This is a genomic window from Burkholderia sp. MS455 (assembly GCF_016899445.1).
Classification (GTDB): Bacteria; Pseudomonadota; Gammaproteobacteria; order Burkholderiales; family Burkholderiaceae; genus Burkholderia; species Burkholderia pyrrocinia_C.
In genome coordinates, this window is the sequence record NZ_CP041779.1 from 3,169,333 (window position 1) to 3,226,050 (window position 56,718).

Sequence of the window (56,718 nt, forward strand, 5' to 3'; positions counted from 1 at the left end):
TGCCGTCGCGATCGAACACGTAGCTCGCGGCGGTGTGGTCCATCGTGTAGCTGCCGGGCGTCTTGCCGGGCACTTTCGCGTAGTACACGCGGAAATCCTTCGTGACCTTCTTCAGCGCCGCTTCGTCGGCCGGCCGCAGGCCGATGAACGACGGATCGAACGCGGGCACGTACTGGCCGAGCAGCGCCGGCGTGTCGCGTTCCGGATCGACGGTGACGAACAGCACCTGCACGCGCTTCGCGGCATCGGGCCCGAGCTGCTTCAGCGCCTCGGACAGTTCGGCCATCGTCGTCGGGCACACGTCCGGGCAGTGCGTATAGCCGAAGAACATCACGACGGCACGGCCCTTGAAGTCTGCGAGCGTGCGCACCTTGCCGGCCGTATCGGGCAGCGAGAAGTCGTTGCCGAACTGCGTGTTGCCGGTGATGTCGAGATTCTGGAATTTCGGCGCGTTGTCGCATCCGGCGAGCAGCAGCGCTGCCGTGAATGCGCACGCGAGCATCCAGCCTTGGCGCGCGCGGCGCCCGAACCGTGATTGGAGCATTGCGTTCAAACCGTGCGGTTACACGCCGAGCAGCGGGCGTGCATAGTGATCGACGAGCAGCGCGGCGAACAGCAGCGACAGATAGACGATCGAATAGCGGAAGGCCTTGCGGGCGAGTGCGTCCGAATAGTCGCGGTAGATCTTCCACGCATACGCGAGGAACACTGCGCCGAGCAGCACCGCGCTCGTCAGGTAGACAGCCCCGCTCATCCCGGAGATGAACGGCATCAGCGTGACCGCGAACAGGATCACCGTGTACAGCAGGATATGCAGCCGCGTGAACTTCTCGCCGTGCGTGACGGGCAGCATCGGCAGCCCCGCGCTCTCGTAATCCTTGCGGCGATAGAGCGCGAGCACCCAGAAATGCGGCGGCGTCCACACGAAGATGATCAGCACGAGGATCCACGCGTCGCCGGGCACCGCGCCGGTGACCGCGGCCCACCCGAGCGCCGGCGGCATCGCGCCCGACGCGCCGCCGATCACGATGTTCTGCGGCGTCATCGGCTTGAGCAGCAGCGTGTAGATCACCGCATAGCCGACGAACGTCGCGATCGTCAGCCACATCGTCAGCGGGTTCGTGAACGTATAGAGCGTCCATGCACCGGCGCTGCCGAGCACGGCCGAGAACACCAGGATCTGCGGCGTCGTGATCTCGCCGCGCGCGGACGGGCGCCATGCGGTACGGCGCATCATCGCGTCGATCTTCTGTTCGACGAGGCAGTTGATCGCGAATGCGGCGCCGGCCAGCAGCCAGATGCCGACCGTGCCGCCGATCAGCACATGCCACGGCACCATGCCCGGCGTCGCGAGGAACATGCCGATCACCGCGCAGAACACCGCGAGCTGCGTGACACGCGGCTTCGTCAGCGCCATGTACTGGGAAAAGCGGCTACCGGGCGATTGGGACAGGGTGCTTTGCATGGGGGCGGTCACGCCGGGGCGGCGTCGCGCGCGGGCTGCGCGACACGGCCGGGGCGACTTGAAAGGATGCGAAAGTTTAACATGACGACGAGCAGCAGCAGGATCGCGGCACCGCCGTTGTGCGCGACGGCGACCGGCAGCGGCCACTGCAGCACGATGTTGGTCAGGCCCGTCACGAACTGCAGCAGGACGACCAGCAGCACGCCGTTCGCGGGCCGCCGCAACGATTCGAAGCGGCGCATCTTCAACGCGAACGCGATCAGGTACGCGACCACGACGAACGCGAACGTGCGGTGCGTCCAGTGGATCGCGACCAGCGCGTCCTGCGTGATCGCGTCGCCGTCCTTCGTCATCCCGAGCGCGCGCCACAGGTGGAAGCCGTGCCCGAAGTCCATCGGCGGAATCCACTGGCCGTTGCAGGTCGGGAAATCGGTACACGCGAGCACCGCGTAGTTGGTGCTCACCCAGCCGCCGAGCGCGATCTGCACGACCAGCAGCACGAGCGCCGCGAGCGCGGCCGCGCGATAGCGCCCGGCCTCCGGGTCGTGAGACGGCAGCGGCGTCTGCCGCGCCGCGAGCCAGCCGAGCGTGCCGAGCAGCGTGAGGCCGAGCAGCAGGTGGATCGTGACGATTACCGGCTGCAGCTTCATCGTGACCGTCCATGCGCCGAACACGCCCTGCACGACGATCAGCAGCAGCAGGCTCGTCGGCCACCACGGCGACACGTGCAGCGGGCGGCGACGCAGCCGCGCGGCCCATGCGATCACGACCTGCGCGATGATCAGCACGCCGATCGCCATCGCGAAATAGCGGTGGATCATCTCGATCCACGCCTTCGTCATGCTGACGGGGCCCGTCGGCATCGCCTGATGCGCGGCCGTGATCGCGGCATGCGCGATGAACGGCGACGACGTGCCGTAGCAGCCGGGCCAGTCGGGGCAGCCGAGCCCCGAATCGGTCAGCCGCGTGAAGCCGCCGAACATCACCAGGTCGAGGGTCAGGAACGTGGTGATCCACACGAGCTTGCGGAACTTGTCGTCGTCGGCCTTCACCCACACGTACGACAGCGGCAGCAGCGCGATGCAGAAGCCGATCAGGCCGAGTTGCAGTAGATACGACATCGGAATGGTGCCTCGCTCTCTCGCCTTAGCCGATGCTCGACCACTTCAGCAGCTTCGTCACGTCCGCCTTGATCTTGCTGGGATTCGGGTCTTTCGGGAAACGCATCATCAGGTTGCCGTTCGGATCGACCATGTAGATGTGGTCGCTGTCCTTCGTGCCGGCGTCGGCCGGCAGCCACGCGGCCACCGCGGCCGGATCGGCGACGAGCCGGCGCGTGTCCGGATAGGCTTCCAGCACCTTCTGCGGCATCGCGCCCGCATCGCTGCGCAGCCATACCATCGTGAGCCGGTGCCGTTCGCCGGCCTGCGTGACGCGGATCTGGCGCATGAAATAGAGCTTCTTCGCGCACGCGTCGTCGCACGCGCTGCGATCCGTCATCACGAACAGCCACACGCCGCGCAGCGACGACAGCGGCACCGTCTTGCCGGTTTCGTCGGTGACCTGCAGATCGGCCGGGATCGGCCGCTGCGGCTCGATCAGCGTGCCGTAGTTGGTCGAACCGCCCTTCGGCTTGATCACGTAATAGGTGAAGTACGACGCGAACATCGGCGCCGCGCACACGAGACCCAGCAGCACGAGCATCCAGCGGCCGCGCTTGCGGGCCGCAGGTGAAATTGGCGCAGCGGCCGGACCCTGACGGGAAGATTGCATGGACAAATCAGACCTCTCGAAACGAACCCGCGGCGCGTGCGCCGCGTCCTGGCATGGCGCTCACGCGCCGGCCGACTTCTTCGCCGCACGCCGCGCGGCGTACAGGCCGAAGCCGAGCGCGGCCGCCGCCATGGCCCACCACTGAAACATGTAACCGTAATTGCGCTCGACGCCGGTCGTCGCCGCCGGCCAGTCGCGCACGAGCTTGTCGCCGCCGTCGCTCGTCTGCTGGATCACGAACGGCTGCAGCGGCAGCCCGGTTTCCTTCGCATACGCGGCAACGTCCAGGTTCTGCCGGATCTTCTGGTGCGCTGCCGACCCGCCTTCGCCGAGCTCGAACGCACGCGACGCGTCGGCGCGCGCGATGCCCACGATCTCGACGTCGCCCGCGGGCGTCGCGAACGACTCGATCGCCGTGCGATCGGCGATGTTGCGCGGCAGCCAGCCGCGGTTGACGAGCACGACACCGCCGCCCGTGAGTTTAAACGGCATCACGACGTAAAAACCCGGCTGGTCGTTATACGGCCGATTGTCGAGAAACACCGCTTGCTCGGGCAGGAAGCGGCCCTTCGCACGCACGCGATGAAACTCGATCGACGCGAGCGGAATCGGCCGCGCGCCGACATCGACCGGCGCCGCATGCTCGTAGCGCACGATGCTCGCCTGCAGCGCTTCCTTCTGGTGCGCGCGGTCGCGCTGCCAGAAACCGAGACGGATCGTGACGGCGACGACGACGAGAATCAGCAGCGCAGGCAGCCAGCGAATCTTCATCGTGCGGCCCGCCGGGCACATTCGCGAAAGCGAAATGCGATAATTATCCCCTTCCTTTCGAATTGCCGTCGTCCGGTTCGCGTCATGCACATACTCGTTCCCATCGCCTTCGTCCTCATCATCGCCAGCATGGGCTCGGCGCTCTACTTCATGATGCACGACCGCGGCCACACGAAACGCATGGTCTGGTCGCTCGCCACCCGCGTCGGGCTGTCGGTCTCGCTGTTCCTGTTCATCCTGCTCGCGAACTGGATGGGCTGGATCCATTCGACCGGCCTGCCGATCGGGCGTTGACGCATTTGCCGCCGCGGCCTGCGGCAACCGATGTGACACGCTGTGACATTTAGCCGCACGACCGCGCCACCAAGTAAAAGCGCCGCCTGACTGAGTCGCGGCGGCGCCAGGGTGGTGTCGGCTCGCAACTGCCGGGCCGACACCAATGAAAACGGCCCGCGCATTGCTGCGCGGGCCGTTTTTCCATTTACAGCCAGTAGACGACGACGTACAGGCCGAGCCAGACGACGTCGACGAAGTGCCAGTACCACGCGGCGCCTTCGAATGCGAAGTGGTGATCGGGCTTGAAGTGGCCGCGGATCATCCGCACCAGCACCACCGCGAGCATCGTGCCGCCGAGGAACACGTGGAAGCCGTGGAAGCCGGTCAGCAGGAAGAACGTCGAACCGTACACGCCCGAGTTCAGCGTCAGGTTCAGTTCGTTGTACGCGTGGAAGTACTCGAAACCCTGCAGGAACAGGAAGCAGATACCGAACGCGAGCGTCGCGGCCAGCCATGCGATCGCCTTCTTGCGATGATCGTCGCGCAGCGCGTGGTGCGAGATCGTCAGCGTCACGCCCGACGACAGCAGGAATGCCGTGTTGATCGTCGGGACCGGCCACGGGCCCATCGTCTTGAAGTGACCGGCGAGCGCGGCGGGGCCTTCGTTCGGCCACACGGCGGAGAAGTCCGGCCAGATCAGCTTGTAGTCGAGGCTGCCGAGCTGGTGCAGCGCGATTTCGCGCGCATAGAACAGCGCGCCGAAGAACGCGCCGAAGAACATGACTTCGGAGAAGATGAACCAGCTCATGCTCCAGCGGTACGACTTGTCGACGTTCTTGCCGTAATGACCGCCTTCCGATTCGGCGATCGCGTCGCCGAACCAGTGATACAGCGTGAAGAGCAACCACAGCAGGCCGAGCAGCGCCGTAAACGGCGCCCAGTCGTGACCGTTGATCCACAGCGCCACCGATCCGAGCATGACCAGCAGGCCGACGGCCGCGCTGATCGGATGCTGCGACGGATGCGGCACGAAATAGTACGGGGTCTGGTTTTGACCGCTCATGCTTGATTCTCCACTTCAGTCCAATTTGTGTACCGGAAACCGCTCCGGCTTTATTTCTTGCGCGGCACGACCGCCACCGCTCTTTCCTGCACGCAGCGCCGCGGCGCTGCGCACTGCATTCTTTCGTGGCCGCGGGCCTCAGCCCACGACGGCACGCACGATCAGGATCAGCACGCCGATGAACACGCCGGCCGCGATCAACGCGACGATCAGCACGTGCAGCGGATTGAGCTGCGTCGCGTCGGCCTCCAGGTCGCGCCGCTTGCGCACCCCGAAGAACGACCACAGCACCGCTTTCACCGCCTGGCCGAACGACCCGCCCCGCTTGCCCTCCGTCATCACCCCTTCTCCGTCGTCACGCATCCGGCTTCGCCGCGCCCTGCGTCGCGGTACTGCGCGTCGCCGGCGCCGGCGCGGCCGGCGTATTGAGCTCGAAGAACGTGTACGACAGCGTGATCGTCTTCACGTCCTTCGGCAGTTTCGGATCGATCACGAACACCACCGGCATCTTGCGCGACTCGTTCGCGGCCAGCGTCTGCTGCGTGAAGCAAAAGCATTCGATCTTCTTGAAGAACTCCGTCGCCTGCTTCGGCGCGTAGCTCGGAATCGCCTGCGCAACGACCGGCCGGCCCTGCCCGTTCGTCACGTCGTACACGATCGTCGTCAGCTCGCCCGGATGCACGTCGAGGCTGTTGTGCTCCGGCTTGAAACCGAGCGGGCCGCGCGCGTTCGCATCGAACTCGACCGACACCGTGCGGCTGGTGTCGACCTGCGAGTTCTTCACCTCGCGCTCGCTGACGTCGCGCTGCACCAGGTTGTTGATGCCGGTGATCTGGCAGATCGCCCGATACATCGGGATCAGCGCGAAGCCGAACCCGAACATCAGCCCGGCCACGACGAAGAGCTTCACCAGCATCGAACGATTGAACGCGCGATCGACGGCGCCCTCTTCCGGCTTCGACATACGACAACTTCCTCGCTACTGCGTCAGTTACTGCATCAGTGAGTGGACAGCCACCACTGCTTGATCACGACACCCACAAAAAAAACGGCGGCGATGACGAGCAGGATGAGGCCGAGCCGCTTGTTGCCCGCGCGAATCTGCTCGGGCGTTCGTCTTTCTTGTGGATTCCGATTCATCTAAAACTTCGCTCAAACTTCGCTGAAACTTCGATTCGGCGCCCGCCGCGCCTGCCTGCGCGGCAGGCAGCGGCTAAGCGCACTGTGAAACTTACTCGACGTGCGGCGGTTGCTCGAACGTGTGGAACGGAGCCGGGCTCGGCACCGTCCACTCGAGGCCCGTCGCGCCGTCCCACGGCTTGTCCGACGCCTTTTCCAGGTCGCCGCCGCCACGGTAGGCCGGCAGCGCGACCGCGAACAGGAAGTACACCTGCGCGAGGCCGAAGCCGAATGCGCCGATCGTCGCGACCTGGTTGAAGTCCGTGAACTGCGCCGGGTAGTCCGCATAGCGGCGCGGCATGCCCGCGAGGCCGACGAAGTGCATCGGGAAGAACGTCAGGTTGAAGAAGATCATCGACGCCCAGAAGTGGATCTTGCCGCGCGTCTCGTTGTACATCCAGCCCGTCCACTTCGGCGCCCAGTAGTACCAGCCCGAGAACAGCGCGAACAGCGAGCCGGCCACCAGCACGTAGTGGAAGTGCGCCACCACGAAGTAGGTGCCGTGATACTGGATGTCGAGCGGCGCCATCGCGAGCATCAGGCCCGTCAGGCCGCCGAACGTGAACACGAACAGGAAGCCGATCGCGAACAGCATCGGGGTTTCGAGCGTCATCGAACCGCGCCACATCGTCGCGAGCCAGTTGAACACCTTCACGCCCGTCGGCACGGCGATCAGCATCGTCGCGTACATGAAGAACAGCTGACCGGTGACCGGCATGCCCGTGGCGAACATGTGGTGCGCCCAGACCATGAACGACAGGATCGCGATCGAAGCCGTCGCGTACACCATCGAGCTATAGCCGAACAGCGTCTTGCGCGAGAACGCCGGGATCACCTGCGACACGATCCCGAACGCCGGCAGAATCATGATGTACACCTCGGGGTGGCCGAAGAACCAGAAGATGTGCTGGTACATCACCGGGTCGCCGCCGCCTGCCGCGTTGAAGAACGACGTGCCGAAGTGGCGGTCGAACAGCACCATCGTGATCGCGCCTGCCAGAACCGGCATCACGGCGATCAGCAGGTAGGCCGTGATCAGCCACGTCCACGCGAACATCGGCATCTTCATCAGCGTCATGCCCGGCGCGCGCATGTTCAGGATCGTCACGACGATGTTGATCCCGCCCATGATCGACGACGCGCCCATGATGTGCACCGCGAAGATCGCGAAGTCCATGCCCGGGCCCATCTGCGTCGACAGCGGCGCGTACAGCGTCCAGCCGGCGGCCGTCGCGCCGCCCGGCGCGAAGAACGAGCCGACCAGCAGCACTGCCGCGACCGGCAGCAGCCAGAAGCTGAAGTTGTTCATCCGCGCGAACGCCATGTCGGACGCGCCGATCTGCAGCGGAATCATCCAGTTCGCGAAGCCGACGAACGCCGGCATGATCGCGCCGAACACCATGATCAGGCCGTGCATCGTCGTGAGTTCGTTGAAGAACTCCGGACGCATGATCTGCAGGCCCGGCTCGAACAGTTCGGCACGGATGCCGAGCGCCATCACGCCGCCCGACAGGAACATGATGAACGAGAACAGCAGGTACAGCGTACCGATGTCCTTGTGGTTGGTGGCGAACAGCCAGCGCCGCCAGCCGTGCGGCATTTCGTGCGCGTGGTCGTCGTGCGCGTGGTCCGCGGCTACGTCGTGCCCGATGCTAGACATGAGAATCTCCTAATGCGAATACGTCGACTAACTCAGCGACACGTCAAGCCGCCGGCCCGATCTCGACACGCCGGGCTTCCTTCGCGTCTGCCCCGCCCGAGATCGTTTCCGGCTTTTTGAGAATAATGTGGTCTTCCGCCACGCCTGCTGCCTTCAGCGCGTCGCGCACGGCTTGTGCGCGGTGCTTCGCCAGTTCGGCGTTCGCGTCGGCCGAGCCCGTCTTGTCGGTGAAACCCGACAGCGCGAGCTTCGCGTCCGGATGTGCCTTCGCATAGTCGGCCGCGGCGGCGATCGCCGCTTTCGCGTCGGCCGGCAGCACGCTCTTGCCCGTCTCGAAGTAGATCGTCGACAACGCGGCCGATGCCGCAGCCGACGCTGCCGCCGGCTGCTCGGCTGCGCCCGACGCGGCTTGCGCCGGTGCCGAAGCCGCTTCGGCCGGCGCCGCTGCGCCTGCCGTGTCTTCCGGCATCTTGCCGTTGCGCGCGTCAGCCACTTGCTTCGGCTGCAGCAGGTCGTTCTTGTGGTTGCCCCACGAATTACGCTCGTACGTGATGACCGATGCGATGTCGAGGTCCGACAGCGAGGCCCACGACGGCATTGCGCCCTTGCCCTGCAGCACGCGCTCGACGTGGCCGGCGATCGGGCCGTTCACGATCGGGCTGCCGTCCATCGCCGGGAATGCGCCGAGGCCCTTGCCGCTCACCTGGTGGCAGGCCGCGCAGTTCGCCTTGTAGACTTCCTCGCCGTGCGCGACGAGTTCGGCCATCGTGTAGACCTTGTTCGGATCGACCGCCGCGCCGGCCAGCTTGGCCTTCTGCGCGGTGACCCACTTCGCGTAGTCGTCTTCCGACAGCACTTCGACTACGACCGGCATGTACGCGTGTTCCTTGCCGCACAGCTCGGTACAGAAACCGCGGAAGGTGCCGACCTTGTCGGCCTTGAACCACGTGTCGCGCACGAAGCCGGGAATCGCGTCCTGCTTCACGCCGAACGCGGGCACGTACCACGAGTGGACGACGTCGTTCGCGGTCGTGATGATGCGGATCTTCTTGTTGACCGGCACGACGAGCGGGTTGTCGACTTCCTGCAGATAGGTGTCGGTGATCGGCTTCTTGCCCATCACTTCGTCGCGCGGGGTGGTCAGCGTCGACAGGAAGCCGATGCCTTCGCCCGGGCCCTTCACGTAGTCGTAGCCCCACTTCCACTGGTAGCCGGTGACCTTGATCGTGAGATCGGCGTTGGTCGTGTCCTTCATCGCGACGACGGCCTTCGTCGCCGGCAGCGCCATCAGCACGACGATGACGAACGGCACGATCGTCCAGATGATCTCGACGGTCGTGCTTTCATGGAAATTGGCGGCCTTGTGGCCTTTGGATTTGCGGTGCGCGAAGATCGAATAGAACATCACGCCGAACACGCCGACGAAGATCACCGTACACAGGATCAGCATCATCGTGTGGAGATCGTAGAGCTCCTCGGCGATCTTCGTGACCGGCGGCTGAAAGTTGATCTCGTTGACGCGGGGGCCGCCCGGGCTATCACCGACCGCCAGGGCGGCACCGGCAAAGAGCAATCCGCTGCATGCCAGCACGCCCGTGAGGGCTCGCTTGATTGTTTTCATAGCATCCTTACCCAAAATTTCCATTCAAACCCTCCCCCGTCGCAAGCCGCCGGCCTGTTCCCGGCCGGTGCCCGCGCCTCGTCAGCCGCAGCGCCTGAGCGACGTGCGCAGTTCGTCGGCGAACTGCGCACGCTTGTACTGCGCGAGATGCTGCCCGATTACGACGGTCTGCCCGCGCGATACCAGCCGAATCGGATCGCGTGGCGTCGCGCCCGGCTCGACCCGCACCCAGCGCGGGTTGAATTCGATCTGCGTGAGCCGCTCCGCATCCATCCGCTCGATCACGAGCCGGTGCGGGAACAGCCTGATGCGTTCGTAATCGACCGCATGGCGAGCATAGATCGCGAATGCGACACCCACAGCCAGCAACTCGATTCCGGTGAAGGGCATGACGAGCCAAGCCCCCCGCCACATCAGCAACGTCGCGATCACCAGCGAGAAGCCCGCGAGCGACGCGTAAAACAGCACGAACTGGCGCGGCGACGCCGAACAGTTGCGTTTCATGAGCCAGTCTTCGAGGACCGGCTCGCCGTTCGTCGTCTCCGCCAAAACCCTCGCTGCTTCCATCGCCGCCTCACGCGAATGGCATGCGATGCATGCCTGCATCGGACTCGTCGCCCCGTATTGCGGGGACCCCGGGACGACAAGCTGACGCATTATAGGCGGGTTCAATGGCATCCACAAGCAAGCGCCTATCGCCCGCCAAGCCAAGCGCGACAAGCTTTCCGGCCATTTTGGGCGCCAATTCGACCCCGCTTTGCGCCGCTAATTTCGGACATAACAAAACCCCTCTTTACCGCTTTACCGATTCTTCGGACGCCCCTTTCCGATGTCCTCGATGCGCACGATCCCGTGCCCTTCGGCGGTCGTGCGCGGCACGGCCTTCCATGCGTGGCCGTAGATCACCTCGAAGGTCAGCGCAATCGTGCCGTCCGCGCGCCGGCGCGCTTCCAGCGCGTCGCCGAGCGCCGCGCGAAAGCGTCGCGTCGCACGCTGCGGCGCCGCCCGCTCGAACGGATAGGCGCCCCAGCGGCGCACGTCGGCCAGCAGGGAATCGGGGGATTTGTACGTGACGGTCAGCACTTCCTGGTCCATCACGGGAATCTCGAAGCCGCTCTCGACGAGCATGTCGCCGAGGTCGTGCATGTCGACGAAATCGATCACGCGCGCGGCGGGCTGTGCGATGCCGAGCGCCGCTTCGGCGTCCGTGCAGGCTGCGCGCAGCTCGCGCAGCGTGTCGGGGCCGAGCGTGCTGAACATCAGCAGCCCGTTCACGCGCAGCACGCGCTGCCATTCGGGCAGCACGGCGTCGGGGCGCGAATGCCAGTGGAGCGCGAGATTCGACCAGATCAGGTCGAACGCGCCGCCCGGGAACGGCAGCGCGGCGAAGTCGGCCTGCGCGACGCGCGGGCCGCGCTGGCCCAGCGCCCGGCCGAGCGAGGCCGGCAGCCAGCGGCGCCAGCTCGTCTGTTCGACCTCGCGCTGACCGGCCCGCGCAAGCATCGCGCCGGACAGGTCGACGCCGAATACGGGCGCTTCAGGAAAGCGCGCGCGCAGCGCCGGCAGATCGTCGCCCGGGCCGCAGCCCGCATCGAGCACGGCCGTGGGGCTCACCTTGATGTATTCGAGACGCTCGTTCATCCGCTGCGCGATCTCGCGCGGCAGGAACGCGACCGCGTCGAACGTGGCGGCACGGCGATCGAAGATCCGCCGCAGGCGCCTGGCGTCATTGGCCGGACGGCCGGTTGAAGTCGAAGCTGGGGACATGTCGGGCACACTGGCGAAGAGCCCGAAGTATACTCGCTCGCCCCGCAGGCTTCATCGAGGCGGGGCCGCCAGGAGTGTTCGCGATGATCCGCAGTTCCGCTCCGCGCACGATGCGCGTCGTTTTGTCGCAGGTTCGCGCGCTGGCTGCGCGCGTCGCCGCGGTCGCGCTGCCGAATCGCTGCGCACTGTGCGGCAATTTGTCACACACCGTGATTTGCATTGCCTGCGACGCCGCGTACTGGAATGAAGCGCGGCTGCGCTGCAACGCCTGCGCGCTGCCGCTGGGTGTCGGCCAACCGCGTTCGCGCCCGCTCCGTGGCACGCACAGCGGCGCCGGCCGCGCGACCGCGTACCGCTGCGACGCGTGCCGCACGGCCGCGCCGCCGTTCGATGCGACGCTAGCGCTCGCGGATTACCGTGCGCCGCTCGACGGGCTCGCGCGCGGCCTGAAGTTTCATGCGCGGCTCGCGCTCGGCGCCGAATTCGCGGCCCGGCTCGCCCGGCTTGTCGACGACACGCGCGGCACCGGCGGCTTCGACCTGGTCGCGCCGGTGCCGCTGTCGCACCGGCGGCTCGTCGCACGCGGCTACAACCAGGCATGGGCGATCGCGCGGCCGCTCGCGCGCCGGCTCGGCGTGCGCGCGGATGCGGCGCTGCTCGCGCGAGTCGCCGACACCGCGCCGCAGTCGCGGCTCGCCCTGCGCGCGCGGCGCGACAACGTGATGTCGGCATTCGCGGTGGCCGGCGACGTCGCGGGCCGCCACGTCGCACTCGTCGACGACGTGATGACGTCCGGCGCGACGCTCGCGGCCGCCGCGCACGCACTGAAGGCGGCGGGCGCCGCGCGCGTGACGAATCTGGTTGCGCTGCGCACCGCCAGGGATTAATTAAATAGAGAGGCCGACCGCCTGCACGCGGCCGCGGCCGTCACGAACCGGCCGGCCGGGAACGAGCGCGCGTTGCTCCGCCCCCGCCGGCCCAGCCAAACCGAAACATGTTCAACGTCGTCCTCGTCGCTCCCGAAATTCCGCCGAACACCGGCAACGTGATCCGGCTGTGCGCCAACACCGGCGCGCACCTGCACCTGATCGAGCCGCTCGGCTTTCCGCTCGACGACGCACGAATGCGCCGCGCCGGCCTCGACTATCACGAATATGCGCAGATGCGCGTGCACCGCGACTGGGACGCATTCGTCGCGGCCGAATCGCCCGATCCCGCGCGGATGTTCGCGTTCACGACGCGCGGCTCGGGCCGCTTCCACGATCATGCGTTCCTGCCGGGCGACTGGTTCGTATTCGGCTCGGAGACGCGCGGCCTGCCCGCCGCGCTGCTCGAATGCTTCCCGAACGAACAGCGCGTGCGCCTGCCGATGCGGCCGGACAACCGCAGCCTGAACCTGTCGAACACGGTCGCGGTGGTCGTGTTCGAGGCGTGGCGCCAGGCCGGCTTCGAAGGCGGCGCATGATGCGTGCGCGGCGCGGGCCGCGTCAGGCCCGCGCGAGCCGCGCGCGATACAGGTCGTGGATGTCGGGGGAAAAACACGCGAACACCACGCGTGCCAGGCTCGGCGCCTGCGGCAGCATTTCGACGACGGTGCCGACTGCAATGTCGACGGCCTCGCCGGCCGGATAACGGTAGATGCCGCAACTGATCGCCGGAAACGCGATCGACGTCGCGGCCACCTCTTCGGCCAGCTCGATCGCGCGCCGGTAGCACGATGCGAGCAGGTCGGGCTCGCCGCAACCGCCACCGTGCCACACCGGCCCGACCGCATGGATCACGTAGCGCGCCGGCAGCCCGTGGCCGCGCGTGAGCTTCGCGTCGCCCGTATCGCAGCCGCCGAGCGTGCGGCACTCGGCGAGCAGGCCGGGGCCGGCCGCGCGGTGAATCGCACCGTCGACGCCGCCCCCGCCGAGCAGCGAGCCGTTCGCGGCGTTAACGATCACGTCGACATCGAGCGTCGTGATGTCGACGAGTTGCGCGTCGAGCGTGGTGGATTGGATCTGCAGCATGACAACCTCCCGAAACGCCGGAGACTTGTTCAAGCGTAGTGCGCTTTGGCGCCGCGCGCTTGGCGCGACCGCGCCTGGCGGCGCCCGGCCGTGCTACTCGGCGCGCGCGTCGCGCCGCAGCAGGCCGCTGACGGCGTCGCGCGGCGCGATGCCGTCGAACAGCACGCCGCACACGGCTTCGGTAATCGGCATTTCGATCGACTGCGCGTGCGCGATCGCCAGCACGGCCTGCGCGCAGCGCACGCCTTCGGCCACGTGGCCGAGCGCACCGAGGATGTCGTTCAGCGTGCGGCCGGCCGCCAGTTGCAGGCCGACCGTGCGGTTGCGCGACAGGTCGCCCGTCGCGGTGAGGATCAGGTCGCCGAGACCCGTGAGGCCGGTGAAGGTTTCCGCGCGGCCGCCGAGTGCGACGCCGAGCCGCGACATTTCGGCGAGGCCGCGCGTAATCAGCGCGGCGCGCGCGTTCAGCCCGAGGCCGAGGCCGTCGGAAATGCCGGTCGCGATCGCAAGCACGTTCTTCACCGCGCCGCCGACCTCGACGCCGACCACGTCGTCGCCCGTATAGATCCGCATCGCGCCGTGATGGAACGCGGCGAGCGTGCGCTCGCGGCATTCGGCGGACGCGCTCGCCACCGTCAGCGCGACGGGCAACGACTGTCCGACCTCGCGTGCAAAGCTCGGCCCCGACAGCACGCCGTTGCTGCGCTGTTCGGGCAGCTCGGCCGCGATCACCTGATGCGGCAGCAGATGCGTGTCGGCCTCAAAGCCCTTGCAGACCCAGACGATGTGCGCGGGCACGCAGCCTGCGTCGCGCATCGCGCGGCACAGCGTGCGCAGCCCGGCCACGGGCGCGGCGATCACGCACAGCGCGTCGTCCGCTGCGCCATGCGCGAGCGCGGCGCCAAGATCGGCGTCGTAGCGCAGTGCGTCAGGCAGCGCGATGCCGTCCAGATAGCGGGAATTTTCGTGCCGGGCCTGCAGCCCGGCGATGAGCGCGGCGTCGCGCGCCCACAGAAGCGTATCGTGCCGCGCGGCCAGATGGCCCGCGAGCGCGGTGCCCCAGGCACCGGCGCCGAGAACGGCTACTTTCATACCCAGCACCGGTCCGTGTGAAACGTCAGTTCAGCGTCGTGCCGTTCGGCGCGCCTGCGGCGCCGGCCTGCTGCTGAAGCTGCGCGAGACGCTGCTCGTACAGCGCCTGGAAGTTGATTTCCGCCAGGTGGATCGGCGGGAAGCCCGCACGCGTGATCGCGTCGGCGATGTTCGAGCGCAGGTACGGGAACAGGATCGTCGGGCAAGCGATGCCGACCAGCGGGTCGAGCTGTTCGTCCGGAATGTTGCGAATGTCGAAAATGCCGGCCTGCTTCGCTTCGATCAGGAACGCGACCTTGTCCTTCACCTTCGCGGTGACGGTACCCGACACGACGACTTCGAACACGCTTTCCGCGAGGCGGTCGGCCTTGACGTCGACTTCGACTTCAACCGACGGCATGTCCTGCTCGAGGAAGATAGCCGGCGAATTCGGCTGCTCGAGCGACATATCCTTCAAGTAGACGCGCTGGATGTTGAAGAACGGTTGGTTTTCGACGTCGGACATGGTGTTTCCCTAAAAGTGGTGACGGAGCGGCCCGGCTTCTCGCCGGCCGCCACGGATGAATCCTGCGCGCCCAAGCCGCGGCGCGGCCGGCGGCCATTCTGCCCTAATCAGGCCGCTTGCAGAAGCGGCGCGAGCCCGCCTTCGCGGTCGAGCTTCGACAGATCGTCGTAGCCGCCGACGTGCGTGTCGCCGATATAGATCTGCGGCACCGTGCGGCGCCCCGTGCGCGTCATCATTTCCTCGCGGCGCGCCGGATCGCGGTCGATCAGCACCTTTTCGATCTGCTCGACACCGCGCAGCTTCAGCAGGCGCTCGGCCTGCATGCAATACGGACACACCTGCGTGCTGTACATCAAAACCTTGTTCACTTCGCTGCTCCTTGTTTGACGACCGGCATCCCGGCCTGCTGCCAGGCAGCCACGCCGCCCTCGAGCACGTGCACCTCGGCATAGCCCGCCGCCTCGACCTCGCGCGCCGCCTTCTGCGACTGCTGGCCATTCTGGCAGACGAGCAGCACCGGCGTGCTCTTGTTCTTCGCGACCTGCGCGATCTTCGCGCCGATCTCGCCCGCCGCGACCTGACGCGCCGACGGCAGGTGGCCGGCGGCGAAATCGGACGCGGCGCGCACGTCGATCACGACCGCATTGCGGCGGTTGATGAGCTGGGTGGCCTCCGCGGCCGACAGGCCGCCGCGGCCGCGGCGCAGGGCGGGCCACGCCAGCAGGCCGCCGGATACCAGCAGGATCGCGATGAGGGCCAGGTTCGTGTAATCGGTAAAGAACGTCACGGAATTCCGCCGGAAAAAGAGAAATCGGATGAGGACAATCCCGCCATTATAAAATAACCGCCTTGCGCGATGGCGGGCCCGGGTCGGGTGCCGCGCGACGCGCACCGCTTCCTTCACTACCGACCGCAAGATCCATGTACAAACTCGTTCTCATCCGCCACGGCGAATCGACGTGGAACAAGGAAAACCGCTTCACCGGCTGGGTCGACGTCGACCTGACCGAACAGGGTCGCAACGAGGCCTACCAGGCCGGCGAATTGCTCAAGGAGGCCGGCTACACGTTCGACATCGCGTACACGTCGGTGCTCAAGCGCGCGATCCGCACGCTGTGGCACGTGCAGGACCGGATGGACCTCATGTACCTGCCGGTCGTCCACTCGTGGCGCCTGAACGAGCGCCACTACGGCGCACTGTCGGGGCTGAACAAGGCGGAAACGGCCGCGAAGTTCGGCGACGACCAGGTGCTCGTCTGGCGCCGCAGCTACGACACGCCGCCGCCCGCGCTCGAACCGACCGACGAGCGCGCGCCGTTCAACGACCCGCGCTATGCGAAGGTGCCGCGCGAGCAACTGCCGCTCACCGAGTGCCTGAAGGACACGGTCGCGCGCGTGCTGCCGCTGTGGAACGAGTCGATCGCGCCCGCGGTCCGCGCCGGCAAGCAGGTGCTGATCGCCGCGCACGGCAACTCGCTGCGCGCGCTGATCAAGTACCTCGACGGCATCTCGGACAGCGACATCGTCGGCCTGAACATCCCGAACGGCGTGCCGCTCGTGTATGAACTCGACGAGGACCTGAAGCCGATCCAGCACTATTACCTCGGCGACCAGGACGCGATCGCGCAGGCGCAGGCCGCCGTCGCGAAGCAGGGCAAGGCGGGCTGACGCCCGTCGCGCCGGGCGTGCCGCGTCCGGCGCGGCACGCCGCGCGAACCTTCGCGGGCCCGCTGCGGTCGAATCCGCTTTCAAACCCGCAGCGCGTCCGGCGGTGCCCCGCCGGGCCTGCTCCGGGCCCGGCTCATGGCGCCTGTTCGCCGCTTTTCGCGGCGTTCCACTGAGTTATCGGACGAACAGTTATACTTGTCCGCTACATCCCCGCTACCGCCACGCGCTTCCCGACCGCACCAGACTCTCTATGCGAATGAAATTGAAGAACATCGGCCTGATTGCCGCGGGCCTCGCCACGGGCGTGTTCGCCACGCTGCAGATTTCCGCGTCGGCCGAGCAGACCGCCACGGCGCCGCTTCCCCTCGACCAGCTCCGCCTGTTCGCGGAAGTATTCGGCCAGATCAAGCGCGAGTACGTCGAACCGGTCGACGACAAGAAGCTGCTGACGGCGGCGATCAAGGGCATGGTGTCGAGCCTCGATCCGCACTCGTCGTTCCTCGACAAGACCGACTATGACGAGTTGCAGGAGCAGACGAAGGGCCGCTTCGCGGGTCTCGGCATCGAGATCTCGCAGGAAGACGGCCTCGTCAAGGTGATCTCGCCGATCGAGGACACCCCCGCATTCCGCGCCGGCATCCGTCCGGGCGACCTGATCACGCGCATCAACGACAAGCCGGTGCGCGGCATGACGCTCGACAAGGCCGTCAAGCAGATGCGCGGCGAGCCGGGCACCAAGGTCACGCTGACGATCTTCCGCAAGAGCGACGACCGCACGTTCCCGGTCACGGTCACGCGCGCGATCATCAGGGTCCAGAGCGTGAAGATGAAGATGCTCGACCCGGGCTACGCATATATCCGCATCACGAGCTTCCAGGAGCGCACGACGCCCGATCTCGCCGCGAAGCTGCAGGACATCGCGCGCCAGCAGCCGAACCTGAAGGGCCTGGTCCTCGACCTGCGCAACAACGGCGGCGGCCTGCTGCAGAGCGCGGTCGGCGTTGCCGGCGCGTTCCTGCCGCCCGACTCCGTCGTCGTGTCGACCAACGGCCAGATCCCCGATTCGAAGCAGGTCTACCGCGATACGTACGACAACTATCGCCTGCCGTCCTTCGACGGCGATCCGCTGAAGAACCTGCCGCCGGTCTTCAAGACCGTGCCGATGATCGTGCTGACGAACGCGTATTCGGCGTCCGCGTCGGAAATCGTCGCCGGCGCGCTGCAGGATTCGAAGCGCGCGCAGATCATGGGCAAGACGACGTTCGGCAAGGGCTCGGTTCAGACGGTCCGCCCGATGACGGCCGACACCGCGCTGCGCCTGACGACCGCGTATTACTACACGCCGAGCGGCCGCTCGATCCAGAACAAGGGCATCGCGCCCGACGTGCCGGTCGATCAGTACGCGGACGGCGATCCGGACGACGTGCTCGTGACGCGCGAGGTCGACTACACGAACCACCTCGCGAACACGCAGGACCCGAACGAGAAGAAGGAACAGGAAGAGCGCGAGCAGCGCCGGATGGATCAACTGCGCGTCCTCGAAGAGCAGAACGACAAGAAGACGCCGGAGCAACGCCAGAAGGATCGCGATCGCAAGCCGATCGAGTTCGGCAGCGCCGACGACTTCATGATGCAGCAGGCGCTCAACAAGCTCGAGGGCAAGACCGTCCAGGAATCGAAGTCGCTGCTCGCCGAGAGCACGACGAAGAGCCCGGCCGGCAAGGCTGCCGCGGCCTCGAAGGCATCGGGCGCGAGCGCGAAGCCGGCCGCACCGAAGCCTGCGTCGGCGCCGAAGTAAGCGCCGGCCGGCATCCGACGGGCCATCGCGGGAAGACCGCGATGGCCCGTTTTTCATGTGCGCCTAGAATACGCAGATACGCCCGCGCCACCGGCGGCGGCATGCTTCGCCCGATCACCCCATGAACGACGATCAACTCCTTCGCTACTCCCGCCACATCCTCGTCGACGAAATCGGCATCGAGGCGCAGCAGCGCTTTCTCGACGCGCACGCGATCGTCGTCGGCGCGGGCGGCCTCGGCTCGCCTGCCGCGATGTACCTCGCGGCATCGGGAGTCGGCACGATCACGCTCGTCGACGCCGATACCGTCGACCTTACGAACCTGCAGCGGCAGATCCTGCACGTGACGGCATCGGTCGGCCGCGCCAAGGTCGAATCGGGGCGCGACGCGCTCGCGCAACTGAACCCCGAGGTGAAGGTGAACGCGGTCGCGGAGCGCGTCGACGACGCGTGGCTCGACGCGCACGTGCCGGCCGCGACCGTCGTGCTCGACTGCACCGACAACTTCGCGACGCGACACGCGATCAACCGCGCGTGCGTCGCGCACGGCGTGCCGCTCGTGTCGGGCGCCGCGCTGCGCTTCGACGGCCAGATCAGCACGTTCGATTTCCGCGATGCGACCGCACCCTGCTATGCGTGCGTGTTTCCGGAAGACCAGCCGTTCGAGGAAGTCGCGTGCGCGACGATGGGCGTGTTCGCGCCGACGGTCGGGATCATCGGCGCGATGCAGGCCGCCGAAGCGCTGCGCGTGATCGGCGAAATCGGCACGACGCTCAACGGGCGGCTGATGATGCTCGATTCGCTGCGGATGGAATGGACGACGATGAAAATCGCGCGCCAGGCCGACTGCCCCGTGTGCGGGGGCCGGCACTGACGCGCGTCGGACGCATGCGCCGGGCGGCGCATGCACGACACTTCACGGCAGTCGGCGGCGACCCGGGCGCCTGAGCGGCATAAGCGACATAAGCAACCTAAGCGGCCGCATCCGCGCGCGGCTCGGCGACCGACAGCCGCTTCAGCGCCGCCTGCACTTCCTCCGGCTCGAATGCGGCAAGCACGTCGGCCGTCGGTTTCTCGAGCGCCTTCAGGTGCGCGCGCAGGATCTCCTGCTTCACGACGAGCAGCTGGCTCGGGTGCATCGAGAACTCGGTGAGCCCCATCCCGAGCAACAGGCGCGTGAGCGCCGGATCGCCCGCCATCTCGCCGCACACCGACACGGACACGCCCGCGCGCTTCGCTTCGCGCAACGTATAGGAGATCAGGTGCAGCACGGCCGGATGCAGCGGGTCGTACAGGTGCGCGACCGCGTTGTCCGCGCGGTCGATCGCGAGCGTGTACTGGATCAGGTCGTTCGTGCCGATCGACAGGAAATCGAACCGCTTCAGGAACAGCGGCAGCGCGATCGCCGCGGCCGGAATCTCGATCATCGCGCCGATGCGCACGTTCGGATCGTAGGCGAGCCCCGCGTCGTCGAGCTGGCGCTTCGCCTCGCGGATCAGGTCGAGCGTCTGGTCGATCTCCCGCGCGTGCGCGAGCATCGGGATCAGGATCTTTACCTGGCCGAACGCGGACGCACGCAGGATCGCGCGCAACTGCGTGAGGAACATCTGCGGCTCGGACAGGCTCCAGCGGATCGCGCGCAGGCCGAGCGCCGGGTTCGGCGCCGTCTCGTAGCCCTCGTCGAGCGCCTCGAGCGGCTTGTCCGCGCCGACGTCGATCGTGCGGATCGTCACCGGCATGCCCTTCATCCACTCGACGGCCCGCTTGTATGCGGCGAACTGCTCCTCCTCTTCCGGCATCTCCTTCTGATGCATGAACAGGAACTCGGAGCGGAACAGGCCGACGCCGACCGCGCCGGCGTCGACGGCCGCCTTCGCATCGTCGGGCAGCTCGATGTTCGCGTACAGGTCGATCTTGGTGCCGCACAACGTTTGCGTCGGCGAGAATTTCAGGCGCTGCAGCTTGCGTTGCTCGAGCAGCTTCTCGGACTGGCGGTACGAATATTCCTCGAGGACGATCGGCGCGGGATCGACGATCACGATGCCCTGGTCGCCGTCGACGATGATCAGGTCGTCCTGGCGGATCAGCGCGCTCGCATGCTGCACGCCGACCGCGGCCGGAATGCCGAGGCTGCGCGCGACGATCGCCGTGTGCGACGTGCGCCCGCCGAGGTCGGTGACGAACGCCTGGAACGACTGCGTCTTGAACTGCATCATGTCGGCCGGCGCGATGTCGTGCGCGACGACGATCATCTCGTTGGTGCCGTTCGCGGCCGCGCGGTCGAGCGCCTGCGACGCGGACGGCGCACCGGCGAGCGCCTTCAGCACGCGCTCGACCACCTGCTCGATGTCGGCCTTGCGCTCGCGCAGGTATTCGTCCTCGATGTCGTCGAAGTGGCGCGTGAGCAGCTCGAGCTGCTCGGTCAGCGCCCACTCGACGTTGTAGCGGCGCGTGCGGATCAGGTCGATGGTTTCCTGCACGAGCATCGCGTCGCTCAGGATCATCATGTGGACGTCGATGAATGCGCCCACTTCGCTCGGCGTGTCGTCGGTCAGGTCGGCGCGCAGCGCTTCGAGTTCGTGATGCACGACGTCGAGCGCCGTGCGGAAACGCTCGACTTCGGCGTCGATCTGGTTCGCCTCGATCAGGTAATGGGCGACGTCGAGCGCCGCCGGCGCGATCAGATACGCTCGCCCGATCGCGATACCTCGTGAGACGGGAATGCCTTGCAGCGTGAAGGACACGCGCACCTCCTCTGTACAAGTAAAGCCGCGGCACACTGCTGCGATGCGCTTATGACCCCGGTTAGCGATTATAAATTCCGCGACTCCCCGCTGACTGCATGCACCGCAGCATTGTGCATTCCGCATCAATGCTTCCGACGAAAAAAATGCCGCGAAATCCGCGGCATTCTGGCTGGAAACGGCAACGATCCCGCGCGACGATCACTGGCCTTCGCCGAACTTGTCGGCGATCAGCTTCAGCAGCGCGTCCATCGCCTCCCGCTCGTCGGCCCCTTCGGTCTCGATCGTCACGGTGCTGCCGATGCCCGCCGCCAGCATCATCACGCCCATGATGCTCTTCGCATTGATCTTGCGCCCGTTGCGTGTCATCCAGACTTCCGACTGGAAGTTGCCGGCCAGTTGCGTAAGCTTGGCCGATGCGCGCGCATGGAGCCCCAATTTATTGACGATGGTGGTTTCTTGTTGAAGCATGATTCTCGGTCGGGTCGGTCGGGACCGCCGGCGTCGCGCGTCGGCGGTGCTGTCTAAAACGAAAAACGCAGTGATCAGTGCGATTCGGTGCGCGGTTGCGGTTCGGGCGGAATCGGCGCGCACTGGCCGCAGCCGGCTTCCGTCGGCGGCGGCGGCGTGCCGGCCGCCACTTCGTGGACGCCCTTCGCGCCGCCGGACAGCGCCTTGTCGACGAGCTTGTCGAGCGGCACGGTGCGATAGCAGACGGCCCGCACGAGCATCGGCAGGTTCACGCCCGCCAGCACACGCACATTGTCGATCTTCGCGAGCTGGCCCGCGATGTTCGCGGGCGTCGCGCCGTACATGTCGGTCAGCACGACCACGCCGTTCTCTTCCTTGAGCCGCGCGAGTTCCGCGTGCGCGAACGCCATCACCTGGGTCGGATCGCTGTCCGCCATCACGTCGATACAGCCGATGCGCGCGGGCACGCCGCCGTAGATGTGCGCGATGCAGTCCCGCAGCGCGGTGGCGAGCGGTGCGTGCGCGATGATCAGGATCCCGGCCATGTCAGATCGCTCCCGGCCGCCCCTGGCGGGCCGATACCCCGCGGCGGGGCAATGAGCGTAGCGAGTGTGGGAAGCGTTTCATGTTCAGCCTTGCAACAGTGTCGGCCCGACCGCCGGGCCTTCGGTGCGCCGATCACGGCACCGGGCAAGCGGGCATTGTAGCAGGCCGGTCAAGCTGCTCCGGCGACGGGGGACCTGCGCGGGCCGCCGCCGGGGTTGCGCAGGAAAACGGCCTACGCGGCCGCGCGCTCCAGCGCGTCGATGAACATCGCGGCGACGTCGAAGCCCGTCTGCTCCATGATCTCGCGGAAGCACGTCGGACTCGTGACGTTCACCTCGGTCAGCCAGTCGCCGATCGCATCGAGGCCGACCAGCAGCAGCCCGCGCGACGCGAGCACGGGCCCGAGCGTCGCGGCGATCTCGCGATCGCGGGCAGTCAGCGGCTGCGCGACGCCGAGCCCGCCCGCGGCGAGATTGCCGCGCACCTCGCTGCCCTGCGGAATCCGCGCGAGCGAATACGGCACGGGCTCGCCCGCGATCAGCAGGATCCGCTTGTCGCCGGCCTTGATCTCGGGAATGAACTTCTGAATCATCAGCGAGCGCGTGCCGTCGTGGCCGAGCATCTCGATGATCGCGCCGAGATTCATCCCGTCGGCCTTCACGCGGAACACGCCCATCCCGCCCATCCCGTCGAGCGGCTTCACGATCACGTCGCCGTGCTCGGCGTGGAACGCGCGCAACCGCGCGGCATCGCGCGTGACCAGCGTCGGCGCGACGAATTGCGGAAACTCGCCGATCGCCAGCTTCTCCGAATGGTCGCGGATCGACTGCGGCTTGTTGAACACCCGCGCGCCCGCGCGCTCGGCGAGTTCGAGCATCCACGTGGCCGTCACGTACTCCATGTCGAACGGCGGATCCTTGCGCATCAGCACCGCGCCGAACGACGTCATTTGACGGGATTCATGCGCGGCCGCCTCGTACCACGGATGACGATGCAGGTCGGCCGTATCGCCGACGATCGTCACGCGCTGCACGTCCGCCTCGACGCCCGACCCGGTCCACGCAAGCTGGTGCGGCTCGCACGTGTAGATCACGTGCCCGCGCCGCGCGGCCTCCGCCATCATCGCGTAGGTCGAATCCTTGTAGATCTTGAAGCGCTCGAGCGGGTCGGCGATAAAGAGAATGTCCATGCGGGTCCTGTACGTAGCGAAGGTCCGTTACACCTGGATGGCTTCGGGATCGGTCTTTTCCAGTTCGATCGACGACGCGATCAGCGACAGCCGCGCGACGACGCCGTACATGTAGAAACGGTTCGGCGGCGCGGCGCCCGGCTTGGCGCCGGCATCCGGCAGCGCGGTGTGCTCGAAGCCGAGCGGAACGTAGTGCATGCCGGGCGCGTTCAGGTTCTGGTCGCGCTCGCGGCCGCCGTGCGTGCGGTAAAAACCGCCGACCACATAGCGGTCGATCATGTACACGACGGGCTCGGCCACTTCGTCGCCGACGCGCTCGAACGTATAGACGCCTTCCTGCACGATCACGTCGCGCACCGCGAGGCCGGCCTTCGACTCGGCCATCTGCGCGCGCTCGGCCTTCGACATGCGGCCGATCTCGGCCGCGTCGTGCACGGTCATCACGCCGCGCCCCGCCGTGCCCGCGTCGGCCTTCACGACGACGTACGGCTTCTCGCTGATCCCGTATTCGCGGTACTTGCGCGCGATCTTCTTCAGCACGCCGTCGATCGCGTCCGCGAGCGCCTGCTCGCCTTCATGCGCCTGCCAGTCGACACCCTCGACGTGCGCGAAATACGGATTCACCATCCACGGATCGACGCCGACCATCTTCGCGAACTTCTTCGCGACGTCGTCGTAGCACGAGAAGTGCGTCGACTTGCGGCGCACGGCCCAGCCCGCGTGCAGCGGCGGCAGCAGGTACTGCTCGTGCAGGTTTTCCAGCACGGCCGGGATGCCGGCCGACAGGTCGTTGTTCAGCAGGATCGAGCACGGATCGAAATTCTTCAGGCCGAGGCGGCGCTGCGAACGCTCGAGCGGTTCGAGCACGATCTTCTGGCCGTCGGCCAGCGTGATCGGCGTCATGTCGGTGATGCTCGGGTCGAGCGAGCCGAAGCGCACGTTCAGGCCGGCCTGGCGCATGATCGTCGCGAGCCGCGCGACGTTTTCCAGGTAGAACGCGTTGCGGGTAGGCAGCTCGGGAATCACGAGCAGGTTCTTCGCGTCCGGGCAGATCTTCTCGATCGCGGCCATCGCGGCCTGCACGGCGAGCGGCAGCACTTCGGACGGCAGATTGTTGAACGCGCCGGGGAACAGGTTCGCGTCGACGGGCGCCAGCTTGAAGCCGGCGTTGCGCAGGTCCACCGAACAATAGAACGGCGGGGTATGTTCCTGCCATTCGAGCCTGAACCAGCGTTCGATCGCAGGCGTCGCGTCGAGGATCTTCCGCTCGAGTTCGAGCAGCGGACCGTTCAACGCGGTAACGAGGTGGGGAACCATGAATCACTCGCGAGCGGGAGAATGAAGATTGTAGAGCAATTGCCCTGCCCATTTGGGGATTGTTCCCGGCTTCGCAAGGGTTTGGAGGAAGTTTTCGGCTATTGACCCGATAGCGCGAAGGGTTATGCGCTACGGCAGCACGCGGCAGGAGAAAAAAAGCCCGCCGGGTGGGCGGGCCGAAGTCGCTGCGCTCATTCGTGGCGGGCGCCGTCTGCGCGGCGGCCCGCCGTGCATCCTCATGACTTATTCGACATGCTCGCCGTGCAGGATCACGTCGAGGCCTTCGCGCTCTTCCTCTTCGGACACGCGCAGGCCCATCGTCAGGTCGATCAGCTTCAGCAGCACGAAGCTCAGCACGCCGCTGTAGACCAGCGTGATCAGCACGCCCTTCGCCTGCAGCAGCAGGCTGCCGTCGGCGCCGCCGATGTCCTTGACCGCGAACACGCCCGTCAGCAGCGCGCCGAGAACCCCGCCCACGCCGTGCACGCCGAACGCGTCGAGCGAATCGTCGTAGCCGAGCTTCGACTTGAGCCACGTGGCCGACCAGAAGCAGATCACGCCCGCCGCGATGCCGATCACGAGCGCACCGGCGACGCCGACGAAGCCGGCAGCCGGCGTGATCGCCACGAGACCCGCGACCGCGCCCGACACGATACCGAGCACCGACGGCTTGCCCTTCGCGATCCATTCGGCAAACATCCAGCCGAGCGCCGCGCAGGCCGTCGCCACTTGCGTGGTCAGCATCGCGAAGCCGGCACGGCCGTCGGCCGCGACCGCGGAGCCCGCGTTGAAGCCGAACCAGCCGACCCACAGCATCGAGCCGCCGATCATCGTCAGCACGAGGTTGTGCGGCGCCATCGATTCGCGACCGTAGCCGACGCGCTTGCCGAGCACCAGGCACGACACGAGGCCCGCGATACCGGCGTTGATGTGCACCACCGTGCCGCCCGCGAAGTCGAGCACGCCGTCGGCCGACAGCCAGCCGGTCGGCTCCCACACCATGTGCGCGATCGGCACATAGACGATCAGCGACCAGAGCGTCATGAACACGAGCATCGCCGAGAACTTCATCCGGTCGGCGAACGCACCGCAGATCAGCGCCGGCGTGATGATCGCGAACGTCATCTGGTAGACGAAGTAGACCGATTCCGGAATCGTCGTCGCCAGGTGGCTGACGGTCAGCGTCGTCGCCTTGTCGCCCTTGATGTAGTTCATCCCGTGCAGGAACACGCGCGACAGGCCGCCGATGAAGCCGTTGCCCGGCGTGAACGCGAGGCTGTAGCCGACCACCGTCCACAGCACCGTGATCACCGCGGTGATCGCGAAGCTCTGCATCACGGTCGCGAGCACGTTCTTCTTGCGGACCATGCCGGCGTAGAACAGCGCGAGACCGGGGATCGTCATGAACAGCACGAGCGCGGTGGAGGTCAGCATCCACGCGGTGTCGCCGGCGCTGATCTTCGACGAATCGACGGAGAACGGTGCGGTCGGCGCGGCGGGTGCGGCCGGCGCGGACGCTGCGGCGGCGGCCGATGCGTCGGCGGCGGCGCCCGAAGCCGGTGCGGCGGCGGCCGCTGCGGCGGATGCGTCGGTTGCAGCCGGCGCCGAAGCTGCCGGAGCAGCGGCAGCCGATGCGTCGGAAGCCGTTGCGGCGGGCGCGGACGCAGCCGCGGCGGACGCCGCGTCGTCGGCGAGCGCGGGGCCGACGCCGGCCGCGATCAGCGAGCCGGCCATCAGCAGGGACATCAGAAGTTTGCGCATCTTGGGTTTCCTCTTGTCGCTTGTCTTGTCTGTTCTGTTACAGCGCGTCAGCGCCCGTCTCCCCGGTGCGAATCCGGATCACTTGTTCGATCGGCGTGACGAAGATCTTGCCGTCGCCGATCTTGCCGGTGCGCGCGGCCCGCTCGATCGCCTCGACCGCCTGGTCGACGAGATCGTCGGACACGGCCGCCTCGATCTTCATCTTCGGCAGGAAATCGACCACGTATTCGGCGCCGCGATACAGCTCGGTATGCCCTTTCTGGCGCCCGAACCCTTTCACCTCCGTCACCGTGATACCCGAGACGCCGAGCGCCGACAGCGCTTCGCGCGTCTCATCGAGCTTGAACGGCTTGATGATTGCGGTAATGAGTTTCATGAAGTCCTCTCGCTGGGTTGTCCCGTCGAATTGGTTGGAATGTTGTAACGGACTCTTCTCAGCAACTCGCATGCCATGTTCGTCCGAGCACCGTCTCGAAGGGCTCCGTAACGGGGTCGCATCCCGTGATGTAAGGTGCGGAAGCCCGGCCGAATGGCCAACATGGCCCGGTTTGCTGGCGCGGCGAAAGGATCGTTGCTAGAGTGCACGCACGTCCCGGCTCGCCGGGACATTCACCCATGCGGGCGCCATGCCCGGAATTCGCGCTCCGGGCGCACCATTTCCGGTCATGCGTGCATCATGGGCACGTACGCAACTGAAGATGCACAATTTTTGTGCAAGGAAGGGGAATCACATGAAGCAACCCAGCGACGTTTTCCACGATCTGCAGTCGCGCGTCAGCGATCTGCTGAAGAACTCGCCGGCCAAGGACGTCGAGCGCAACGTGAAGGCCATGCTGTCGCAAGGCTTCTCGAAGCTCGATCTCGTCACGCGCGAGGAATTCGACACGCAGGCGCAGGTGCTCGCCCGCACCCGCGTGCGCCTCGAGGAACTCGAAAAGCGCGTCGCGGAGCTCGAGCAGAAGCTCGCGGCACCGCAGGCCTGACGCCCGCCACCCGACCGCAAGGTCCGGGCGCGGGCCGCCTCGCGCGGCCCGCGCCCGCCGCCCCGAAGCCATACCGCCGTTCTTCGTAGTCCGTCGTTCTTCGCAGCTCCCCGCTCTTCGCCGTTCATCGCTCTTCGCAGTCCGTCGTTCCGCAGTCCCTCGTTCTTTTCCCGCGCCACGCCGGCAAGCGCGCACCGATTCCTCCGATTCCCGCGGCATGCGGCCCCGAACGGCCGTCGCCCGTCTGTTTACAGGAGCCTCGCCATGTCGCTCGCCGTGGTGCGCAGTCGCGCGCCCGCATCCGGCCGCGCGCCGGACGTTACCGTCGAAGTCCATCTCGCCAACGGGTTGCCGTCGTTCTCGATCGTCGGCCTGCCCGATCTCGAAGTCCGCGAAAGCCGCGAGCGCGTCCGCGCCGCGCTGCAGAACTGCGGATTCGAGTTCCCCGTGCGCCGCATCACCGTCAACCTCGCGCCGGCCGATCTGCCGAAGGAGTCGGGCCGGTTCGACCTGCCGATCGCGCTCGGCATCCTCGCCGCGAACGGCCAGATCCCGGCCGACGCGCTGGCCGGCCGCGAATTCGCGGGCGAGCTGTCGCTGACCGGCGCGCTGCGGCCGATGCGCGGCGCGTTCGCGATGGCGTGCGGTGCGGCACGGGACTGGCGCGCGGTCGAAACCGGATCGGGCCCCGGTTCCGGCCCGGGCCCGAATTCGGTCGCCCTGTCCGGCTCCGCGGCAACGGCGCGTCCGCCCGAGCTGTACCTGCCGCTCGACAGCGCGGCCGAGGCGGCGCTCGTGCCGGGCGTCACGGTATTCGGTGCGCCCGACCTGCCCGCGCTGTGCGCACACCTCGCCGATGCGCCCGACGGGCGGCTGATGCCGGTCGCGGCGCCTTGCCTCGACGGCCTGCCGGCGCCAGCCGCGCCCGACCTCGCGGACGTGGTCGGCCAGCGCGGCGCCCGGCGCGCGCTGGAAGTCGCCGCCGCGGGCGGTCATCACATGCTGATGGTCGGCCCGCCGGGGGCCGGCAAGTCGATGCTGGCCGCGCGGCTGCCTGGCCTCCTGCCGCCGCTGACCGACGACGAGGCGCTGACGTCGGCCGCGCTCCTTTCCGCGAGCCGCCTCGGCTTCTCGCCCGCGCAATGGCGCCGGCGGCCGTTCCGCGCGCCGCATCACTCGTCGAGCGCCGCCGCGCTGGTCGGCGGCCGCAACCCGCCGCAGCCGGGCGAAATCACGCTCGCGCACCTCGGCGTGCTGTTCCTCGACGAACTGCCGGAATTCGACCGGCACGTGCTCGAGATGCTGCGCGAGCCGCTGGAAGCCGGCCGCATCACGATCTCGCGCGCGGCGCAGCAAGCCGACTTCCCGGCCGCGTGCCAGTTGATCGCCGCGATGAACCCGTGCCCGTGCGGCTGGCACGGCGATCCGTCAGGGCGCTGCCGCTGCACGCCGGACGTCGCCGCGCGTTACCTGCGCAAGCTGTCGGGGCCGCTCGTCGACCGCATCGACATCCAGATCGACCTTCCCGCGCTGTCGCCGGCCGAACTCGCGTCGCGCGCGTCGGCGCCCGGCGAGCCGAGTGCAGCGGTGGCCGCGCGGGTTGCGCAGGCGCGCGCGCTGCAGCTTGGCCGGCAGGGCAAGACGAATCACATGCTGAGCGGCCGCGAGACTGACGACCTGTGCCGACCGACCGACGAAGGCGAGCGGCTGCTGCGCGAGGCCGGCGAACGCTTCGGCTGGTCGGCGCGCGCGTATTTTCGCGTGCTGAAGGTCGCGCGGACGATCGCCGACCTGGCCGGCGACCCGCTGCCGACGGCCGCGCAGATCGCCGAGGCGATCCGCTACCGGCGCGCGCTTACGTCGCTCTGAGCGCCCCCGGAGGACAAAATCCGGCTGCCGAGACTTGATCTATGCACAATTTCGCGAATCCGGCCCCGGATTGCAGCTCGCCGGGGCCCGCTCATCGAAAAATTCGCATCTCTTTGTTTTATTTATTTTTCAAAACCCAGACGAATTGCAAAACGGGGTGGAGGGTCGCCCGACGCGGTTCGGCAGCCGCGCGAAATCACGCTGTTCCTCGACGAACTTGAGGTTAGGTGTTCTTTTAGGTTGTATGTCTGCTTTATATATCTATCGAGACACTTTGGGGGATACCGGGGGGATTGCTGGTGCCCTGCACAAGGGAGCCTTAGTCATCATTCATTTCAAATCGGGTCAATCAGTCGACTGCACAATTCGAACGACTACAGTCGAGGCGCTTATGCGCCGCCCCTCTTACAGGCCGTATCTAGTCAAAGAACTCAATCCGTGGTTCTGACCGCATAGGCGTAAGCGCGATTGGAGTGCAGCCGATTACGCGCGATTACATCCTGCCAGTTCGATCGCCCGCAGGCACTTCCCTGGCAACCGATTACGGGATAGACGCCATAATTTCCTCAAGTGTTGTTTACACAACTTCCGGATATCGACTCCAGGAAAATCGGACGTTTGGAATCTATATTTTTATCTTATTTATTGCAACCCCATGTACGTTAAACAATTGTTACGCCGAGGCAGTGCCACGGCAAAATTACAAATGAAAACGATATAACGCGAACCCAAGCCAAGTGCGAGCCTCATGAAAAATGCTGAAAACTCATTTTGCCGATCACTTTTCTCCTGCGAAGATTCGAGGCAAAAGCCCACAGTCGATGGCTCGCGCATACGAGCCGCTTATTTCGTCCGATAGCCCGATAATAGCCGGCACACGGATTCCGTCGCTGCCTCGTTAGCATCGACCGTATCAGTGTGTTGCATCGGCTTCACACAGAGCTCGCCGACCCACGTCACGGGCCACTCACTCAAGCCACCGCCAGCGATGTATTCCACATCGGCTCGCCCTGGGCGGTGATTCCGGCGAGCCGTGCAGGCTGCGGGGCACTTTGCCATTCGGCCCGTTGGTCCAGTGCGCCCGGCGCTTGAATAACCCAGTAAAACTCCCCGACGACCAACCCGTCTCTTTGCACCATCTCACACCTTGCGCAAAATCGCTTCGTCAACACGATGGTAGCCGAGATCGTCGGCAGACAAACGTCGCCAGTGATTTTCTTGTCGAAATTCCCATCGAATCTCACTATTTGCGCCGCAAGATCGAAAACACCGTTATGGATTTTCGCCGACAATTTGCAAGGACGTTAACCGGGATCGGATCACTCATGAAAAAAGACCCGTCCACCGATATTCCCATCGAGATGGCGCCCATACCCGGCCAAGGAAAATTTCATCACTTTCAAGAGCACTCATTTCAGGGCCAGATAATCTGGCCACCGAAAACTCAACCTGTCAACGTTAACAGCTACTCTTTTATCTTCTCGGCGAGTGGAATCAACGAAAATTCGCGGGCCTGCCGTTTAGATCCTAGAATTATCGAAAACCAACGTCGGCACCTACCATTTAAGGCGGGCATATGGACCGGGGATTTCCATCGCAAGCGGTTACGGTCGCTGCGAATCAAACTTGGCACTCGACGGGAATCACGGTCGACGGCGACCTTGGCGTGACCATCGCCTATCAAACCGGCATGTGGCAAGTGGATGACGACGGCGTGGACTACGATGCGAACGGTAACCCGATGTACGACGCCTCCAGCAGCGGTGCTCCGTTACCCGGCTGCGCGGTAGGCGGGCTTGTCGGGCGGATCGGCACGGGCCATCCGTTCTGGGTCGGCGACGGTCCCACGGTAGTTCCGAAAGGCGAGTCGGGCCCGCTCGAGCTGGTCATCAATGACGATCTGACCAAGGACATGAGCGCCAATATCGGCAGCGTCACCGTATTCGTCTATCTCAGCAACACCGCTCCCGACCTGTCGATACCGCTCGTCAGCGACCCGCAGCAAATCGTGCCATGCATTCCGGCCAGGAAACTCATGCCGCTGCAGTACTTGATTGGCACGTGGACTAACCAACCGCTGGGCAGCTCCGGCAAAGGCGGCCCCGACTGTCCGTTCTCATACAACGTGATGCCCTTGCCGCAAGCCGATCCCTCGTCGCCCCTGGGCTATTTCCTCAAGAACTTCGCCTATTACGAGGAGCTGACCTTTACCGCCATTCATGGTCCGGTGCTCAATCGCAACGGCAACGGTGCACAGGTCGCCTATACGCTTTTCTATGAGCAGCGCGTCTACTTCGCGGGGGGCGCCAACAAGGACGCCCTGGTACATGCCGAAAACGGCTCCCTCTTGCTGCTGGCCGACCAGGAGCAGCCTCTCGGTCCGTACGGAAATGGTTTCAGTGAAGGCTTGGGCAATCAGACTGTCGCATTCAGCGTTGCGCCCACTCAGGCGTTCAACCTCGCCAAGCAGATGTCAGTCCCGCACGGCAACTCGATCCTTGCCCTGGGTTCATACGCCACCGGCACCGGAGTCCCGATCATTCCACCGGCGGCGGTGCTGCCTTCGGGGGACGTCGACAGCTTTCCGTACTTCTGGAAGAACGCGGCAACGAATCCGAATCTGACCTACACGTCAAATCCGAACCAAGCGCTCGTTGACGCGCTCGCCATCCAAGCACCGAGCGATTTCATAACGTTGGCCGTCAGCTCTTCCAACGGAAACGGCGCTGTCAGCAATATCGGCTTCGAACAAAAGAACAGCAATGTCACCGCCTACGACTTTACCTGCTGGCTGGAAAGTTTTGATGGGGGAACCAGCTTTCCGCAGCTGCAATACACCCAGACCATCACGATGCTCCTGACGGTACGCGGCGGCCGCGTGTCCTTCCCGCATGTGACGGTCAATACGTTGACGAAGAAATCATCATGACCGACCTGGAGAAATGAGCATGTCCCATCTCGACTCAACGGACAAAGATATTCCCGTGCGCCCCCTCAGCGAAGCAGAGCAACGCCTGGTGCGCCATATCGACGAGCATTGGAATCGCGCCCGCGCATTGACGGAATTGCGCGACGGGTTGCAGACCGCGGTCGAGATCGAACTGGCGACGGTGCCGCTCTATTTGTTCGCCTACTACTCGATCAACCGCACCCCGGAAGGCTTTCCGGCAACGGACCTGTCCCGCTTCGCCGGCCAAGCGGGGGGCATCATGATGAGCGTGGCTGTCGAGGAAATGCTGCATTTGTCCTTGTCGTCCAACATGCTTTATTCGCTCGGCGTACAGCCCCAACTCTATTTGCGCTCGCCCTCACCGTACCCGACCGACCTCCCCGGTCATGCGAGGCTCGGCCCGGACCGTAAGCCAATGGCGCTTCCGCTGGCTAAATTCTCGTCCGGGCAGTTATGGCATTTCCTCGAAGTCGAATACCCGGCCGCAGCGGACGCCCCGCCCGAGCTGAACAATTGGCAAACAATCGGCCAGATCTATTCCTACCTTCGGTGCATCATTAGCTCGCAGCACATCACCGACGACGATTTCAAAGCGGGGCGGGCGCCGGCCCAGATCCAGCCGTCCAACTATTCGCCGAACAATATCGACTCGGTCTATCCGACTGCCAGCTTCAATTTCGGTTGCCCGGTACCGACACCGGTTGGCGGCTCCGCGGCGAACGCAGCCGCCTATGCGAGCCGCGGCGACAGCCATGCCGGCCGCAGCGCGCTGATGACCATTGCGTCACGCCAAGATGCTTTGAAGGCGATCCAGACGATCGACGCCGAAGGCGAAGGCTTCGGCCCTCACAAGTTCGACGATGAGTCGCATCACGAACTCTCGCATTACTACAAGTTCCTGACTTTGCAATCGCAACTCGCAGGCTACGATCCCCACGACGAAAAACTGCGGAACCTGCCGCCTCCTCCGCCGCCGGCGGCACGTCAGTTCGGCCGCGAAGAGCTGGCAAAAATCATGTTCGATTTTCCCGACAATCCGGTGGCCGCCGCATACCCGCCTGGGCGCCGCGAGCTCGCCGACATCGTCAGCGGCCTATATCAGTACATGCTGATCATGACCGAGAGCATCTTCCTCATTGAACCAAGTCAGCAGAAGCTGTATTTCAATCAGACGCTGCACCGATCGATGATTTGGATCCTGGATAAGGTCATCCAGGCCATGCGGAAAATCCCCTTGTCCGGGACCGACAGCTACCCCAGCACTTTAAAGTTGGCGCCGACTTTCGAGAATATCAATCTTGGCCCGCGTAACCAGGCCTTCGCTACGCTGGTCGCGATGTGTAACGGGATGGACGCCAAATATGGCAGCGAATCCTGGTACAGCAGCGACGCGCAATACTTCGTCGACATGATCCCCTCGTTGCCGGATGTCAGCGGCCTATGGCAGGCGCAGCCCGGTCAGCCGACCTTGGGCAAGCCCGGCTGCGATGTTAGTAAGTATCAGGGCATTCCAGTGTTCCCCGCGGCGCCGCCCGCGCCGGGCGTGTTACTGCCTGGCGAGGTACGGCATGCCTGCATGGGACTGAATCAATGCAAGGGGCAAGGCCGTACTCGTGACAATGCGTGCGCAGGCCAAGGGTATTGCTCGACCGCGCTTGAATTCAATTTTGCCGAACCGAACTCGCCAAGCGTATCGGATCACACCTGTCGCGTCCAAAACGCGTGTGCGGGTCAAGGTGGTTGTGGCCTGTATGGCACAGGACGGGAGCAGGAAGCGCCTGGTGCGAACGCTTGCGCCACACAAGGCTGCTGTGCCACGCCGATCAATGCCGAGCGCTTCAGCACCGACGGGCGCAACCGCGGCAAGAGCGTCTGGCTGCGTGCACGTGAAGTGTTCGCCGAGCAAACCTGGCCCGAACTGCGCAAGAAAAACGCGGCGTTGCCGCCCCAGCCGCCACAGCCGCCGCATCCCGAATTGTTCCAGTACGGCCCGACCATCGAATGGATCCAGGAATATAGCGGTCATGGCATGACGGCGTGCGGCTCCAGCGGCATGAGCGGCGCCGGCAGCTGCAGCTAAGGAGCGCCGCATGATTGAACTTCGAAGGGGTGCGGCCGGACACCAACTGGGATTCGGTGTCGGGCTGCGCAACCAGCATTTCGACCATATCTTGACAACGCGGCCGCCAGTCGATTGGTTCGAAGCGATCTCGGAGAATTTCATGGATTCGGGTGGACGGCCGCGCGCCGTCCTGCGACAGATCGCTGAGCGATATCCGATCGTGCTACACGGTGTGTCGATGTCGATCGGCAGTACCGACCCGCTCGATCGCGACTATCTAGCCCGTTTGCGGCGGCTGGCCGACGAGGTATCGGCGCGCTGGGTCAGCGACCATCTGTGCTGGACCGGCGCGCTCGGGATCAACAGTCATGATCTCCTTCCGCTGCCGCTCAACGAAAGGACGCTCAAGCATGTGAGCGCCCGGGTCGTCGCGGCACAGGAGTTACTGGGACGGCCGTTGGTGTTGGAAAATCCCAGCACCTATGTCCGCTTTCGCCAGTCGACTACGGACGAACCCGCCTTTCTGCGCGAGCTCAGCCGCGCAACGGGCTGCTGGCTGCTTCTCGATGTCAACAACGTTTATGTCAGCTGCTTCAATGCCGGCACCGATCCAATGGATTACCTGAACCAGTTCCCATTCGATCGCGTCGTGCAATTGCATTTGGCGGGACATCAGCATTGCGGCACTCATGAGCTAATGTCGGAAGTGGTGTACGGCGGTGTGGAGCGGAATCGGCGGGAGGCGGTGGCGATTGCAGGAGAATGTTGCTTTCCAAGGTAACGAACCCAGCAACCAATCCACCACCATGGCGAAACGTAATCGGGAAGCGAACGACAGTCAAGCAACGGAAACAGAATTCAAGGGGCCCGTCGGCCTGGACGAGTTGATCCAGCAAGGCGCGCGGCAGATTATCCAGCAAGCGATCGAGGCGGAATTGAAGGCATTGCTCGAGCAATATTCGAACGTGAAGACGCTGGACGGCCGGCGGGCGATCGTGCGCAACGGCTATCTGCCTGAGCGAGACGTTGTCACGGCAATCGGACCGGTAACGGTCCAGGTGCCGAAGGTCCGCGATCGCTCGGGCTCGGGGGTAAAGTTCAACTCGGAGATCGTGCCGCCCTACGTGCGCAAGTCGCCGCGTGTGTCGTCGGCGCTGCCGTGGCTGTATCTGCGCGGCGTCTCGACCGGCGACATGAGCGAAGCGCTCAGCGTATTGCTCGGCGACCAGGCGAAAGGCCTGTCGGCAAATACCGTCATTCGTCTCAAAGCGATCTGGGCGGACGAATTCGCGCAATGGAACAATCGGGACTTGTCGGCGGCCCGCTGGGTCTACTGGTGGGCCGACGGCATTCATACTGGGGCGCGCAGCGAGGATTCCGACGGGCAATGTCTGCTGGTGATCATCGGCGTGAAGCCAGACGGCAGCAAGGAACGCGTCGCGCTCGCCGACGGCTACCGCGAGTCGAAGGATTCGTGGGTCGAGCTACTGCTCGATCTGAAGGCTCGCGGTCTACAAGCCGGCCCACTGCTAGCCGTCGGCGACGGCGCGATGGGCTTGTGGGCGGCACTCGAGGAAGTGTTCCCGCAGACGCGGCACCAGCGCTGCTGGTTTCACAAGATCGGCAACGTGCTCAACGCGTTGCCGAAGTCGCAGCAGGGCAAGGCCAAGGCCGCGCTCGCGGAGATCTGGAACGCCGCGACGCGCGCCGATGCGATCGTCGCCTACGATCAGTTCGTCGCGACCTATACGGCCAAATATCCGAAAGCTGTCGAGAAGGTCACGAAGGATCGCGACGAGCTGCTCGCGTTTTACGACTTCCCGGCCGAGCACTGGCAGCATGTGCGCACGACGAATCCGATCGAGTCGACCTTCGCGACGGTCCGCCACCGCACGACCCGCACGCGAAACTGTCTGTCGCGCGCGACCTTCCTCGGCATGGCCTTCAAGCTCATCGAAGCAGCAGAGGAATCATGGCGCCGCATTCGCGGTGTCGACAAAATCGAACAGATCTTGAACGGCGTGCCCTTCAAGGACGGAACACCGGTGACCGAGAGCACACCGGCTCCTGCTCAACCGCTTGCCGCTTGATCATGCTGCTCGACTGTCGTACACCACATTTGACATTAGCTCGGCACTCATATCGTCGACACGCATGATCGCCCGGTTTCTCCGGCGGTGTGGAATCTGTTCCGCCTGGCTTGGCAACGCAGCGAGCAAGCTGCCACTTTGCTCGAATGGGATGGCGATGTGCCGGCCTTTGAGCGCGTGCACGCCGAATTGATGCGGGCGCGACAGATCATCGACGGCGACGCGCCCACCCGGGTCGAAGCTACCGGGCGGCCGCAGCCAGACAACGTCGAGGCCGTGTCCACCCCAGTTGCGTTTCTCGTGCCCGAGATCATGAGCAACAGCGCCGTGTGCTCGTCATGAACGCAGGAGACGATCGCTTGCAGTCGCTACAACGCTGGATGCTCGACGCGCTGATCGCGCCGGATGGCACCGATGCCGACACCATCGCCGACACGTTTCTACCGGGGCCGAATCTGTCATCCTCGGCTTGTCTGGCGATCTATCAGCGCAGTTATATTCTGCGCTTGCGAAAATGTTTGGAAGAGCAGTTTCCCGCCAGCCGCCACACTTTGGGAAGCGCTCTTTTTGCCGATTTCGCCGACGAATATCTGCGGACGTATCCGTCCGACAGCTACACGCTGCACGAACTCGGGCGGCGCTTTCCGAAATGGCTCGAGGACAATCGTCCTGATCGGGACCAACCGCCGGAAAGACGCGAGTCATGGATCGACTTCATGATCGACCTGACCGCTTACGAGCGCGATTTGTACCGCCTGTTCGACGCACCGGGCCACGAGGGACTGCCCTGGCCCGACGCGTCGGTCGACGATGAGGCACTGATCCTCCAGCCTTGCTTGGCTCTGATCGAGTATCGCTATCCTGTCGCCTGGTATTACCACGAGGTTCGCGCCGGCCGCTCGCCACCGTTTCCCGCTGCCAAGGATTCCTATGCGGTGATCCTACGTCGCGACTTTCTCACCCACACTTTTCCGGTCACCCGCCTACACCATCGATTCTTGTCGCTGGTGGAACGAACCCGACACGTCCCAACATCGATAAAGGCAATCGCGGTCGAGGCGGAGTATCCCGTTGATGAGGTATGGCGATCCTGGCGCCACGAGGTACGCCACCCTTGGCTAGAGGCGGGCTTCTTCATCGAGAGGGCGGTACTGGAAGGCTAACGGAACGCTGCCAGGCTTTAGATTCGTACGGCAACGGAGGAATGCGGGTGCCTCCGATGACTCTCAGCGGCCATGAAGAGACATTGGACGAACTCGGAAGGACTGTCGACAATCCACCCCTCGTCTGCGGCGGCTCGATGGCGGACTCGTTAGCGTATTCACGCTATCCGCTACCGGCGCGTGCTTACGTCGCTCTGAGCGCCTTCGGATGACAAAATCCGGCTGTCAAGACTTGACTTATGCACAATTTCGCGAATCTGACCCCGGATCGCGGCTTGCCGGGGCCTGTCCGGCGCAGAATCCATATCTATTTGTTTTTATTGACTTTTCACAAAACATGAACAAGTCGCGAAACGGGCCGGAGGGCCGTCCGGCGCGGCTTGGCGGGAAATCCGGCCGACTTTTCAACAAAGTTATCCACATGCGCTGTGGATAGCCGAAAAAACCTCGCAAAATCCGGCAACTAGCATCGAAAGCTGCGAATGAACTTTCAGTTGTCGCACAAGGTCTGAGCGCCCTCGCCGGCCGTCGTCAGTCGAGTTTGAACGAGCCGAAAAACTGGTCGAACTGCTCCTGGGCGATCGGCCCGTCGGCGATCACGACAGCCTGGTACGCGTGCCGGCCACGCGCGGCAAGCCGTGCGACGATCGTCTTGCGCGCGCGATCGCCGCCGGCCGCCGCACCCGCGATGCGCAATTCGAGCCCGTTCACCGCACCGCCGGCCGCGAGCGGCACGGGCACCGAAGCCGTCCGCGGCGCGCCTTCGAGGTTGCGCGACAGCCCGGCGCGCAGGAACTCGAGCGCCGCGCGGCGCGTGTCGTCGCGGTCGTCGGGCAGCGTCAGCGTGCCGACCGCGAACACCGCGCCGTCGACGTGCGCGGCCTGCATCCGCATCGGCATCGACGTGCCGCCGAGCGCAACCGGCTGCTCCTCGACGGTCGGCTTCGCCGGCAGGTCGATCGTATAGCCGGCGTCGTTGTGCAGCGTGCGCCAGTCGTACGACGGCGAGCACGCGGCCAGCACGGCGCTCGCGCAGGCGAGCGCGGCGAAGTGTCGCAGCGGGCGAAACAGGGGGCGCAACGAATCGATGACTTCCTTCGGCATGGCGTGGATCGGGCAGGCAAAACGGCCATTATCCGCCGAACGTGAAAACCGGGATGCGTGGTGGCCGCCGGTGCGCGCACCGCATTCGCGCTAAAATGAGCGACGAATTTCGACGCCCTTTGCATCGATCCGCGCCATCGACCGACTCCGAGAGCACCGCAGATGAACACCACGCCTCCCGCCCGCCGCAGCGCCGGCCCCGTCCGCTACATCGTCGCGGCGGTCGTCGTCGCGGCCATCGCCGTAGCCGGCGTCTTCGCGTTCAACGGCAAGTCCAGCGCGCCGGACGCGACGTTCACGCTGCTGTCGGGCCAGAAAGTCTCGACCGCCGGCGACCTGAAGGGCAAGGTCTATCTCGTGAACTTCTGGGCGACGAGCTGCGCGACCTGCATGCAGGAAATGCCGCAGATGGTCGATACCTATAATCGCTTCAAGGGTCAGGGTCTGGAATTCGTCGCGGTCGCGATGAACTACGATCCGCCGATGTACGTCGCGAACTACGCGCAGACGCGTCAGCTGCCGTTCAAGGTCGCGCTCGACGACGGCAGCGTCGCGAAGCAGTTCGGCAACGTGCAGCTCACGCCGACGACCTTCGTCGTCGACAGGAACGGCAAGATCCTGAAGCGCTACGTCGGCGCACCGCAGTTCGCGGAACTCGACGCGCTGCTCAAGAAGGCGCTCGACAGCAACGCGGCTTGAGCGCCGCCCGACAACGGCTCGAAGGGCAACGCGCAGCGCCCTTCCCCGCCAACGGACCGTACGACCGGCCAGCCCGGTTCCGCGGTCCGTTTGCTTTTCAGCGCTCGGTTTCGCCTTTCGCCGACAGCCCGTAGCGCTTCATCTTCTCGTACAGCGTCGCCTTGCCGACATGCAGCCGGTCGGCCGTCGCGGCGACCGCGCCGCCCGTCTGGTTCAGCGCCTCGGCGATCACCGCGCGCTCGAACTGCTCGATGCGCTCCTTCAGCGTCTGCTCGTTGTCGGCAGCGTCGCCGCCCGCGCCCGTTTCCTGCGGCATGTCGGCCACGCCGAGCACGAAACGGTCGGCCGCGTTGTGCAGCTCGCGCACGTTGCCGGGCCAGTCGCGCTGCATCAGGCTCGCGCGCTGCCGGTCGGTCAGCACGGGCGCGGGCCGCCCGTAGCGCACGGCCGCATCGAGCATGAAGTGCTCGAACAACGGCACGATGTCCTCGCGGCGCTCGGCGAGCGGCGGCAGCGCGATCGTCACGACGTTGAGCCGGTACAGCAGGTCGCGCCGGAACGTGCCGGCCGCGACGAGCTCGCTCATGTCGCCCTTCGCGGCCGCGACGACGCGGCAGTTCACGCGGATCGGCTGGTTCGAGCCGAGCCGCTCCAGCACGCCGTCCTGCAGCACCCGCAGCAGCTTCACCTGCAGCGCGAGCGGCATGCTTTCGATTTCGTCGAGGAACAGCGTGCCGCCGGACGCGTATTCGAGCTTGCCGACGCGCCGCTTCGCGGCGCCGGTGAACGCGCCGGGCTCGTAGCCGAACATCTCCGACTCGAACATCGGCTCGGGCAGCGCGCCGCAATTCACCGCGATGAACGGCTTGTCGCGGCGCGGCGACAGCTCGTGCAGGCTGCGCGCGATCAGTTCCTTGCCGGCGCCGGTGTCGCCGTTGATCAGTACCGACGCGTCGGTGGGCGCGACGTTCGCGATCAGCTTGCGCACCTGCTCGATCGCGGGGCTGCGGCCGATGATGCGCGGCGCAACGACGTTCTGCCCGGCCAGTTCGCGCCGCAGCGCATGGTTCTCGAGCACGAGCTCGCGCCGCTCGAGCGCACGGCGCACCGTCTCGATCAGGCGCTCGGCCGCGAACGGCTTTTCGATGAAGTCGTATGCGCCGTCGCGCATCGCCTGCACGGCCATCGAGATGTCGCCGTGCCCGGTGACGAGGATCACGGGCACGTCGGGCACACGCTCGCGGCACTGCGCGAGCACGTCGAGCCCGCTTGCGCCGGGCAGCCGGATGTCGCTGACGATCGCGCCCGCGGTGTCCGCGACGATCGCCTTCTCGGCCGCTTCGGCCGACTCGAAGCCGGCGACGTCGAAGCCCGCCAGTTGAAGGCTCTGCACGCTCGCCCGGCGAACGAGCGCATCGTCTTCGATATAGATCACTTGCAGCCGGTTGGCCATCGTACTCACTTGCTCCTGACGGGCCGCGCGGCAGGGTTGCGCGCGCGGCGGCGTTGATGCCGGTCGTTCGCCGACCGGGCCTAGTGCGAGCCCGCCGGCTCGGACACGGAGTCCGGATGATGCGTGCGCGCGCGCCGCAGCGTCAAGACGAACAGCGCGCCGCCCGACGGCGCGTTGCGCGCGGTCAGCGCACCGCCCGCGTCGCTCGCGATCGACGACGAGATCGCGAGGCCGAGCCCGAGCCCGCGCCCCATTTCCTTGGTCGTGAAGAACGGCTCGAACAGGCGCGGCAACAGGTCGGGCGCGATGCCGGGGCCGTTGTCGCGCACCTCGACCGCGAGCGTCGCGGCCGACACCGCGATCGTCACTTCGATCGCGGGCGCCGCGATGCCCGCGACCGCGTCGAGCGCATTGCCGAGCAGGTTGATCAGCACCTGCTCGAGGCGCAGGTCCTCGCAACGCGCGACGAGCTCGGGGTAGTCGCGCGCCAGATCGAGCGGCACGCCGTGCGCGGGCGATACGGCCGCGTCCTGCAGCGTCAGCGTGAGCGCGACGCCGCGCAGGCGATCGCCGAGCAGCGACAGCACGCTGCGCAGCGCACGCACGACGAGCGCCCGCTCGTTGCGCGGCTTCGCGCGGCCGACGAACAGCTTCAGCTGGTTCGTGATCTTGCCCATCCGCTCGGTGAGCGCGGCGATCGCCTCGAGGTTCTCGCGCGCGGCCGCCTGCTCGCCGCGATCGAGCAGCACGCGCGTGTTGTCCGAGAAGCTGCGCAGCGCCGCGAGCGGCTGGTTCAGTTCGTGCGTGATGCCGGCCGCCATCTGGCCGAGCGCGGCCAGCTTGCTCGCCTGGATCAGTTCATCGTGCGCCGCGCGCAGCTCCTGCTCCGCGCGGATCCGGTCGCCGACTTCCTTCTGCAACTGCTCGTTCGCTTCCGACAGGTCGGCCGTGCGCTCCTCGACGCGCCGGTTCAGCTCCGCGTACGCCTGCTGCAACAGAGCGCGGCCGCGGATCATTTCGCGCACGCGCGCGCGGCGCATCCGCCAGTAGAACGCGAGCAGCGCGACCGACACGAAGCCGAAGCCCGTGACGATCGTCGCGTTGCGCGCATCGGCGTCGATGGGCGCGATCGGCGCGAGCGTGACGAGCAGCCAGTCGGGCTCGCCGATCCGCCGCTTGCTGGCCAGGAAACGCGGCGCGCGCAGGCCCGCGCCGAGGCGCACGATCTCCGCATCGGCGCCGAGCGTCTGCTCGATGCGCAGCGGCAGCGGCGTGACGGGCTGCTGCGCGTACTGGCGCGTCTCGTAGATCGACGCGGCCACGGGCCCCGTCAACGGCCGCAGCGTGTGGTACTTCCACGCGGGCACCGACGACAGGAACACGACGCCGTGATCGTCCGCGACGACGAGCGGCTCGGACGCATCGGCGCCCTGGAACCATTCGAGATTGAGCTTCACGACGACGACGCCCGCGATCTTGCCGTCGCGCCACACGGGCTGCGAGATGTAGTAGCCGGGATCGCGCGAGATCGTGCCGATCCCGAAGAAGCGGCCGACCCGGCCGTTCATCGCGTCGAGGAAGTAGGGGCGGAAACGGTATTCGATCCCGACGAAGCTGTCGGGCGCGCGCCAGTTGCTGGCGGCGACGCACAGGCCGTCCGCGCCGATCACGTAGGTGACGGTCGCGTGCGCGTGTTCGTTGAGATCTTCGAGATAGCGGTTGACGCGCGCGGTGTAGTCGCCGCGCTTCGGCTCGGCGAGCAGGTCCTGCACATACGGATGGCTGCCGAGCAGATAGGGCAGCGATTCGTAGCGGTCAAGCGTGCTCTTGAGCGCGTTGGTGGTGCGGTCGACGCGCACCGCGGCGTTGCGCTGCAGCTCGGCGACGCCGCGTTGCCAGGTAATCGTCCACGTCAGCGCGCACGCCGCGACGAGCGCGGCGGCAAGCACGACGAGGATGAGCAGGCGGCGCGTCACGGTCGAGGCTTCCTGGCGATGCGGATCGCCTATTGTGTCATAGGCCTCCCTGTCAACGCCTCGGCCGCCGCGGGCGGTGCCGCCGGCGGGCGGTGCCGCCGCCTGCTCCTTCATGACGTCAGACGCCGGCCGTCTCGGTCGCCGAAACCTCGCCGCCGCCCTTCAGCGCCTGGCGCAGCTTGTTGCGGTCGAGTTCCTTCTCCCAGGCGGACACGACGACCGTCGCGACGCCGTTGCCCACGATGTTGGTCAGCGCGCGGCATTCGCTCATGAAGCGGTCGATGCCAAGAATCAGCACCATGCCCGACAGCGGGATCGTCGGCACGACGGCCAGCGTCGCGGCGAGCGTGATGAAGCCTGCGCCCGTCACGCCGCTCGCGCCCTTCGACGTCAGCATCGCGACCGCCAGCAGCGTGAGCTGCTGCATCCACGTCAGTTCGATGTTGGTCGCCTGCGCGATGAACAGCACGGCCATCGTCATGTAGATGTTGGTGCCGTCGAGGTTGAACGAATAGCCGGTCGGCACGACGAGGCCGACGACCGAACGCGAGCAGCCGGCCTTCTCGAGCTTTTCCATCAGCTGCGGCAGCGCGGCTTCCGACGAGCTCGTGCCGAGCACGATCAGCAGCTCTTCCTTGATGTAGGACACGAAGCGGATGATCGAGAAGCCCGTGAAGCGTGCGATCGCGCCGAGCACGACGAGCACGAACACGACCGACGTCAGGTAGAACGTGCCGATCAGCTTGAGCAGCGGCACCAGCGAGCCGACGCCGTACTTGCCGATCGTGAACGCCATCGCGCCGAACGCGCCGATCGGCGCCAGCTTCGTGACGATGTGCACGATGCCGAACAGCACGCGCGTGAGCCCGTCGATGAAGTCGGTAACGACCTTGCCGCGTTCGCCGAGGTGCGCGAGCACGCTGCCGAACAGCAGCGCGATCAGCAGGATCTGCAGGATTTCGCCCTGCGCGAACGCGTCGACCATCGTGTTCGGGATGATGTGCATCAGGAAGTCGACCGTCGACTGCCCGTGCGCCTTCGCCGCGTACGACGCGACGGCCTTGCCGTCGAGCGTCGCCGGATCGATGTTGAAGCCGACGCCCGGACGCAGGATGTGCGTGGCCGCGAGGCCGAGCAGCAGCGCGAAGGTCGACACGACCTCGAAGTACAGCAGCGCCTTGCCGCCGACGCGGCCGACCTTCTTCATGTCCTCCATGCCGGCGATGCCGGTGACGACCGTACAGAAGATGATCGGACCGATCACCATCTTGATCAGCTTGATGAACCCGTCGCCGAGCGGCTTCATGTCGGTGGCGAGCGCCGGGTAGTAGTGGCCGAGGATCACGCCGACGATGATGGCGAAGATCACCTGCACGTAGAGCACTTTGTAGAAGGGTTTCTTCTTCACGATGGTTCCTGCTGAAGTAGATGAGCCGGTGGAAACGGCGTCACGCGCGCAGGCGAATGCCAGGGGAGTCATTCGCCCGCGCGGCTGCCGTGCCGCAACAAGCGATGCCTCACGACATCCGGAGGGGGAGGAAGGCAGTGGTCATCGATTGTCTCCTGTGGACCCGAGTCGGCGTTTCGGCGCTTACCGGATCTCATGCAACGCTTGGTTTAATAGTCCGGCCGGGGGATGGCCGTGCGCTTTATAACGCAAGGTCGATGCCAGGTTTCCGTAACCCCTCAAACCATTGTTTTTATTGTATTTCTCATAATGCGGCAGGCAAGGAAATCCGGGATTCCGGATTTCCGGAAAATATCCGTCCGGCGATCCGGACGGACCGGCACACTTGTCAGACCCATCAGTGCTGCACGGCCTCGCCGGCCAGCAGGCCGGTTTGCGCGTAGAACTCCTGCTGCGCGAACGCGTCGCGCTCGCGCCGTGCGCGCTCGCTGCGATCCGCGAGCGAGCCGACGACGATCCCGACGAACGCGAGCGGCACCGACACGAGCGCCGGGTTGTCGAGGAACACCGGCGCGTGCGCGTGGTGCAGCACGTCGACCCACACCGATTTCGACAGTACCGTGAGCGCCACCGCCGACGCGAGGCCGAGGCCGCCGCCGAGCACCGCGCCGCGCGTCGTCATCCCGCGCCAGAAGATCGACATCGCGAGCACCGGGAAATTCGCGCTCGCGGCCACCGCCGCGACGAGCCCGACCATGAACGCGACGTTCACGTGCTCGAACAGGATCGACAGCCCGATCGCGACGGCCGACAGCACGATCGTCGCCGCGCGCGAGATGCGCATCTCGAGGCGCTCGTCGGGCTTGCCGCGCGCCCACATCTGCGCATACAGGTCGTGCGAGATCGTCGTCGCGCCGGCGAGCGTCAGGCCCGCGACCACCGCGAGGATCGTCGCGAACGTGACGGCCGCGATGAAGCCGTAGAACCAGTTCCCGCCGACCGCCTGCGCGAGCTTCACCGCGACCATGTTCGAGCCGCCGAGCAGGTCGTGCGTGAGGTTGAACGTGCCGTTCGCGCCGAGCTTGAAGAACTCGGGATGCTGCGCGAGCAGCACGATCGCCGAGAAGCCGATCACGAAGGTCAGCAGGTAGAAGTAGCCGATGAAGCCGGTCGCGTAGAGCACTGACTTGCGCGCCTCCTTCGCGTTCGGCACCGTGAAGAAGCGCATCAGGATGTGCGGGAAGCCCGCCGTGCCGAACATCAGCGCGATGCCGAGCGACAGCGCGTTGGCCGGATCGCGGATCAGCTTGCCGGGCCCCATGATGCCGAGCGCGCCCGGATGCACGGCCACCGCGCGGCGGAACATCTCGTCGACGCTGAAGCCGAATTCGCCGAGCGCGAGCAACACGAGCAGCGTCGCGCCGCACAGCAGCAGCACGGCCTTGATCACCTGCACCCAGGTGGTCGCGGTCATCCCACCGAAGAACACGTAGACCACCATCAGCACGCCGACGATCAGTTCCGCCGTGCCGTACGACAGCCCGAACAGCAACTGGATCAGCTTGCCCGCGCCGACCATCTGCACGACGAGGTACAGCACGACGATCGTCAGCGCGTTCGCGGAGGTCAGCAGCCGGATCGGCCGCTGCGCGAAGCGGTACGCGACGACGTCGACGAACGTGAACTTGCCGAGGTTGCGCAGCGGTTCGGCGATCAGGAACATCACGAACGGCCAGCCGACCAGAAAGCCGATCGAATAGATGAGCCCGTCGAAGCCGAACATGAACACCATCCCGGACAACCCGAGGAACGACGCGGCCGACATGTAGTCGCCCGCGATCGCGAGCCCGTTCTGCAGCCCGGTGATGCCGCCGCCGGCCGTATAGAAGTCGCGCGTCGAGCGCGTGCGGCGCGCGGCCCAGCGTGTGAGCGCGAGCGTCGCGAACACGAACGCGAAGAACATCCCGATCGCGACCGGGTTCAGCTCGACCTTGTCGGGCATCGGGCCCGCGACCGATACCGCATGGGCGGCGGAGGAAACGAGAATGGCAAGCGCGCCGAGCGCGATCGATGTGCGTCGCATGTCGGCCTCCGTCAGGAACGCTGCAGGATTGCGTCGACCCGGCGGTCGAACGCACGATTCGCGCGCAGCACGTAGCACGCGGTCAAGCCGATCGCGACCAGGATGATCGCGACGCCCGCGGCGATCCCGACCGTCGTCGTCGCGCCGCGATACAGCGGCGCCGCGAGCACGTGCGGCGCGAGCGCGACGAGCAGGATGAAGCCGTAGTAGGTCGCGATCATCAGCGCCGTCAGCGTGAAGCTGAAGCGGCGCCGCGCGCGCACGAGTTGCTGGTAGTCGCGGCGCGCCGTGACCGATTCGATGACGGAAAGCTCCATGTTGTCTCCTGTGTCGACCAGAGTTAGCGCTTTAGCGCTTACTCTGGTCCCATGCTTCGCGGTCGACCGGAGTTGGCGCTTTAGCGCTTACTCTGGTCCCATGCTTCGCGGTCGACCGGAATCGGCGCTTCAGCGCTTGCTCCAGTCCCCGCAGGGCGCCCCGTCGTTTCGCGAGGCTTGTCTTGTAGATGGCCGGCGCGACAGCCGCCCCGCCCGCGCCGCGGCGGCAAATATCGATTCAGACCACGCGATCCGCACGCAGCCGCGCGACCTCGTCGGCCGACATACCGAGCCAGCCGCCGAGCACCGCGTCCGTATCGGCGCCCAGCACCGGCGGCGCGCCGCGCACCGGCAGCCGCGCGCCGTCGAAGCGGTACGGCGGCGCGAGCACGTCGACACCGCCCGCGACCGGATGCGGCTGCCGCGTGACGAGCCCCGCACTGGTCGCACGCTCGGACCTCAACGCTTCGTGCAATCCGAGCACTTCGCCGCACGGGATGCCCGCATCGGCGAGCGCCGCAAGCAGCGTCGCGCGCGACCGGCGCGCGAGTTCGCGGCGAAGCTCGGGCAGCAAGTCCGCGCGGTTTTCCGAACGGCCGAGGTTGGTCTTGTAGCGCGCGTCGGCCGCGAGATCAGGCCGCTCGATCGCCTCGCAAAAGCGCGCGAACTGCATGTTGTTTCCAACGGTGATCACGAGCGGGCCGTCGGCCGCGTCGAACACGCCGTACGGCACGATCGACGGATGCGCGTTGCCGTAGCGCGGCGGGTCCTCGCCCATCAACAGCGCGTCGAGCCCGTAGTACGCGGTGATCATCAGCCCGCAGTCGAACAGCGCCATCTCGATGCGCCGCCCGCGCCCGGTCGCATGGCGCTCGTACAGCGCGGCGAGGATCGCCTGCGCCGAATACATGCCGGTGAACAGGTCGACCGCCGCGACGCCGAACTTCAGCGGCGGCTGGCCGGCCTCGCCGTTCAGCGCCATCAGCCCGGCCTCGCCCTGCACGACGAGGTCGTAGCCGGGTCGCGCGGCCTCGGCGCCCGAACGGTCGTAGCCGGAAATCGCGCAGTGCACGAGGCGCGGGTTCAGTTCGGCCAGCGCGTCGTAGCCGAGGCCGAGCTTTTCCGCGCCGCCGAACTTGAAGTTGTGGATCAGCACGTCGGCCTGCGCGGCCAGCTCGCGCGCGACGCGCTGCCCGGCTTCGGTCTGCAGGTCCACGCAGATCGAACGCTTGCTGCGATTCACGCTGTTGAAGTAGGTCGTCTCGGTAGCGCCGATCCGCAGCCCCCAGTCGCGCGTGTCGTCGCCGCGCACCGGATGCTCGACCTTGATCACTTCCGCGCCGAAATCGGCGAGCACCATCGCGCACCACGGGCCCGCGAGCACGCGCGAGAAATCGAGCACCTTCACGCCGGCCAGCGGCAATGCGCGCGGTTCGTTCGTCATTCTTGTCTCCTCCATTCGCGTTGTCCGCTGTTACTGTTTCGACAGCGCGATGTAGCGCGCGAGATGGTGATCCTCGTCGCCGAGCTGGTGATCGATCATCACGAGACGCTTCGCGTAATGCGACAGCGGCAACTCCCACGTCATCCCGATCCCGCCGTGCAACTGGATGCTCTCCTCGGCGACGAGCGCGCCGATCCGGCCGATGCTGTACTTCGCCGCCGCAAGCGCGCGCTCGCGCACCGCGCGCGGCGCATCGAGCTGCGCGGCCGCGTTGATCACGGCCGAACGCGCCTGCTCGACTTCGAGCAGCAGGTCGGCCATCCGGTGCTGCAGCGCCTGGAAGCTGCCGATCGGCAATCCGAACTGCTTGCGCGTGCGCAGGTAGTCGAGCGTGTGTTCCTTCGCGACGTCCATCGCGCCGAGCGCTTCCGCCGACAGCGCGAGCAGCCCGTAGCCGAGCACGCGCTCGAGCAGCGCCGCGCCCGCTTCGCCGTCACCGTCGCCGCCCGGCCCGCCGAGCGCGGCATCGGCCGGCAGCGCAACGCGATCGAAACGCACCTCGGCCGCACGGCCGCCGTCGATCTTCCGGTAATCGCGCAGCGATACGCCCGGCGCATCGGCCGGCACGACGAACAGGCCGATGCCGGCCGCATCGTCGTCGTGGCCCGACACGCGAGCGCTGACGACGAAGAACGCCGCCTGCGCGGCCTGGTCGACGACGCCCTTCGCGCCCGTCAGCACCCAGCCGTCGCCCGAGCGTTCGGCGCGCGTGCGCACGGTCGTCAGTTCGTAGTGCGAGCCCGGCTCGTCGTGCGCGAACGCGGCGCTCGCGCTGCCGTCGATCAGCGCCGCGAGCTTGTCGCGATGCGCATCGCCGCCGGCGAGCGACAGCGCGCGTCCAGCCAGCAGCGCACCGAGGAACGGCTCGACGACGAGCCCGCGCCCGAGGCATTCGAACACCACGGCGATGTCGAAGCCCGCGCCGCCGAAGCCGCCGTCGGCTTCGGGAAACAGCGCGCCGACCGTGCCGAGCTCGGCAAAGCGCTGCCACATCGCGCGATCGAAGCCTTCGGCCGACCGCGCGATGCGATCGCGCACCGGGAACGCGTACTGTTCGGCGATGAAGCGGTTCAACGTGTCCGCCAGCATCCGGCGGTCCTCTGTGTGCTGGAAATCCATCGTCGCGCTCCTCGTTACAGCCCGAGCATCATCTTCGCGATGATGTTCTTCTGGATCTCGTTCGAGCCGCCGAAGATCGACAGCTTCCGGTTGTTGAAGTACTGCTGCGCGGCGCTCGCGGCGTCGTCCGGGCCGACCGGTTCGCCGTCGTAGTCCGCATCGAGCGCTTCGTCGATGAACGGCTGCGCGTAAGGCCCCATCGCGCGCCGCATCAGCGACGCGATCTCCTGGCGAATCTGCGTGCCGCGGATCTTCAGCATCGAGCTTTCCGCGCCCGGCGCACCGCCGCCCGCGACCGCGGCCAGCACGCGCAGGTTGGTCGTGCGCATGTTCTCGAGCTCGATCTCGACACGCGCGACGCGCGCTGAGAAAAACGGATCGTCCGCGAGCGGCCTGCCGTTCTTCGTCACCTTCGCGGCGACCGCGCGCAGCCGGTCGAGCGCGGCCGTCGAGAAGCCGATCCCGGCGATGTTGGTGCGCTCGTACGTGAGCAGGTATTTCGCGTAGGTCCAGCCGCGGTTCTCTTCGCCGACGAGGTTTTCCGCCGGCACGCGCACGTCGGTGAAGAACACCTCGTTCACTTCATGCTCGCCGTCGAGCGTGATGATCGGGCGCACGTCGACGCCCGGCGTGTTCATGTCGATCAGCAGGAAGCTGATGCCCTCCTGCTTGCGCACGTCGGTCGCGGTGCGCACGAGGCAGAAGATCATGTTCGCGTAGTGGCCGAGCGTGGTCCACGTCTTCTGGCCGTTCACGATGTAGTGCTCGCCCTGCGCGTCGATGCCGCGCACCGCGCTCGTCTTCACCGCCGCGAGATCGGAACCGGCGCCCGGTTCCGAGTAGCCCTGGCACCACCAGTCGGTGCCGTCGAGGATGCGCGGCAGCCAGTGGCGCTTTTGCGCTTCGTTGCCGTACTTGATCAGCACCGGGCCGAGCATGTTCACGCCGAACGGCACGATGCGCGGCGCACCGGCGAGCGCGCATTCGTTGTCGAACAGGAACTTCTGCGCGACGCTCCAGCCGGGGCCGCCGTATTCGCGCGGCCAGTGGCTCGCGAGCCAGCCGCGCGCGTTGAGTGTCGCGTGCCATTCGCGCATGTCGTCGCGCGTGAGGTGCAGGCCGCCCTTCACCTTGCGCGCGATGCGCTCGGGCAGTTCGGCTTGCAGGAAGCGCTGCACTTCCGTGCGGAAGGCTTCCTCTTCGGGAGTGAAATCGAGGTCCATCTTCGGTCCGTTGCGAATGCGGTTGGCGTTCAGTCGATGCGGTTCAGGCTCGCGAAATCCGCGCCGCGCGCGACGAGTTCGACGATCAGCGGCGACGGCTTCCAGAACAGCGGATCCTCCTTCGCGAACGCGCGGATATCGGCGAGCACGTTCGCGAGGCCGATCGTGTCCGCGTAGTGCATCGGGCCGCCGCGATAGCGCGGGAAGCCGTAGCCGTACAGGAACACCGCGTCGACATCGAGCGGGCGCAGCGCGATCTTTTCGTGCACGACGTTCGCGCCTTCGTTGATCATCGCGGCGAGGTAGCGGCGCTGGATCTCGTCGTCGGTGAACGTGCGCGGCGTGACGCCCTTCTTCGCGCGTTCTTCCGAAACGATCGCTTCGACTTCCGGGTCCGGCGTGCCGACGCGCGCGCCGTCCGGATACAGGTAGTAGCCGCGCGACGTCTTCTGCCCGAACCAGCCGCGCTCGCACAGCCGGTCTGAAATCTCCACGTAGCGCGCGCGCGGATCGCGCGTTGCCGCGCGGCGCTTGCGGGTCGCCCAGCCGATGTCGCCGCCCGCGAGATCGACCACCTGGAACGGCCCCATCGGGAAGCCGAATTCGCGCACCGCGCGATCGATCCGGTACGGCGACGCGCCGTCTTCCATCAGGTAGTCGGCCGCCGTGCGATAGACGGCGAGGATCCGGTTGCCGATGAAGCCGTCGCATACGCCTGCGCGCACTGGCGTCTTCTTCAACTGCTTGGCGAGCGCGAACGCGGTCGCGACGACGTCCGCGCTCACGCGCGCCGGCACGACGATCTCGAGCAGCTTCATCACGTTGGCCGGCGAGAAGAAATGCAGGCCGATCACGTCGGCCGGGCGGTCGATGCTGGCGGCCAGCTCGTCGATGTCGAGATACGACGTATTGGTCGCGAGCACCGCGCCCGGCTTGCAGACGCGCGCGAGCTCGGCGAACACGGCCTTCTTCACGGCCATGTCCTCGAACACGGCCTCGATCACGACGTCGGCCTGCGCGAGCGCGTCGTACGACGTGCTGCCCTTGAAGCGCGCGAGCCGCGCCGCGTGCGCGGCCGGCGTCATCCGCCCTTTCGCGACGAGGCCGTCGTACACCTTCTCGACGTGCGCGCGGCCGCGCGCGAGCGACGCTTCGTCGCGTTCGATCATCGTCACCGGCAGCCCGGCGTCGAGCGCCGCGACCGCGATGCCCGCGCCCATCGTGCCGCCGCCGACCACGCCGATCCGCTCGACCGGCCGCGCGCTCGCGCGCCGCGCCTCGGGCGCCTTCGCGGCTTCGCGCTCCGCGAAGAACGCGTGCACGAGGCCCGCGCGCTGCGGGCTGTCGATGCACTGCAGGAACAGGCTGCGTTCGAACTTCATCCCCGCGTCGAACGACTGCGTGAGCGCGGCCTCGACCGCTTCGACGATCTTCGCCGGCGAGAACAGCCCGCGCGACTTCTTCGGCAGTTCCGCGCGCGCCGCGTCGATCGCGGCCTGCGCGGCCGCGCGATCGGCGAGCCCCTGCGCATCGCGCGTGCGGCGCACCGGCGCGCCGAGCGATACGAGTTCCTGCGCATAGGCGAGACCTTCGGCGAGCGTGTCGTCGCTGTGCGCGACGCGGTCGACGAGGCCGAGCGCGAGCGCTTCGTCCGCGCTCGCGTGGCGGCCCGTCAGCATCAGGTCGAGCGCGGCCTTCGCACCGATCAGGCGCGGCGCACGCTGCGTGCCGCCCGCGCCGGGCAGCAGGCCGAGCGTGACTTCGGGCAGCCCGAGCTTCGCGCCGGGCACCGCGAGCCGGTAATGCGCGGCCAGCGCGACTTCGAGCCCGCCGCCGAGCGTCGCGCCGTGCAGCGCGACCACGACCGGCTTCGCGCTGGACTCGATCCGCTCGCACACGTCGGGCAGCGACGGCGGCACGGGCGGCTTGCCGAATTCGCGAATGTCGGCGCCCGCGATGAAGTTGCGGCCGGCGCCGACGATCAGCACCGCGCGGATCGCGTCGTCGGCCTGCGCGGCGTCGAGCGCGTCGGCGAGGCCGCGCCGCACGTCGGCCGACAGCGCGTTGACGGGCGGGTGGTCGATCGTGACGACGAGCACCTTGTCGCGCCGCTCGCGCGTGACCGTGCCTGTTTGGGGTGAGGTGGGTGAATTCATGGTGTCTCCTGTCCTGTCATATGCACCAGACATGCACCGATTCTCGATTGATCGAGATTCATTGACAATTCCCGCACGCTTTTACAAGCTGTCAAGTCTGACTTGACATTGAATGCTTTCCAACCGTTAAACGGGACGGATCAGGAGCGAACGCATGGACCTGAACGCGCTGACGCTGCTCGTCGAGATCCTCGACGCCGGCAATCTCAGCAAGGCCGCGCAGCGGCTCAAGATGAGCCGCGCGAACGTCAGCTATCGGCTGAACCAGCTCGAGCGCTCGATCGGCCAGCAGCTCGTGCGGCGCACGACGCGGCGCATCGAGCCGACCGAAATCGGGCTGAAGCTGTACGAGCACGGCCGGCGCATCCGCAACGAGCTGCTCGCCGCGGAGGAATCGGTGACGACGCTCGGCCAGGACCTGCAGGGCCGCGTGCGGCTGTCGGTACCGAGCGGCTACGGGCAGATGGTGATGTCCGAATGGCTGCTCGCGTTCAAGCGGCTGCATCCGGGCATCGTGCTCGACGTCGTGTTCGAGAACCGCGTGGAAGACCTGATGCGCGACGAGATCGACATCGCGGTGCGCGTGATGCCCGAGCCGCCGCAGAACCTTGTCGCGCGCGACATGGGCGCGGTGCGCTACGTCGCGTGCGCGTCGGCCGCATTCGCGGCCGCGCACGGGATGCCCGCGAGCCTCGGCGCGCTGGCCGCCGCGCCGGTCGTCACCGCGACGGTGATGGGCCGCCAGCTCAGGATCGCCGCGTATCTCGGCGACGAGCGCCACGAGGTGCTGCTCGAACCCACGCTGATTTCGGAGAACTTCCTGTTCCTGCGCCAGGCGATCCTCGCGGGGGTCGGCGTCGGCATCGTGCCCGACTACGTGATGCAGGACGACATGCGGCGCGGCGCCGTCGTCACGTCGCTCGACGCGTATCGGCTCAGCATCTTCGGCACGCACATGTACATGCTCTACATGCCGAACCGGCACCACACGCGCGCGACGTCGACGTTCATAGAGTTCATCCTCGAACAGGCCGGAAAGGCCGGCCGGGGCGGGCCCGGCGGGATGCGTCAGGGTTTCCTGTCGGGTGACAATCCGCCGGCCGCGCGGCGACAATAGCGCGCCGGGGCGCGCAGCCCCGTTGCGCCTGCACCATCGCTTCATTCGAATTCACTGCTGCCGAGGGTTCAATGTTCGACCGGATTCGTCCGCATTCGCGTCCCTGGACGCTGCTCGCCGCCGTCGCGCTCATCGCGTTCAACGCCGGCTGCACGTCCCCGTCCGCGCCGTCGGGCGCCGTCGTCCCGGTTGCCCCCGCGTCGGGCGCCGCCGTGCCGCTGCCCGGCTTCCATGCGCCGGAGCTGTCGTCCGGCTGGATCGACAAGCCGGGCTGGACTTCGCAGCACAGCATGATCGCGGCCGCGAACCCGCTCGCGACGCAGGCCGGCTACGAGATGCTGAAGGCCGGCGGCACCGCGATCGACGCCGCGATCGCGACTCAGATGGTGCTCGCGCTCGTCGAGCCGCAATCGTCGGGAATCGGCGGCGGCGCGTTCATGCTGTACTTCGACGGCAACGCGACGCAGGCGTACGACGGCCGCGAAACCGCGCCGGCCGCCGCGACCGACCGCCTGTTCTACGGGCCGACCGGCCAGCCGATGGGCTTCTACGACGGCGTCGTCGGCGGGCGCTCGGTCGGCACGCCGGGCGTGCTGCGCATGCTCGACGCCGCGCACCGCGCGCACGGCAAGCTGCCGTGGCGCCGGCTGTTCCAGCCGGCGATCCGGCTCGCCGAGCACGGTTTCACGATCAGCCCGCGGCTCGCGACGCTGATCGCGAACGACAAGTACCTGAAGAACGACCCAGCCGCGCGTGCGTACTTCTACAATCCGGACGGCACGCCGAAAGCGGCCGGCACGGTGCTGAAGAACCCCGCGCTCGCAACCGTGCTGCGCCAGGTCGCCGAGCGCGGCGCGAACGCGTTCTACACCGGCGCGATCGCGCGCGACATCGTCACCAAGGTGCGCAAGCACCCGACCAATCCGGGCCTGCTGTCGCTCCAGGATCTCGCGCGCTACAAGGCGAAGGTGCGCACGCCGCTGTGCGCCGACTACCGGCGCTCGGTCGTCTGCGGGATGCCGCCGCCGTCGTCGGGCGGTCTCGCGATCGCGCAGATGCTCGGCATCCTCGAGGCGATGCCCGACTGGCAGCAGATCGGCGCGCAGAAACCGGTGCGCAACGACGTCGGCTACGAGCCGACGCCGTTCGCCGCGCACCTGTTCAGCGAAGCCGGGCGCCTCGCGTATGCGGACCGCGCGCGCTATGTCGCCGATCCCGATTTCGTGCCGCTGCCGGGCGGCAACTGGGCAAGCCTCACCGACAGGACCTACCTCGCGCAGCGCGCGCGGCTGATCGGCGACAGCAGCATGGGCGTCGTGCAGGCCGGCGCGCCGCGGGGCGCGACGCTCGCGATGGCCGACGACCGCAGCCCCGAATTGCCGTCGACGTCCGACATCGCGATCGTCGACCGCTACGGGCAGGCGCTGTCGATGACGACGAGCATCGAGGACGCGTTCGGCTCGCGGCTGATGGTGCGCGGCTTCATGCTGAACAACCAGCTCACCGATTTCTCGTTCGTGTCGAACGACAACGGCCGGCCGGTCGCGAACCGCGTGCAGCCCGGCAAGCGGCCGCGCTCGGCGATGTCGCCGGAGCTCGTGTTCGACAAGAAGACGAAGCAGGTGACGATGATCGTCGGCTCGGCCGGCGGCCCCGCGATCATCAATCACGTCGCGAAGACGCTGGTCGGCGTGCTCGATTGGGGCATGACGATGCAGCAGGCGATTGCACTGCCGAACTTCGGGTCGATGAACGGGCCGACGCAGCTCGAGCGCGGCCGCGTGTCGGACGCGCTCGTCGACGGGCTGAAGGGCCGCGGGCACGACGTGCAGGTCGTCGAGATGAACTCGGGCCTGCAGGGCATCCAGCGGCTGAACGTGCAGGGGCAGACGGTGTGGTTCGGCGGAGCGGACCCGCGGCGCGAAGGGATCGCGATGGGGGATTGAGCGGTTCCTTGCGTGGCGTGGCGGCGCGACGCGCCGCCGCGATACCGTTCGCCCGCTCCGCCACGACGAAATTCAGACTCGTCCGACAGACGTTGGCCGCCTCCTGTTCGCGCGTCTTGTCCAACTGCGACATCCCGATCGATACGCGATGTCCTGTCCCATATCGCTAACTTCAATTTCGTAACTGTCTGATCGACGACGCATCTGCCGCTACGTATAGTCGCTGACTCACGTCTCGGCCATTCGATTCCGGCGTGCAGTTCGCAGGCAACGGTGCAACGTCCCGTTGCCGATGAAGCATATCGGCATTGAACGTCCGAATGCACGAATTCAATCATTCAGGACTACGATTCATGATTCGCTTTCTCGCCACACCAACCGGCAACGCACGCCCGCACCGTTCCACAAAGCAGCCACGCCGGACGGCCGCCCGCCTGTCCGTGCTGGCCCTCTCGACAGCCGCGTTCTTGCCTAGCTACAGCCATGCCGCCGATCTCGTTCTCGACAACCTGATTGTCAATTCCGGCACCGGCGGCGATCCGGCCGCGTCGGGTGCCGGCTCGATCGCCATCGGTCCCGGCGCGACGGCAAACGGGGAGACCGGAGGCGATTACTCGGCGATCGCGATCGGCGCGAAATCCGTCGCCGACGGGCACGCTACCGTCGCCGTCGGCGAAAACGCGAACGTCTACGGCGACCGCTCGAGCGCGTTCGGCGTGTCGTCGAACGTCAATGCGAACCGCGGCCTCGCGCTCGGTGCCGACACGAAGGTCACCGCGCACGGTGCAGTCGCACTCGGCCAGGGCAGCGTCGCCGAC

Annotated in this window: 54 protein-coding genes (2 of these 54 cut by a window edge); 18 read left to right on the forward strand and 36 right to left on the reverse strand. The window is 66.4% G+C overall.

The genetic code is table 11. From position 1 onward, the window contains the following. The 5 genes in view from FPJ27_RS33710 to FPJ27_RS33730 are tightly spaced (at most 60 nt apart) and all read right to left on the reverse strand, a layout consistent with a single transcriptional unit that may run on beyond the window. Positions 1–544 carry the 5' portion of an SCO family protein gene (locus tag FPJ27_RS33710; protein WP_072437271.1) on the reverse strand. It extends 74 nt beyond the left edge of the window, so 544 of the gene's 618 nt are visible here — the first part of the coding sequence; it begins with the start codon at positions 542–544; its stop codon lies off the left edge, out of view. Between the two features lie 18 nt (positions 545–562). Beyond that, the gene (gene cyoE / locus FPJ27_RS33715) at positions 563–1,465 is read right to left on the reverse strand and encodes a heme o synthase (protein ID WP_072437272.1); all 903 of its coding nucleotides are present in this window, start codon (positions 1,463–1,465) and stop codon (positions 563–565) included. An 8-nt stretch (positions 1,466–1,473) separates the two neighbouring features. Next, on the reverse strand, positions 1,474–2,586 hold the full coding sequence (locus tag FPJ27_RS33720; protein ID WP_072437273.1) for a COX15/CtaA family protein: 1,113 nt from the start codon (positions 2,584–2,586) through the stop codon (positions 1,474–1,476). Positions 2,587–2,611: 25 nt separating this feature from the next. After that, positions 2,612–3,238 carry a cytochrome C oxidase subunit I gene (locus FPJ27_RS33725; protein WP_204424644.1) on the reverse strand — a complete coding sequence of 209 codons (627 nt, stop codon included), beginning with the start codon at positions 3,236–3,238 and terminating at the stop codon, positions 2,612–2,614. Positions 3,239–3,298: 60 nt separating this feature from the next. Beyond that, complete coding sequence (locus FPJ27_RS33730) at positions 3,299–4,009, reverse strand: SURF1 family protein (RefSeq protein WP_239483345.1); 711 nt, start codon at positions 4,007–4,009, stop codon at positions 3,299–3,301. A gap of 84 nt (positions 4,010–4,093) precedes the next feature. Between FPJ27_RS33730 and FPJ27_RS33735 the strand changes: the two genes are divergently transcribed. Continuing rightward, a complete protein-coding gene (locus tag FPJ27_RS33735) occupies positions 4,094–4,303 on the forward strand; it encodes a twin transmembrane helix small protein (RefSeq protein WP_034179103.1) in 210 nt (69 codons plus the stop codon). A 187-nt stretch (positions 4,304–4,490) separates the two neighbouring features. Here FPJ27_RS33735 and FPJ27_RS33740 read toward each other — a convergent pair whose 3' ends face one another. From FPJ27_RS33740 to FPJ27_RS33775, 8 genes are all read right to left on the reverse strand, one after another. Then, entirely contained in the window at positions 4,491–5,348 is an 858-nt protein-coding gene (locus FPJ27_RS33740; RefSeq protein ID WP_072437276.1) for a cytochrome c oxidase subunit 3, read from the reverse strand. Positions 5,349–5,486: 138 nt separating this feature from the next. Next, a complete protein-coding gene (locus tag FPJ27_RS33745) occupies positions 5,487–5,687 on the reverse strand; it encodes a DUF2970 domain-containing protein (RefSeq protein ID WP_047899090.1) in 201 nt (66 codons plus the stop codon). Positions 5,688–5,703: 16 nt separating this feature from the next. Beyond that, a complete protein-coding gene (locus FPJ27_RS33750; RefSeq protein ID WP_204424649.1) occupies positions 5,704–6,312 on the reverse strand; it encodes a cytochrome c oxidase assembly protein in 609 nt (202 codons plus the stop codon). Positions 6,313–6,347: 35 nt separating this feature from the next. Beyond that, positions 6,348–6,488 carry a cytochrome oxidase small assembly protein gene (locus FPJ27_RS33755; RefSeq protein WP_006760728.1) on the reverse strand — a complete coding sequence of 47 codons (141 nt, stop codon included), beginning with the start codon at positions 6,486–6,488 and terminating at the stop codon, positions 6,348–6,350. A gap of 91 nt (positions 6,489–6,579) precedes the next feature. Next, positions 6,580–8,187, reverse strand: coding sequence for a cytochrome c oxidase subunit I (gene ctaD / locus FPJ27_RS33760; protein WP_034179108.1), 1,608 nt, complete (start codon positions 8,185–8,187; stop codon positions 6,580–6,582). Positions 8,188–8,230: 43 nt separating this feature from the next. Then, positions 8,231–9,832: a cytochrome c oxidase subunit II gene (coxB, locus tag FPJ27_RS33765; protein WP_204424651.1), complete on the reverse strand. Its 1,602-nt coding sequence runs from the start codon at positions 9,830–9,832 to the stop codon at positions 8,231–8,233. A 57-nt stretch (positions 9,833–9,889) separates the two neighbouring features. Beyond that, entirely contained in the window at positions 9,890–10,414 is a 525-nt protein-coding gene (locus FPJ27_RS33770) for a DUF2244 domain-containing protein (protein WP_204426389.1), read from the reverse strand. 195 nt (positions 10,415–10,609) lie between these two features. Continuing rightward, complete coding sequence (locus FPJ27_RS33775; protein ID WP_072437281.1) at positions 10,610–11,575, reverse strand: methyltransferase domain-containing protein; 966 nt, start codon at positions 11,573–11,575, stop codon at positions 10,610–10,612. An 83-nt stretch (positions 11,576–11,658) separates the two neighbouring features. Here FPJ27_RS33775 and FPJ27_RS33780 point away from each other — a divergent pair, with 83 nt between their 5' ends. Together FPJ27_RS33780 and trmL are read left to right on the forward strand one after the other, a co-directional pair. After that, positions 11,659–12,462, forward strand: coding sequence for a phosphoribosyltransferase family protein (locus FPJ27_RS33780; protein ID WP_204424654.1), 804 nt, complete (start codon positions 11,659–11,661; stop codon positions 12,460–12,462). 107 nt (positions 12,463–12,569) lie between these two features. Further along, positions 12,570–13,040, forward strand: a complete 471-nt coding sequence (trmL, locus tag FPJ27_RS33785) for a tRNA (uridine(34)/cytosine(34)/5-carboxymethylaminomethyluridine(34)-2'-O)-methyltransferase TrmL (RefSeq protein WP_204424656.1) — start codon at positions 12,570–12,572, stop codon at positions 13,038–13,040. Positions 13,041–13,062: 22 nt separating this feature from the next. Here trmL and FPJ27_RS33790 read toward each other — a convergent pair whose 3' ends face one another. From FPJ27_RS33790 to FPJ27_RS33810, 5 genes are all read right to left on the reverse strand, one after another. Continuing rightward, positions 13,063–13,587: an O-acetyl-ADP-ribose deacetylase gene (locus FPJ27_RS33790; protein ID WP_204424658.1), complete on the reverse strand. Its 525-nt coding sequence runs from the start codon at positions 13,585–13,587 to the stop codon at positions 13,063–13,065. 93 nt (positions 13,588–13,680) lie between these two features. Next, a complete protein-coding gene (locus FPJ27_RS33795) occupies positions 13,681–14,679 on the reverse strand; it encodes an NAD(P)H-dependent glycerol-3-phosphate dehydrogenase (protein WP_105389625.1) in 999 nt (332 codons plus the stop codon). Positions 14,680–14,704: 25 nt separating this feature from the next. Further along, entirely contained in the window at positions 14,705–15,184 is a 480-nt protein-coding gene (gene secB / locus FPJ27_RS33800; RefSeq protein ID WP_034179115.1) for a protein-export chaperone SecB, read from the reverse strand. A 107-nt stretch (positions 15,185–15,291) separates the two neighbouring features. Next, entirely contained in the window at positions 15,292–15,552 is a 261-nt protein-coding gene (gene grxC, locus FPJ27_RS33805) for a glutaredoxin 3 (RefSeq protein WP_034179116.1), read from the reverse strand. Continuing rightward, complete coding sequence (locus FPJ27_RS33810; RefSeq protein ID WP_204424668.1) at positions 15,549–15,971, reverse strand: rhodanese-like domain-containing protein; 423 nt, start codon at positions 15,969–15,971, stop codon at positions 15,549–15,551. The genes grxC and FPJ27_RS33810 overlap by 4 nt, the downstream gene beginning before the upstream one ends. 134 nt (positions 15,972–16,105) lie before the next feature. Here FPJ27_RS33810 and gpmA point away from each other — a divergent pair, with 134 nt between their 5' ends. From gpmA to moeB, 3 genes are all read left to right on the forward strand, one after another. Continuing rightward, complete coding sequence (gpmA, locus tag FPJ27_RS33815; protein WP_175963615.1) at positions 16,106–16,852, forward strand: 2,3-diphosphoglycerate-dependent phosphoglycerate mutase; 747 nt, start codon at positions 16,106–16,108, stop codon at positions 16,850–16,852. Positions 16,853–17,102: 250 nt separating this feature from the next. Continuing rightward, positions 17,103–18,650, forward strand: a complete 1,548-nt coding sequence (locus FPJ27_RS33820; protein ID WP_072437287.1) for a S41 family peptidase — start codon at positions 17,103–17,105, stop codon at positions 18,648–18,650. Positions 18,651–18,771: 121 nt separating this feature from the next. Continuing rightward, positions 18,772–19,524, forward strand: coding sequence for a molybdopterin-synthase adenylyltransferase MoeB (gene moeB / locus FPJ27_RS33825; RefSeq protein ID WP_072437288.1), 753 nt, complete (start codon positions 18,772–18,774; stop codon positions 19,522–19,524). 97 nt (positions 19,525–19,621) lie between these two features. Here moeB and ptsP read toward each other — a convergent pair whose 3' ends face one another. The 7 genes from ptsP to FPJ27_RS33860 form a co-directional block, all read right to left on the reverse strand. After that, positions 19,622–21,394: a phosphoenolpyruvate--protein phosphotransferase gene (gene ptsP, locus FPJ27_RS33830; protein ID WP_204424670.1), complete on the reverse strand. Its 1,773-nt coding sequence runs from the start codon at positions 21,392–21,394 to the stop codon at positions 19,622–19,624. Positions 21,395–21,595: 201 nt separating this feature from the next. Further along, on the reverse strand, positions 21,596–21,865 hold the full coding sequence (locus FPJ27_RS33835; protein WP_072437289.1) for an HPr family phosphocarrier protein: 270 nt from the start codon (positions 21,863–21,865) through the stop codon (positions 21,596–21,598). Positions 21,866–21,939: 74 nt separating this feature from the next. Then, on the reverse strand, positions 21,940–22,410 hold the full coding sequence (locus FPJ27_RS33840) for a PTS fructose transporter subunit IIA (RefSeq protein WP_034179121.1): 471 nt from the start codon (positions 22,408–22,410) through the stop codon (positions 21,940–21,942). Positions 22,411–22,643: 233 nt separating this feature from the next. Continuing rightward, positions 22,644–23,600, reverse strand: a complete 957-nt coding sequence (gene gshB / locus FPJ27_RS33845) for a glutathione synthase (protein WP_072437290.1) — start codon at positions 23,598–23,600, stop codon at positions 22,644–22,646. Positions 23,601–23,627: 27 nt separating this feature from the next. Further along, positions 23,628–24,917: a glutamate--cysteine ligase gene (gene gshA / locus FPJ27_RS33850; RefSeq protein ID WP_034179123.1), complete on the reverse strand. Its 1,290-nt coding sequence runs from the start codon at positions 24,915–24,917 to the stop codon at positions 23,628–23,630. 243 nt (positions 24,918–25,160) lie between these two features. After that, a complete protein-coding gene (locus FPJ27_RS33855) occupies positions 25,161–26,678 on the reverse strand; it encodes an ammonium transporter (RefSeq protein ID WP_072437291.1) in 1,518 nt (505 codons plus the stop codon). 37 nt (positions 26,679–26,715) lie between these two features. Continuing rightward, complete coding sequence (locus FPJ27_RS33860) at positions 26,716–27,054, reverse strand: P-II family nitrogen regulator (RefSeq protein WP_006398175.1); 339 nt, start codon at positions 27,052–27,054, stop codon at positions 26,716–26,718. A gap of 355 nt (positions 27,055–27,409) precedes the next feature. On the opposite strand from FPJ27_RS33860, the gene FPJ27_RS33865 reads away from it, so the two are divergent. Both FPJ27_RS33865 and FPJ27_RS33870 read left to right on the forward strand, forming a co-directional pair. Next, positions 27,410–27,661, forward strand: a complete 252-nt coding sequence (locus FPJ27_RS33865; protein WP_034179125.1) for an accessory factor UbiK family protein — start codon at positions 27,410–27,412, stop codon at positions 27,659–27,661. 264 nt (positions 27,662–27,925) lie between these two features. Continuing rightward, positions 27,926–29,530: a YifB family Mg chelatase-like AAA ATPase gene (locus tag FPJ27_RS33870; protein WP_204424673.1), complete on the forward strand. Its 1,605-nt coding sequence runs from the start codon at positions 27,926–27,928 to the stop codon at positions 29,528–29,530. A gap of 971 nt (positions 29,531–30,501) precedes the next feature. On the opposite strand, the gene FPJ27_RS33875 is transcribed toward FPJ27_RS33870, so the two are convergent. Further along, positions 30,502–30,822: a hypothetical protein gene (locus FPJ27_RS33875; protein ID WP_204424676.1), complete on the reverse strand. Its 321-nt coding sequence runs from the start codon at positions 30,820–30,822 to the stop codon at positions 30,502–30,504. A 374-nt stretch (positions 30,823–31,196) separates the two neighbouring features. Here FPJ27_RS33875 and FPJ27_RS33880 point away from each other — a divergent pair, with 374 nt between their 5' ends. The 6 genes from FPJ27_RS33880 to FPJ27_RS33905 all read left to right on the forward strand — a co-directional run bounded on the left by FPJ27_RS33880 (position 31,197) and on the right by FPJ27_RS33905 (position 37,795). Continuing rightward, positions 31,197–32,459, forward strand: coding sequence for a heme-binding protein (locus tag FPJ27_RS33880; RefSeq protein ID WP_204424678.1), 1,263 nt, complete (start codon positions 31,197–31,199; stop codon positions 32,457–32,459). A gap of 19 nt (positions 32,460–32,478) precedes the next feature. After that, a complete protein-coding gene (locus FPJ27_RS33885) occupies positions 32,479–34,560 on the forward strand; it encodes a ferritin-like domain-containing protein (protein WP_204424680.1) in 2,082 nt (693 codons plus the stop codon). A 10-nt stretch (positions 34,561–34,570) separates the two neighbouring features. Continuing rightward, positions 34,571–35,323, forward strand: a complete 753-nt coding sequence (locus FPJ27_RS33890; protein WP_204424681.1) for a DUF692 domain-containing protein — start codon at positions 34,571–34,573, stop codon at positions 35,321–35,323. 25 nt (positions 35,324–35,348) lie between these two features. Beyond that, positions 35,349–36,632: an IS256 family transposase gene (locus FPJ27_RS33895; protein ID WP_204420906.1), complete on the forward strand. Its 1,284-nt coding sequence runs from the start codon at positions 35,349–35,351 to the stop codon at positions 36,630–36,632. An 87-nt stretch (positions 36,633–36,719) separates the two neighbouring features. Beyond that, positions 36,720–36,974 (forward strand): DUF692 family multinuclear iron-containing protein, encoded by a 255-nt coding sequence (locus FPJ27_RS33900; protein ID WP_204424682.1) that lies wholly within the window; start codon positions 36,720–36,722, stop codon positions 36,972–36,974. 17 nt (positions 36,975–36,991) lie between these two features. Then, on the forward strand, positions 36,992–37,795 hold the full coding sequence (locus FPJ27_RS33905) for a DNA-binding domain-containing protein (RefSeq protein ID WP_204424683.1): 804 nt from the start codon (positions 36,992–36,994) through the stop codon (positions 37,793–37,795). 531 nt (positions 37,796–38,326) lie between these two features. On the opposite strand, the gene FPJ27_RS33910 is transcribed toward FPJ27_RS33905, so the two are convergent. Then, positions 38,327–38,899, reverse strand: coding sequence for a hypothetical protein (locus FPJ27_RS33910; protein WP_204424684.1), 573 nt, complete (start codon positions 38,897–38,899; stop codon positions 38,327–38,329). A 162-nt stretch (positions 38,900–39,061) separates the two neighbouring features. Here FPJ27_RS33910 and FPJ27_RS33915 point away from each other — a divergent pair, with 162 nt between their 5' ends. Then, complete coding sequence (locus FPJ27_RS33915; RefSeq protein WP_204424685.1) at positions 39,062–39,598, forward strand: TlpA disulfide reductase family protein; 537 nt, start codon at positions 39,062–39,064, stop codon at positions 39,596–39,598. A gap of 97 nt (positions 39,599–39,695) precedes the next feature. On the opposite strand, the gene FPJ27_RS33920 is transcribed toward FPJ27_RS33915, so the two are convergent. The 9 genes from FPJ27_RS33920 to FPJ27_RS33960 all read right to left on the reverse strand — a co-directional run bounded on the left by FPJ27_RS33920 (position 39,696) and on the right by FPJ27_RS33960 (position 52,837). Then, on the reverse strand, positions 39,696–41,051 hold the full coding sequence (locus tag FPJ27_RS33920) for a sigma-54 dependent transcriptional regulator (protein WP_034179129.1): 1,356 nt from the start codon (positions 41,049–41,051) through the stop codon (positions 39,696–39,698). An 80-nt stretch (positions 41,052–41,131) separates the two neighbouring features. Further along, positions 41,132–43,141: an ATP-binding protein gene (locus FPJ27_RS33925; protein WP_204424686.1), complete on the reverse strand. Its 2,010-nt coding sequence runs from the start codon at positions 43,139–43,141 to the stop codon at positions 41,132–41,134. A gap of 4 nt (positions 43,142–43,145) precedes the next feature. Next, complete coding sequence (locus FPJ27_RS33930; RefSeq protein ID WP_034179131.1) at positions 43,146–44,435, reverse strand: dicarboxylate/amino acid:cation symporter; 1,290 nt, start codon at positions 44,433–44,435, stop codon at positions 43,146–43,148. Between the two features lie 397 nt (positions 44,436–44,832). Continuing rightward, complete coding sequence (locus FPJ27_RS33935) at positions 44,833–46,518, reverse strand: cation acetate symporter (RefSeq protein ID WP_204424688.1); 1,686 nt, start codon at positions 46,516–46,518, stop codon at positions 44,833–44,835. Between the two features lie 11 nt (positions 46,519–46,529). Continuing rightward, a complete protein-coding gene (locus FPJ27_RS33940; RefSeq protein WP_014895931.1) occupies positions 46,530–46,835 on the reverse strand; it encodes a DUF485 domain-containing protein in 306 nt (101 codons plus the stop codon). 238 nt (positions 46,836–47,073) lie between these two features. Next, positions 47,074–48,279 (reverse strand): CaiB/BaiF CoA-transferase family protein, encoded by a 1,206-nt coding sequence (locus FPJ27_RS33945; RefSeq protein WP_204424690.1) that lies wholly within the window; start codon positions 48,277–48,279, stop codon positions 47,074–47,076. 30 nt (positions 48,280–48,309) lie between these two features. After that, positions 48,310–49,458 carry an acyl-CoA dehydrogenase family protein gene (locus FPJ27_RS33950; RefSeq protein WP_204424692.1) on the reverse strand — a complete coding sequence of 383 codons (1,149 nt, stop codon included), beginning with the start codon at positions 49,456–49,458 and terminating at the stop codon, positions 48,310–48,312. Positions 49,459–49,472: 14 nt separating this feature from the next. Next, positions 49,473–50,681, reverse strand: coding sequence for an acyl-CoA dehydrogenase family protein (locus FPJ27_RS33955; RefSeq protein ID WP_204424694.1), 1,209 nt, complete (start codon positions 50,679–50,681; stop codon positions 49,473–49,475). A gap of 29 nt (positions 50,682–50,710) precedes the next feature. Then, positions 50,711–52,837: a 3-hydroxyacyl-CoA dehydrogenase NAD-binding domain-containing protein gene (locus FPJ27_RS33960; RefSeq protein WP_204424696.1), complete on the reverse strand. Its 2,127-nt coding sequence runs from the start codon at positions 52,835–52,837 to the stop codon at positions 50,711–50,713. Positions 52,838–52,991: 154 nt separating this feature from the next. On the opposite strand from FPJ27_RS33960, the gene FPJ27_RS33965 reads away from it, so the two are divergent. From FPJ27_RS33965 to FPJ27_RS33975, 3 genes are all read left to right on the forward strand, one after another. Then, on the forward strand, positions 52,992–53,954 hold the full coding sequence (locus FPJ27_RS33965) for a LysR family transcriptional regulator (RefSeq protein WP_204424698.1): 963 nt from the start codon (positions 52,992–52,994) through the stop codon (positions 53,952–53,954). A gap of 71 nt (positions 53,955–54,025) precedes the next feature. Further along, the gene (gene ggt / locus FPJ27_RS33970; RefSeq protein ID WP_072437306.1) at positions 54,026–55,900 is read left to right on the forward strand and encodes a gamma-glutamyltransferase; all 1,875 of its coding nucleotides are present in this window, start codon (positions 54,026–54,028) and stop codon (positions 55,898–55,900) included. Positions 55,901–56,367: 467 nt separating this feature from the next. Then, a protein-coding gene (locus FPJ27_RS33975) for a YadA family autotransporter adhesin (protein ID WP_239483346.1) crosses the window boundary here: on the forward strand, positions 56,368–56,718 show its start. The gene runs 1,317 nt beyond the window's last position; 351 of the gene's 1,668 nt are visible here — the first part of the coding sequence; it begins with the start codon at positions 56,368–56,370; its stop codon lies beyond the right edge, outside the window.

What these genes read in the sequence shown, in the direction of transcription:
- FPJ27_RS33745 (WP_047899090.1), bottom strand. Translation starts at nt 5,687, where the DNA reads ATGACGGAGGGCAAGCGGGGCGGGTCGTTCGGCCAGGCGGTGAAAGCG.
- FPJ27_RS33925 (WP_204424686.1), bottom strand. Translation starts at nt 43,141, where the DNA reads ATGAAGGAGCAGGCGGCGGCACCGCCCGCCGGCGGCACCGCCCGCGGC.
- coxB (WP_204424651.1), bottom strand. Translation starts at nt 9,832, where the DNA reads ATGGAAATTTTGGGTAAGGATGCTATGAAAACAATCAAGCGAGCCCTC.
- FPJ27_RS33835 (WP_072437289.1), bottom strand. Translation starts at nt 21,865, where the DNA reads ATGCTTCAACAAGAAACCACCATCGTCAATAAATTGGGGCTCCATGCG.
- FPJ27_RS33910 (WP_204424684.1), bottom strand. Translation starts at nt 38,899, where the DNA reads ATGCCGAAGGAAGTCATCGATTCGTTGCGCCCCCTGTTTCGCCCGCTG.
- FPJ27_RS33965 (WP_204424698.1), top strand. Translation starts at nt 52,992, where the DNA reads ATGGACCTGAACGCGCTGACGCTGCTCGTCGAGATCCTCGACGCCGGC.
- FPJ27_RS33870 (WP_204424673.1), top strand. Translation starts at nt 27,926, where the DNA reads ATGTCGCTCGCCGTGGTGCGCAGTCGCGCGCCCGCATCCGGCCGCGCG.
- FPJ27_RS33840 (WP_034179121.1), bottom strand. Translation starts at nt 22,410, where the DNA reads ATGGCCGGGATCCTGATCATCGCGCACGCACCGCTCGCCACCGCGCTG.
- FPJ27_RS33735 (WP_034179103.1), top strand. Translation starts at nt 4,094, where the DNA reads ATGCACATACTCGTTCCCATCGCCTTCGTCCTCATCATCGCCAGCATG.
- gpmA (WP_175963615.1), top strand. Translation starts at nt 16,106, where the DNA reads ATGTACAAACTCGTTCTCATCCGCCACGGCGAATCGACGTGGAACAAG.
- ggt (WP_072437306.1), top strand. Translation starts at nt 54,026, where the DNA reads ATGTTCGACCGGATTCGTCCGCATTCGCGTCCCTGGACGCTGCTCGCC.
- FPJ27_RS33730 (WP_239483345.1), bottom strand. Translation starts at nt 4,009, where the DNA reads ATGAAGATTCGCTGGCTGCCTGCGCTGCTGATTCTCGTCGTCGTCGCC.
- gshA (WP_034179123.1), bottom strand. Translation starts at nt 24,917, where the DNA reads ATGGTTCCCCACCTCGTTACCGCGTTGAACGGTCCGCTGCTCGAACTC.
- FPJ27_RS33895 (WP_204420906.1), top strand. Translation starts at nt 35,349, where the DNA reads ATGGCGAAACGTAATCGGGAAGCGAACGACAGTCAAGCAACGGAAACA.
- FPJ27_RS33885 (WP_204424680.1), top strand. Translation starts at nt 32,479, where the DNA reads ATGTCCCATCTCGACTCAACGGACAAAGATATTCCCGTGCGCCCCCTC.
- FPJ27_RS33820 (WP_072437287.1), top strand. Translation starts at nt 17,103, where the DNA reads ATGCGAATGAAATTGAAGAACATCGGCCTGATTGCCGCGGGCCTCGCC.
- FPJ27_RS33755 (WP_006760728.1), bottom strand. Translation starts at nt 6,488, where the DNA reads ATGAATCGGAATCCACAAGAAAGACGAACGCCCGAGCAGATTCGCGCG.
- FPJ27_RS33790 (WP_204424658.1), bottom strand. Translation starts at nt 13,587, where the DNA reads ATGCTGCAGATCCAATCCACCACGCTCGACGCGCAACTCGTCGACATC.
- trmL (WP_204424656.1), top strand. Translation starts at nt 12,570, where the DNA reads ATGTTCAACGTCGTCCTCGTCGCTCCCGAAATTCCGCCGAACACCGGC.
- FPJ27_RS33865 (WP_034179125.1), top strand. Translation starts at nt 27,410, where the DNA reads ATGAAGCAACCCAGCGACGTTTTCCACGATCTGCAGTCGCGCGTCAGC.
- FPJ27_RS33920 (WP_034179129.1), bottom strand. Translation starts at nt 41,051, where the DNA reads ATGGCCAACCGGCTGCAAGTGATCTATATCGAAGACGATGCGCTCGTT.
- FPJ27_RS33775 (WP_072437281.1), bottom strand. Translation starts at nt 11,575, where the DNA reads ATGTCCCCAGCTTCGACTTCAACCGGCCGTCCGGCCAATGACGCCAGG.
- ctaD (WP_034179108.1), bottom strand. Translation starts at nt 8,187, where the DNA reads ATGTCTAGCATCGGGCACGACGTAGCCGCGGACCACGCGCACGACGAC.
- cyoE (WP_072437272.1), bottom strand. Translation starts at nt 1,465, where the DNA reads ATGCAAAGCACCCTGTCCCAATCGCCCGGTAGCCGCTTTTCCCAGTAC.
- FPJ27_RS33950 (WP_204424692.1), bottom strand. Translation starts at nt 49,458, where the DNA reads ATGGATTTCCAGCACACAGAGGACCGCCGGATGCTGGCGGACACGTTG.
- FPJ27_RS33795 (WP_105389625.1), bottom strand. Translation starts at nt 14,679, where the DNA reads ATGAAAGTAGCCGTTCTCGGCGCCGGTGCCTGGGGCACCGCGCTCGCG.
- FPJ27_RS33940 (WP_014895931.1), bottom strand. Translation starts at nt 46,835, where the DNA reads ATGGAGCTTTCCGTCATCGAATCGGTCACGGCGCGCCGCGACTACCAG.
- FPJ27_RS33960 (WP_204424696.1), bottom strand. Translation starts at nt 52,837, where the DNA reads ATGAATTCACCCACCTCACCCCAAACAGGCACGGTCACGCGCGAGCGG.
- FPJ27_RS33780 (WP_204424654.1), top strand. Translation starts at nt 11,659, where the DNA reads ATGATCCGCAGTTCCGCTCCGCGCACGATGCGCGTCGTTTTGTCGCAG.
- FPJ27_RS33890 (WP_204424681.1), top strand. Translation starts at nt 34,571, where the DNA reads ATGATTGAACTTCGAAGGGGTGCGGCCGGACACCAACTGGGATTCGGT.
- FPJ27_RS33750 (WP_204424649.1), bottom strand. Translation starts at nt 6,312, where the DNA reads ATGTCGAAGCCGGAAGAGGGCGCCGTCGATCGCGCGTTCAATCGTTCG.
- FPJ27_RS33945 (WP_204424690.1), bottom strand. Translation starts at nt 48,279, where the DNA reads ATGACGAACGAACCGCGCGCATTGCCGCTGGCCGGCGTGAAGGTGCTC.
- secB (WP_034179115.1), bottom strand. Translation starts at nt 15,184, where the DNA reads ATGTCCGACGTCGAAAACCAACCGTTCTTCAACATCCAGCGCGTCTAC.
- FPJ27_RS33855 (WP_072437291.1), bottom strand. Translation starts at nt 26,678, where the DNA reads ATGCGCAAACTTCTGATGTCCCTGCTGATGGCCGGCTCGCTGATCGCG.
- FPJ27_RS33770 (WP_204426389.1), bottom strand. Translation starts at nt 10,414, where the DNA reads ATGCAGGCATGCATCGCATGCCATTCGCGTGAGGCGGCGATGGAAGCA.
- moeB (WP_072437288.1), top strand. Translation starts at nt 18,772, where the DNA reads ATGAACGACGATCAACTCCTTCGCTACTCCCGCCACATCCTCGTCGAC.
- FPJ27_RS33935 (WP_204424688.1), bottom strand. Translation starts at nt 46,518, where the DNA reads ATGCGACGCACATCGATCGCGCTCGGCGCGCTTGCCATTCTCGTTTCC.
- FPJ27_RS33725 (WP_204424644.1), bottom strand. Translation starts at nt 3,238, where the DNA reads ATGCAATCTTCCCGTCAGGGTCCGGCCGCTGCGCCAATTTCACCTGCG.
- FPJ27_RS33860 (WP_006398175.1), bottom strand. Translation starts at nt 27,054, where the DNA reads ATGAAACTCATTACCGCAATCATCAAGCCGTTCAAGCTCGATGAGACG.
- FPJ27_RS33915 (WP_204424685.1), top strand. Translation starts at nt 39,062, where the DNA reads ATGAACACCACGCCTCCCGCCCGCCGCAGCGCCGGCCCCGTCCGCTAC.
- FPJ27_RS33740 (WP_072437276.1), bottom strand. Translation starts at nt 5,348, where the DNA reads ATGAGCGGTCAAAACCAGACCCCGTACTATTTCGTGCCGCATCCGTCG.
- FPJ27_RS33955 (WP_204424694.1), bottom strand. Translation starts at nt 50,681, where the DNA reads ATGGACCTCGATTTCACTCCCGAAGAGGAAGCCTTCCGCACGGAAGTG.
- gshB (WP_072437290.1), bottom strand. Translation starts at nt 23,600, where the DNA reads ATGGACATTCTCTTTATCGCCGACCCGCTCGAGCGCTTCAAGATCTAC.
- FPJ27_RS33720 (WP_072437273.1), bottom strand. Translation starts at nt 2,586, where the DNA reads ATGTCGTATCTACTGCAACTCGGCCTGATCGGCTTCTGCATCGCGCTG.